The organism is Pseudomonas sp. NFACC24-1 (assembly GCF_900115235.1).
Classification (GTDB): domain Bacteria; phylum Pseudomonadota; class Gammaproteobacteria; order Pseudomonadales; family Pseudomonadaceae; genus Aquipseudomonas; species Aquipseudomonas fluorescens_AA.
The window spans coordinates 1-48,375 of the sequence record NZ_FOVS01000041.1; the positions used below are offsets into that span (position 1 = coordinate 1).

At 61.1% G+C, this 48,375-nt stretch carries 44 protein-coding genes; 19 read left to right on the plus strand and 25 right to left on the minus strand.

Annotation, left to right across the window (positions count from 1 at the left end):
* Positions 1–867 (minus strand): acyl-CoA dehydrogenase family protein (locus BM317_RS26325; RefSeq protein ID WP_092476868.1); only part of this gene is annotated, 867 nt, incomplete at its 3' end.
* 245 nt (positions 868–1,112) lie between these two features.
* On the opposite strand from BM317_RS26325, the gene BM317_RS26330 reads away from it, so the two are divergent.
* Positions 1,113–2,009 (plus strand): GlxA family transcriptional regulator, encoded by an 897-nt coding sequence (locus BM317_RS26330; protein WP_170842279.1) that lies wholly within the window; start codon positions 1,113–1,115, stop codon positions 2,007–2,009.
* Positions 2,010–2,199: 190 nt separating this feature from the next.
* Here the strand turns inward: BM317_RS26330 and zapE are convergent, their stop codons facing one another.
* The 3 genes from zapE to BM317_RS26345 all read right to left on the minus strand — a co-directional run bounded on the left by zapE (position 2,200) and on the right by BM317_RS26345 (position 5,406).
* On the minus strand, positions 2,200–3,294 hold the full coding sequence (gene zapE, locus BM317_RS26335) for a cell division protein ZapE (protein WP_072409535.1): 1,095 nt from the start codon (positions 3,292–3,294) through the stop codon (positions 2,200–2,202).
* A gap of 102 nt (positions 3,295–3,396) precedes the next feature.
* Complete coding sequence (locus tag BM317_RS26340; protein WP_092476844.1) at positions 3,397–4,752, minus strand: tryptophan--tRNA ligase; 1,356 nt, start codon at positions 4,750–4,752, stop codon at positions 3,397–3,399.
* 24 nt (positions 4,753–4,776) lie between these two features.
* Positions 4,777–5,406 carry an alpha/beta hydrolase gene (locus BM317_RS26345; protein ID WP_092166178.1) on the minus strand — a complete coding sequence of 210 codons (630 nt, stop codon included), beginning with the start codon at positions 5,404–5,406 and terminating at the stop codon, positions 4,777–4,779.
* A gap of 147 nt (positions 5,407–5,553) precedes the next feature.
* On the opposite strand from BM317_RS26345, the gene BM317_RS26350 reads away from it, so the two are divergent.
* The gene (locus tag BM317_RS26350; protein ID WP_003205372.1) at positions 5,554–5,991 is read left to right on the plus strand and encodes a Z-ring associated ZapG family protein; all 438 of its coding nucleotides are present in this window, start codon (positions 5,554–5,556) and stop codon (positions 5,989–5,991) included.
* A 233-nt stretch (positions 5,992–6,224) separates the two neighbouring features.
* Here the strand turns inward: BM317_RS26350 and BM317_RS26355 are convergent, their stop codons facing one another.
* Both BM317_RS26355 and BM317_RS26360 read right to left on the minus strand, forming a co-directional pair.
* On the minus strand, positions 6,225–6,962 hold the full coding sequence (locus BM317_RS26355) for a YiaD family glycine zipper/OmpA-like lipoprotein (RefSeq protein ID WP_092166461.1): 738 nt from the start codon (positions 6,960–6,962) through the stop codon (positions 6,225–6,227).
* A 150-nt stretch (positions 6,963–7,112) separates the two neighbouring features.
* On the minus strand, positions 7,113–8,288 hold the full coding sequence (locus BM317_RS26360) for an aspartate aminotransferase family protein (RefSeq protein ID WP_092476846.1): 1,176 nt from the start codon (positions 8,286–8,288) through the stop codon (positions 7,113–7,115).
* Between the two features lie 98 nt (positions 8,289–8,386).
* Here BM317_RS26360 and BM317_RS26365 point away from each other — a divergent pair, with 98 nt between their 5' ends.
* The 4 genes from BM317_RS26365 (at position 8,387) to BM317_RS26380 (ending at position 12,240) form a co-directional block, all read left to right on the plus strand.
* Positions 8,387–9,304 carry a LysR family transcriptional regulator gene (locus tag BM317_RS26365; RefSeq protein WP_092476848.1) on the plus strand — a complete coding sequence of 306 codons (918 nt, stop codon included), beginning with the start codon at positions 8,387–8,389 and terminating at the stop codon, positions 9,302–9,304.
* A gap of 243 nt (positions 9,305–9,547) precedes the next feature.
* Positions 9,548–10,561 (plus strand): sensor domain-containing diguanylate cyclase, encoded by a 1,014-nt coding sequence (locus BM317_RS26370; RefSeq protein ID WP_092166172.1) that lies wholly within the window; start codon positions 9,548–9,550, stop codon positions 10,559–10,561.
* A gap of 91 nt (positions 10,562–10,652) precedes the next feature.
* Positions 10,653–11,444, plus strand: coding sequence for a DUF72 domain-containing protein (locus tag BM317_RS26375; RefSeq protein ID WP_092476850.1), 792 nt, complete (start codon positions 10,653–10,655; stop codon positions 11,442–11,444).
* Between the two features lie 91 nt (positions 11,445–11,535).
* On the plus strand, positions 11,536–12,240 hold the full coding sequence (locus tag BM317_RS26380) for a hypothetical protein (protein WP_092476852.1): 705 nt from the start codon (positions 11,536–11,538) through the stop codon (positions 12,238–12,240).
* A gap of 193 nt (positions 12,241–12,433) precedes the next feature.
* On the opposite strand, the gene cyoE is transcribed toward BM317_RS26380, so the two are convergent.
* The 8 genes from cyoE to hmpA all read right to left on the minus strand — a co-directional run bounded on the left by cyoE (position 12,434) and on the right by hmpA (position 20,111).
* Positions 12,434–13,321, minus strand: coding sequence for a heme o synthase (cyoE, locus tag BM317_RS26385; protein ID WP_063324463.1), 888 nt, complete (start codon positions 13,319–13,321; stop codon positions 12,434–12,436).
* Positions 13,322–13,332: 11 nt separating this feature from the next.
* Positions 13,333–13,668 carry a cytochrome o ubiquinol oxidase subunit IV gene (cyoD, locus tag BM317_RS26390; protein ID WP_014340102.1) on the minus strand — a complete coding sequence of 112 codons (336 nt, stop codon included), beginning with the start codon at positions 13,666–13,668 and terminating at the stop codon, positions 13,333–13,335.
* The gene (locus BM317_RS26395; RefSeq protein WP_060740733.1) at positions 13,669–14,295 is read right to left on the minus strand and encodes a cytochrome o ubiquinol oxidase subunit III; all 627 of its coding nucleotides are present in this window, start codon (positions 14,293–14,295) and stop codon (positions 13,669–13,671) included.
* 3 nt (positions 14,296–14,298) lie between these two features.
* Positions 14,299–16,329, minus strand: coding sequence for a cytochrome o ubiquinol oxidase subunit I (cyoB, locus tag BM317_RS26400; protein ID WP_092166162.1), 2,031 nt, complete (start codon positions 16,327–16,329; stop codon positions 14,299–14,301).
* Positions 16,330–16,332: 3 nt separating this feature from the next.
* Entirely contained in the window at positions 16,333–17,280 is a 948-nt protein-coding gene (cyoA, locus tag BM317_RS26405; RefSeq protein ID WP_060740731.1) for a ubiquinol oxidase subunit II, read from the minus strand.
* 333 nt (positions 17,281–17,613) lie between these two features.
* On the minus strand, positions 17,614–17,961 hold the full coding sequence (locus tag BM317_RS30465) for a hypothetical protein (RefSeq protein ID WP_139236074.1): 348 nt from the start codon (positions 17,959–17,961) through the stop codon (positions 17,614–17,616).
* A 93-nt stretch (positions 17,962–18,054) separates the two neighbouring features.
* Positions 18,055–18,564: a disulfide bond formation protein B gene (locus BM317_RS26415; RefSeq protein ID WP_060740730.1), complete on the minus strand. Its 510-nt coding sequence runs from the start codon at positions 18,562–18,564 to the stop codon at positions 18,055–18,057.
* A 365-nt stretch (positions 18,565–18,929) separates the two neighbouring features.
* Positions 18,930–20,111 carry an NO-inducible flavohemoprotein gene (gene hmpA / locus BM317_RS26420; protein WP_092476854.1) on the minus strand — a complete coding sequence of 394 codons (1,182 nt, stop codon included), beginning with the start codon at positions 20,109–20,111 and terminating at the stop codon, positions 18,930–18,932.
* A gap of 153 nt (positions 20,112–20,264) precedes the next feature.
* Between hmpA and norR the strand changes: the two genes are divergently transcribed.
* The 5 genes from norR (at position 20,265) to BM317_RS26445 (ending at position 25,499) form a co-directional block, all read left to right on the plus strand.
* Complete coding sequence (gene norR / locus BM317_RS26425) at positions 20,265–21,821, plus strand: nitric oxide reductase transcriptional regulator NorR (RefSeq protein WP_092166159.1); 1,557 nt, start codon at positions 20,265–20,267, stop codon at positions 21,819–21,821.
* Positions 21,822–22,146: 325 nt separating this feature from the next.
* On the plus strand, positions 22,147–23,049 hold the full coding sequence (locus tag BM317_RS26430) for a chemotaxis protein CheV (protein ID WP_092166158.1): 903 nt from the start codon (positions 22,147–22,149) through the stop codon (positions 23,047–23,049).
* 118 nt (positions 23,050–23,167) lie between these two features.
* Positions 23,168–23,497, plus strand: coding sequence for a hypothetical protein (locus BM317_RS26435; RefSeq protein WP_092476856.1), 330 nt, complete (start codon positions 23,168–23,170; stop codon positions 23,495–23,497).
* 79 nt (positions 23,498–23,576) lie between these two features.
* The gene (locus BM317_RS26440) at positions 23,577–24,326 is read left to right on the plus strand and encodes a YkgJ family cysteine cluster protein (RefSeq protein ID WP_092476858.1); all 750 of its coding nucleotides are present in this window, start codon (positions 23,577–23,579) and stop codon (positions 24,324–24,326) included.
* Positions 24,327–24,527: 201 nt separating this feature from the next.
* Positions 24,528–25,499, plus strand: coding sequence for a 2-hydroxyacid dehydrogenase (locus BM317_RS26445; RefSeq protein ID WP_092166153.1), 972 nt, complete (start codon positions 24,528–24,530; stop codon positions 25,497–25,499).
* A gap of 120 nt (positions 25,500–25,619) precedes the next feature.
* On the opposite strand, the gene BM317_RS26450 is transcribed toward BM317_RS26445, so the two are convergent.
* Positions 25,620–26,522, minus strand: a complete 903-nt coding sequence (locus tag BM317_RS26450) for a DMT family transporter (RefSeq protein ID WP_092166151.1) — start codon at positions 26,520–26,522, stop codon at positions 25,620–25,622.
* A gap of 139 nt (positions 26,523–26,661) precedes the next feature.
* Between BM317_RS26450 and BM317_RS26455 the strand changes: the two genes are divergently transcribed.
* The 4 genes from BM317_RS26455 to fecA all read left to right on the plus strand — a co-directional run bounded on the left by BM317_RS26455 (position 26,662) and on the right by fecA (position 31,560).
* A complete protein-coding gene (locus BM317_RS26455) occupies positions 26,662–27,537 on the plus strand; it encodes a helix-turn-helix domain-containing protein (RefSeq protein WP_092166149.1) in 876 nt (291 codons plus the stop codon).
* Between the two features lie 129 nt (positions 27,538–27,666).
* Positions 27,667–28,155, plus strand: a complete 489-nt coding sequence (locus BM317_RS26460) for a sigma-70 family RNA polymerase sigma factor (protein WP_092166147.1) — start codon at positions 27,667–27,669, stop codon at positions 28,153–28,155.
* Positions 28,152–29,111 (plus strand): FecR domain-containing protein, encoded by a 960-nt coding sequence (locus tag BM317_RS26465; RefSeq protein WP_092166139.1) that lies wholly within the window; start codon positions 28,152–28,154, stop codon positions 29,109–29,111. Before BM317_RS26460 ends, BM317_RS26465 begins: the two co-directional genes overlap by 4 nt.
* Before the next feature lie 109 nt (positions 29,112–29,220).
* Positions 29,221–31,560, plus strand: coding sequence for a TonB-dependent Fe(3+) dicitrate receptor FecA (gene fecA / locus BM317_RS26470; protein ID WP_092166137.1), 2,340 nt, complete (start codon positions 29,221–29,223; stop codon positions 31,558–31,560).
* Positions 31,561–31,641: 81 nt separating this feature from the next.
* Here the strand turns inward: fecA and BM317_RS26475 are convergent, their stop codons facing one another.
* Complete coding sequence (locus BM317_RS26475; protein WP_072409467.1) at positions 31,642–32,052, minus strand: HPF/RaiA family ribosome-associated protein; 411 nt, start codon at positions 32,050–32,052, stop codon at positions 31,642–31,644.
* A gap of 498 nt (positions 32,053–32,550) precedes the next feature.
* Here BM317_RS26475 and BM317_RS26485 point away from each other — a divergent pair, with 498 nt between their 5' ends.
* Positions 32,551–32,868, plus strand: coding sequence for a DUF3509 domain-containing protein (locus BM317_RS26485; protein ID WP_060740718.1), 318 nt, complete (start codon positions 32,551–32,553; stop codon positions 32,866–32,868).
* Here the strand turns inward: BM317_RS26485 and BM317_RS26490 are convergent.
* Positions 32,865–33,365 (minus strand): phosphate-starvation-inducible protein PsiE, encoded by a 501-nt coding sequence (locus tag BM317_RS26490; protein WP_092166131.1) that lies wholly within the window; start codon positions 33,363–33,365, stop codon positions 32,865–32,867. The two genes, BM317_RS26485 and BM317_RS26490, sit on opposite strands and share 4 nt — an antisense overlap.
* Positions 33,366–33,670: 305 nt before the next feature.
* Here BM317_RS26490 and BM317_RS26495 point away from each other — a divergent pair, with 305 nt between their 5' ends.
* On the plus strand, positions 33,671–33,931 hold the full coding sequence (locus BM317_RS26495; protein WP_003205410.1) for a YebG family protein: 261 nt from the start codon (positions 33,671–33,673) through the stop codon (positions 33,929–33,931).
* A 351-nt stretch (positions 33,932–34,282) separates the two neighbouring features.
* On the opposite strand, the gene BM317_RS26505 is transcribed toward BM317_RS26495, so the two are convergent.
* Entirely contained in the window at positions 34,283–35,302 is a 1,020-nt protein-coding gene (locus BM317_RS26505; RefSeq protein WP_060740711.1) for a Glu/Leu/Phe/Val dehydrogenase family protein, read from the minus strand.
* A 187-nt stretch (positions 35,303–35,489) separates the two neighbouring features.
* On the opposite strand from BM317_RS26505, the gene BM317_RS26510 reads away from it, so the two are divergent.
* Positions 35,490–36,293 (plus strand): SirB1 family protein, encoded by an 804-nt coding sequence (locus tag BM317_RS26510; protein ID WP_060740710.1) that lies wholly within the window; start codon positions 35,490–35,492, stop codon positions 36,291–36,293.
* A gap of 65 nt (positions 36,294–36,358) precedes the next feature.
* Here the strand turns inward: BM317_RS26510 and maiA are convergent, their stop codons facing one another.
* From maiA to hmgA, 3 genes are read right to left on the minus strand one after another with little or no spacing between them, the layout of a single operon-like run.
* Positions 36,359–36,997 (minus strand): maleylacetoacetate isomerase, encoded by a 639-nt coding sequence (gene maiA / locus BM317_RS26515; RefSeq protein ID WP_092166127.1) that lies wholly within the window; start codon positions 36,995–36,997, stop codon positions 36,359–36,361.
* 11 nt (positions 36,998–37,008) lie between these two features.
* Positions 37,009–38,313, minus strand: coding sequence for a fumarylacetoacetase (gene fahA / locus BM317_RS26520; RefSeq protein WP_092476862.1), 1,305 nt, complete (start codon positions 38,311–38,313; stop codon positions 37,009–37,011).
* 3 nt (positions 38,314–38,316) lie between these two features.
* On the minus strand, positions 38,317–39,621 hold the full coding sequence (gene hmgA / locus BM317_RS26525) for a homogentisate 1,2-dioxygenase (RefSeq protein WP_092476864.1): 1,305 nt from the start codon (positions 39,619–39,621) through the stop codon (positions 38,317–38,319).
* A gap of 152 nt (positions 39,622–39,773) precedes the next feature.
* Here hmgA and BM317_RS26530 point away from each other — a divergent pair, with 152 nt between their 5' ends.
* The gene (locus BM317_RS26530) at positions 39,774–40,595 is read left to right on the plus strand and encodes an IclR family transcriptional regulator (RefSeq protein ID WP_092166121.1); all 822 of its coding nucleotides are present in this window, start codon (positions 39,774–39,776) and stop codon (positions 40,593–40,595) included.
* On the opposite strand, the gene BM317_RS26535 is transcribed toward BM317_RS26530, so the two are convergent.
* The 4 genes from BM317_RS26535 to BM317_RS26550 all read right to left on the minus strand — a co-directional run bounded on the left by BM317_RS26535 (position 40,560) and on the right by BM317_RS26550 (position 47,397).
* Positions 40,560–41,261 (minus strand): hypothetical protein, encoded by a 702-nt coding sequence (locus BM317_RS26535; protein ID WP_092476866.1) that lies wholly within the window; start codon positions 41,259–41,261, stop codon positions 40,560–40,562. The genes BM317_RS26530 and BM317_RS26535 overlap by 36 nt on opposite strands.
* Positions 41,262–41,459: 198 nt before the next feature.
* The gene (locus BM317_RS26540) at positions 41,460–44,009 is read right to left on the minus strand and encodes a helix-turn-helix transcriptional regulator (RefSeq protein WP_092166117.1); all 2,550 of its coding nucleotides are present in this window, start codon (positions 44,007–44,009) and stop codon (positions 41,460–41,462) included.
* Positions 44,010–44,213: 204 nt separating this feature from the next.
* Entirely contained in the window at positions 44,214–45,581 is a 1,368-nt protein-coding gene (locus tag BM317_RS26545; RefSeq protein ID WP_092166115.1) for a DUF1329 domain-containing protein, read from the minus strand.
* Positions 45,582–45,603: 22 nt separating this feature from the next.
* On the minus strand, positions 45,604–47,397 hold the full coding sequence (locus BM317_RS26550; protein WP_092166114.1) for a DUF1302 domain-containing protein: 1,794 nt from the start codon (positions 47,395–47,397) through the stop codon (positions 45,604–45,606).
* Positions 47,398–48,375 lie beyond the last annotated feature (978 nt).

Sequence of the window (48,375 nt, forward strand, 5' to 3'; positions counted from 1 at the left end):
CATTTCCGCGAGCTTGAAACGGGTGTTCTGGAAGTCGGCGATGGTTTTGCCGAACGCCTTGCGCTCGCGGGTGTAGTCCAGGGTCCATTGCAGCGCCGCTTCGGCCGAAGCCAGGCCGCCGATGGCGACGGTCAGGCGCTCCTGGGGGAGCTCTTGCATCAGGTAGGCAAAGCCCATTCCGGCCTGCCCGAGCAGGTTGTCCTTCGGCACGCGGACATCCTGGAAGAACAGTTCCGACGTGTCCTGGGCCTTCATTCCGACTTTTTCCAGGCGCTTGCCCTTTTCGAAGCCCGGCGTGCCCGCCTCCACCAGAAACAGGCTGGTGCCCTTGGCGCCAGCCTTGGGATCGGTCTTGGCGACCACAATCACCAGGTCCGCCAGGAAACCATTGGTGATGAAGGTCTTGGAGCCGTTGATGACGTATTCGTCACCGTCCAGCACCGCCGTGGTCTTCACCCCTTGCAGGTCGGAACCGGCGCCCGGCTCGGTCATGGCGATGGCCGTGACCATTTCTCCGGACACCAGTTTCGGCAGGTACTTGTGTTTCAGCGCCTCACTGCCGTAATGCAGGATGTACGGCGCGACGATGTCGGAATGCAGCGAGAAACCGATCCCCGTCAGCCCCAGGCGACCGATCTCCTCGATCACCACCGTGCTGTAGAGGAAGTCCGCGTCCAATCCACCATAGGTTTCTGGAAGGTGCGAGCACAACATGCCCGCCTCCCCCGCCTTGTTCCAGAGCTGGCGATCGACATGCCCCTGTTTTTCCCACTGGCTGTGGTACGGCACGGCTTCTTTTTCGAGGAAGGTTCGTACGCTGTCACGAAACAATTCGTGCTCGGGACTGAACAGTGTTCTTGGGATCATGGCTCACCTATGGTTATTGTTGGACGTGGTTATCCGATAGAGCCTAAGCCTGCGGTGTACGACAGGACACTGGACACATCCGACAAAAAATAAGACGATCCAGCCGTCTAGTGACCACTTTCCCCTATAAAAATAAAAGATGAATTATGTCTATGCACGTCTCCACGCCCTTGAGGCGCGTCAGCATCCTGGCAATCGACCGAGTCTTCGCCTTCACCCTCATGCAAGCCAAGGATTTTTTCCACCTGGCCAGCCTGCGCTATGGCAAACAACTGGGCCACGGTCTGACGCCGGCGTTTGAAACCCGGCTGGTCAGCCCCGATGGCAAACCGGTGAACAGCTTCAGCGATGTGATCATGCCGGTGGACGGTGGCTTGGAAAACACCGACATCATCATCCTGCCGGCCTTCTGGGATGATTTCGCCAGCCTCTGCCAACGCTACCCCCAGATACTGCCCTGGCTACGCGAACAACACGCTCGCGGCGCGGTCCTCTGCGGCGAAGCCACCGGGGTGTTCTGGCTGGCCGAGGCCGGTCTGCTCGACGGCAAGGAAGCGACCACCTACTGGCGCTTCTTCAATGCCTTCAAGGAGCGCTTCCCCCAGGTGCACCTGAACCAGGACAAGCACCTGACCGACGCCGACAACCTGTTTTGCGCCGGCGGCGCGACCTCAGCCTGCGACCTCTATATTTACCTCATTGAACGCTTCTGCGGCGCCAACGTGGCCCAGGCCGTGGCGCGGGACATCCTGTATGAAGTGCAACGCAGCTATTCGCCGGGACGGATCGGCTTTGGCGGGCAGAAACTGCACCAGGACGTGATCATCCTGCAGATCCAGCAATGGCTCGAAGAGCACTTCGCCGATAAATTCCGCTTCGAGGATGTTGCCCGGGAGCATGGCATGAGCATCCGCAATTTCATGCGCCGCTTCCAGACTGCCACGGGCGACAAGCCGCTGCATTACCTGCAACGACTGCGGATCGAAACCGCCAAGGGCCTGCTCTCCGGCAGCCGCAAGAGCATCAAGACCATCAGCTACGAAGTCGGCTACGACGACGCGAGCTTTTTCGCACGACTGTTCCGGCAACATACCGACCTGTCGCCGAACCAGTATCGGCAGCAGTTTCAGCAGGCGGCGTGAACCAGAGCTGAATGCAATCCCATGTGGGAGCGGGCTTGCTCGCGAAAGCGGTGGGTCAGCTTGCATTTATGCTGAACATGCCGCCCCCTTCGCGAGCAAGCCCGCTCCCACAGGGTCATGTAGTGAACTGCTAAATTTCGCACGCAAAAAAGCCTGCAATCGCAGGCCTTTTTTTGCTTTGCGAATCGCCCTACGGCTTATGCGCCCGCGACAGGAATTCGTGGGATTGCATCTCCAGCAAACGACTCAAGGTCCGCTGGAATTCGAAGGTCAGGCGACCGCCGGTGTAAAGGTCCTTGAGTTCGACTTCGGCCGAAATGATCAGCTTCACGTTACGGTCGTAGAACTCGTCGACCATGTTGATGAAGCGACGGGCGATGTCGTCGGTGGTGACGCTCATCTGCTCGACGCCGCTGAGCAACACGGCGTGGAAGATCTTGCCCAGTTCGATGTAGTCGTTCTGGCTGCGCGGGCCGTCGCACAGTTCGCGGAAGTCGAACCAGGCCACGTCGTCACAGGTGCGGATGGCGCGGATCTCGCGGTTTTCGATGATCAGCACATCGTTTTCCACCGCCTGGGTGCATTCCGGCGTAAGGGCGCGGAAGCTCTTGCGCAGGCTTTCTTCGGCGGCGGCATCCAACGGAAAGTGGAACAACTCCGCTTGCTCGAGGTGACGCAGGCGGTAGTCGACGCCGCTGTCGACGTTGACGATTTCGGTGTGTTCCTTGATCAGCGCGATGGCCGGCAGGAACCGCGCCCGCTGCAGGCCGTCCTTGTACAGGCCGTCCGGCACGATGTTCGAGGTGGCGACCAGGGTCACGCCATTCTTGAACAGCTCTTCCATCAAGGTGCCCAGGATCATGGCGTCGGTGATGTCGGAAACGAAGAACTCATCGAAGCAGATCACCCGGGTCTCGTCGGAAAAACGCTTGGCGATGATGGTCAGCGGGTTCTTCTCGCCCCCCAGGGTCTTCATTTCCTCGTGCACGCGCTTCATGAAGCGGTGGAAGTGCGTGCGTGTCTTTTCCTTGAACGGCAGCGCTTCGAAGAAGGTGTCCACCAGGTAGGTCTTGCCACGGCCAACGCCACCCCAGAAATACAGGCCCTTGACCGGTGCCTGGTCTTTTTTGCCGAACAGTTTGCCCAACAGGCCCGGCTTGTTGTTCGAGGCCGCGACCAGGTCGTCGTACAGGCGCTGCAAATGCCGCACCGCCGTTTCCTGGGCTGCGTCGTGGAAGAACTCCGGGCGTTTCAGATCAGCTTGATATCGTTCTAGGGGCGTCATATTCGTTAGCAAGGCAACAAAAACGGGCCGTCACTGTAGCGATGGCCCAGAGGAATGGCAATCGGCCCTTATTCGGGCCGATGGTCGGGTAACGCGCCGCGATCAGTCCTGGGCAGGCGTCAGGGCAACGCGCAGCGCATCGATGGCCGCATCCCGGGCGACGCTGTCGGCGAAGGCCGGGCTGTTCGCCACGCACTCACCGTCGAGCCAGACGCTGAAACCCAGGTCGTCGCTGCGTACATCCAAGGGTTGGCCGGACTGCAATTGCTTGGTCACCTGCCCTGCGGTCTTGCCGTCGGCAAAATTGTTCGACAGCAACAGTTGCTCGCCATCGGCAGAAAGCAGGCGGAAACGGAAACTGCCGTCATCCTCGCGGAAGCTGACGAAACGAGCCGCCTTGGCCGCTTTCTTTTTGACCTGGGTTGCCACCTGGACCTGGCTGACGAACGAACGCAGGCCAACGGCCTCGCGCAGCTCGTTGAGGAACGGTGTTGCCACGGCCCGGGCCTTGCTCGCGCCCAGTTGCAGGATGTCTTCAAGGTCCGACGGACGTTCGATGAACTGGTGATAGCGCTCGCGTGCTTCACCCAGCTCGTTGTCGAGCAACTGGAACAGGCGGTTCTTGGCTTCGCCCCAACCCAGGCCTTGCAGCAGTTCGCTGCGGAACTCGGCGGCCTGTTCGGCAGTGGCGAAGGCCTGGAACAGGGTGAACAGGTGCGAATTGTCCGGATCCTTGGCTTCGCCCGGGGCACGGGAGTCGGTGACGATCCGCGAGATCGCGTCCTTCATGTCCTTGGCGCTGCTGAACAATGGGATGGTGTTGTCGTAGCTCTTGGACATCTTGCGGCCATCGAGGCCTGGCAGCGTGGCCACGCTTTCTTCGATCAGCGCCTCGGGCATGGTGAAGAACTCCTTGCCCTGGCCGAACAGGTGATTGAAGCGCTGGCCGATGTCACGGGCCATTTCCACGTGCTGGATCTGGTCGCGACCGACCGGAACCTTGTGGGCGTTGAACATCAGGATGTCGGCGGCCATGAGGATCGGATAGCTGTAGAGGCCCATGGTGACACCGGCGTCCGGGTCTTCGCCGGCCTCGACATTCTTGTCCACCGAGGCCTTGTAGGCGTGGGCACGGTTGAGCAGGCCCTTGGCGGCAACGCAGGTCAGCAGCCAGGTCAGTTCCGGGATCTCGGGAATGTCGGACTGGCGATAGAACGTCACGCGGTCGACATCCAGGCCGCCAGCCAGCCAAGTGGCGGCGATCTCCAGGCGCGAACGCTGGATACGCAGCGGGTCATCGCACTTGATCAGGGCGTGGTAGTCGGCCAGGAAGTAGAACGAATCGGCGTTGCTGTCGCGGCTGGCGAGAATCGCCGGACGGATGGCGCCGGCATAGTTGCCAAGGTGCGGGGTGCCGGTGGTGGTGATGCCGGTCAGGATACGGGTACGCGTCGTCATGGGTTATCGCTTGTCAGACTGCTATCAATTCGAGAGGCGCGGCAGGATCAGATCCTTGAGATCGGTCAGCTTGCCATGAAAAAAGTGTCCGCATTCTGCCACTTTCAGCAGCTCATGGGGGCGTTGGAGCGTGTCGGACCATTCGTAAACCAGCTGCGGATCGACCACTTCGTCGGTTTCCGGCTGGATCACGGTCAACTCGCCACCGGTCGACAAGGGCGATTGCTCGTCCAGGCGCATCACCGCCGGGGCCACCATGAACAGGTGCTTGACCGGTTGCCCCTGGGCTTCCAGGCGCCCACCGAGGCTGGCGGCGACAAAGCCGCCGAAGGAAAAACCGAACAGGGTCAGGGGCAATTGCGGGTATTTTTCACGCAACCATTGGGCGACAGCCTGGGCATCATCCACTTCGCCGGTGCCCATGTCATGAGTACCTGCGCTGGCCCCCACGCCACGATAATTGAAACGCAACGTAACCAGCCCGGCATCACGGGCAGTGCGTTGCAGGGTCGAGACCACTTTGTTGAGCATGGTCCCGCCTTGCACCGGGTTCGGGTGGCAGATCAGTGCCAGGCCACGGGGGGCCTCGCTGTCCAGGTACAAGGCTTCCAGTTGGCCCACGGGGCCATCGATGACGACAGGGGTTTCGCGCATAAGCAAGGGAAAGAACTCCGTGACCCCGAATTGGGTCGACTCGTCTAGCTAAAGTCTGTGCCTGGCATGATTGCGATGTTCTTCGCGGTATACAGCGCAGGTCCGAGCCGTTAACGTAAAGCAAAGCCGTTTATAGAGGAAGGACTCGTGGAACACTCGCTCTTAGTTTGGTTGTTGCCGACTCTTGCCCTGGTTGCCGGTGTCGCCATTGGATTCCTGCTTGCCCGACTGCTGCCCAATGCGGTGCCCAACAGCACGCAACGTCAGCTGGACGACATTCAGGAACGTTTCGACAGTTATCAGAATGAAGTGGTCACCCACTTCAACAGCACCGCTTCTCTGGTGAAAAAACTCACCCAGAGCTACCAGGATGTCCAGGATCATTTGTCCGAGGGTGCCAATCGCCTGGCCCTGGACGAGCAGACTCGCCAGCGCCTGCTCGCCGCCCTGCAAGCCGATGCGGCACAGACTCCACGGGAACGCCTGACCCCGCCAAAAGGGATCCAGGAACCGCCGCGGGACTACGCCCCCAAGGCCCCGAATTCACCCGGCATGCTCGATGAGCATTACGGTTTGAAGAAGTAATTTGCGAGCGACACCCAAAAGCCCGCCCGATCAAATGATCGGGCGGGCTTTATTTTAGTCCAGGAAAATCCCTCTGTGGGAGCGAGCTTGCTCGCGATGATGGCGACACATCCCACATCAACGGCTCAGGCAGACCGCTATCGCGAGCAAGCTCGCTCCCACAGGGGTTGGCGCCAGCCACAAAAAACGGGGGCCCTGTTTCCAGAGCCCCCGTTTCATTTACCGCCCAACCGTTATGGGTACTGCTGGTAAGTCTGCCCCTGCTGCTGCGGCGCCTCCTGATATTGCTGGCCAGGAATCGCCTTGAGGTTGACCTCGACACGACGGTTTTGCGCGCGGCCATTGACATCGGCGTTGCTGGCCACCGGGTTGTCCGGGCCGGCGCCACGGGACGAGAGGTTGGCACCGCTCACGCCCTGGGACGTCAGGTAGGTCGCCACGCTCTGGGCACGGCGCTGGGACAGGTCCATGTTGTGCTGGCGGCTGCCGGTGCTGTCGGTGTAACCGACGATCTCGATCTGGTTCTGGTTGAACTCCTTGAGGGAGTTGGCCAGGTTGTTCAGCGGCTGGTAGAAGCTGGACGCGATGTTCGCCGAGTCGGTGGCGAAGGTGATGTTGCCCGGCATGATCAGCTTGATCTGGTCGCCCTGGCGCTGCACTTCAACGCCGGTATTGGCCATGCTGGCGCGCAGTTTCTTTTCCTGCTGGTCGGCGTAGTAACCGTAGCCGGCCGCGGAAGCCCCCACCACCGCCGCACCGATCAACGCACCCTTGCCCCGGTTATCGTGACCGATGGCCGCACCGGCCAACGCCCCCGCCAGTGCACCGAGGCCGCCGTACTTGGCGGTTTTGCTCATGCCCGACGATTCGGTAGAGGCCTGGCCCTGGTTGTCATAGGGGTTAGGCGACGCACAGCCGGACAACAAGGCCACAGCAGTAGCGACAACGATCAAGCGACGCGAGGTGAACATGGAATGCTCCTGGTTTTCAGTCTGAAGTGCCAGGGCGTAGGCAATCGACTCTGGCAGGCGTTGGAACGCGGCAATCGTTAAAAATTCCGTCCCGCTGCGTTGCGCTTCGCCCGGCTGCTTCATGAAAAACCGTCGTCTGGGCCGGTTGCCTCAGCCCTGGGCCAGGCAGCGGCTCACGCCCCTGACAATCATCTCCACTTCCCGCCCATCGATCGTCAGCGGCGGCAGCAGACGGATGGTCTGGCCCCGGGTGACATTGATCAGCAGGCCGTGGTCCCGAGCGGCGCGAAGGGTCAGGTCGCGGACCGGTTGCTTGAGTTCGATGCCGATCATCAAGCCCTGGCCGCGAATCGCCAAGACATTCGGGTTGTCCGCCAGCTCGGTCCGCAGCCGGCTCAGCAATTGTTCGCCCTGGTGCCTGGCGTTCTCCACCAGCGCTTGTTCCTCGATGATGTCCAGCACCGTGCAGCCGACCCGACAGGCCAGTGGATTGCCGCCGAACGTACTGCCATGGCTGCCAGGGGTAAACAACTCGGCAGCCTTGCCCCGTGCCAGGCAGGCACCGATGGGCACACCGTTGCCCAGGCCTTTGGCCAGGGTCATGACATCCGGCACGATGCCCTCGTGCTGGAATGCGAACCATTGGCCGGTGCGACCGATGCCGGTCTGGATCTCGTCGAGCATCAACAGCCAGGCGCGCCGACTGCACAGCTGCCGCAAGGCCTTGAGATAACCCGGTGGGGCGAGTTGCACACCGCTTTCACCCTGGATCGGTTCCACCAGCACCGCGACGATGCGCTCGGCGTGAGCCTGTTGAATCTGTTCCAGCGCCGCAAGATCGCCGAACGGCACCTTGATGAAATCCCCCGGCAACCGGTTGTAGCCCAGCCGCACGGACGGACCGTCACTGGCGGACATGGTGCCCAAGGTGCGCCCATGGAACGCGTTGTCCATGACCACCACCAAGGGCTGCTCGATACCCTTGTGCCAGCCGTAGAGGCGCGCCAGTTTCAGCGCGGTTTCGTTGGCCTCGGCGCCAGAATTATTGAAAAACGCCCGCTCCATCCCCGACAGCCGGGTGAGCTTTTGCGCCAGGCGTTGCTGCCAATCGATGCTATACAGGTTGGAGGTGTGCAACAGCAGGCCGGCCTGCTCGCTGATGGCGGCCACCAGCCGCGGGTGGGAATGGCCGACATTGGTCACCGCCACGCCCGCCACCGCATCGAGATATTCGCGACCGTCCTGGTCCCACAGGCGCGTCCCCAAGCCATGGGTGAAATTCAGCGCCAGGGGTTGGTAAGTGGTCATCAGGCAGGCAGCGGTCATGGCATCAAGCTCCATCGGGTGGTTTTTTCCAGTATGGTTAGCCACCAAGGCTGGATAAACGCTGCTTTACTTCAATCATTTAAAAGCTGAGCTTGATAATGGACCTGTTCCAGGCAATGACCGTTTACGTGAAGGTGGTGGAAACCGGGAGCCTGACGGCGGCGGCCCAGGCGTGCGAAATGTCCACCACCATGGTGGGCAATCATCTTCGTGCCCTGGAGCAACGCCTCGGCGTGCGCCTGATCAACCGTACGACGCGGCGCCAGCGTCTGACAGAATTCGGCTCGACCTACTACCAGCGCTGCCTGGAAGTACTGGGGCTGGTGACCGACTCCGAACGCCTGGCCGAACAGACCCAAGGCGAGCCCACCGGCACTCTGCGCATCACCGCGCCGCTGACCTTTGGTACCGAACGCCTTTCGCCGGCACTGGCCGAATTCAGCCAGCGCTTCGCCCAGGTCAAGCTCGACGTGGTGCTGACCAACCAGCGCCTGGACCTGCTCGACCATGGCTTCGACGTCGCCATCCGCCTCGGCCATCCCGACCCGAAGCTGATTGCCCGTCCGTTGCAGGACTACACCCTGACCATCTGCGCCTCCCCCGCTTACCTGGCCCGGCGCGGCATGCCGGAACAACCGGCGGACCTGCAACGACACGACTGCCTGTCGTTCGCCTATTCAGCAGCAGACGAATGGCGCTTCGCCCAGGATCACTGGCCCATCAACGGGCCGGACGGCGAGATCAAAGTCCCGGTGAACGGACCGATGCTGATAAACAGCTCTTCGGGCTTGCATCGCGCCGCCCTGGCCGGGATGGGCGTGGTGATGTTGCCCGATGCCCTGGTGGCCCAGGACCTGAAGGAGGGGCACTTGGTGGCGTTGCTGCAGGGCTACCAATTGCCCCATCGGCCGATGAGCCTGATGTACGCGCAGGATCGCTACCGCTTGCCGAAACTGCGCAGTTTTGTCGAGTTCGCGCTGGAGAAATGGGGCAAACCCCAACCCCCAGCCCAATGATGCTGTGGCGAGGGGATTTATCCCCGCTGGGTTGCGCAGCAACCCCAAGACTGTCGGTTCACATCGCAGGTGATGTCGGGTTTGATGACTTTTGGGGGGCCGCTACGCGACCCAGCGGGGATAAATCCCCTCGCCACAAAAGCAAACCCCGTCTGAACATCCGCCGCTAGTTCCCCACCCCCCCATCAGCTACTCTTCTTCTTGGACGAGCATTTTGATATCAAGGCCGACGAGGAAACGACGATGGGAGACGCCTCGAACATCGACATGCTGCGGTTCGACCTGTCCGATCTGGACGAAGGCGTACTGCACACCATCCTGGAACTGGTCAGCGATGGCATCTGGGACTGGAATGCCAACACCGGCTTCGTCTACCGAAACCCCGGCTGGTACACGATGCTTGGTTACCTGCCTCATTCACTGGACAACACCGTGTTGACCTGGGAAAGCGTGATCCATCCGGAGGATTACCCACGGGTCATGGCGTTGTTCGACGACTACCTGGAACAACGATCCCATCGCTACCAGGCCGAGTACCGTTGCCGCATGCGCGACGGGGCCTACATCTGGATCGAGGATCGCGGCTACGTGATCGCCCGCAACCCGGACGGCACGGTGGCCCGCATGATCGGCGCCCATCGCAGTATCGATGACAAGAAGCGCCTGTTCGAGCAACTGGAACGGCGTAACAAATCCTTGGAAGCCATCATCGAAGAACGCACCCGCGAACTGTCCCGGGTCAACCATCAGTTGCAGCTCCAACTCGACGAGAACCGCAGGCTTGCCGAAACCGATGCCCTGACGCGGGTCGCCAACCGTTATCGCCTGGACCAGGCGCTGCCGCTGGCCTGTGAGCGCGCACAGCGTTTCCGCGAGCCGTTGTCGTTGATCGCCATGGACGTCGATGACTTCAAGGACATCAACGATCGCTACGGCCACGCCTTCGGTGACGCAGCGCTGGTGCAAGTGGTGCAGAGCGTCAAGCGCTGCGAGCGCGGCAATGACTTGCTGGTGCGCTGGGGCGGCGACGAATTCATCATGATCTTGCCCAACACCGCCCTGGCCGACGCCCGCCTGCTGGCGGAAAGCATTCGTCGTGGCCTGTCCGACCTGCTGCCGGTGGGCGACTTCCAGATCACCATGAGTTTTGGCGTAGTGCAGCGCTTGGAGGATGAACAGCACTCGGCGTTGCTGCACCGGGCGGACCAGGCGCTGTATCGCTCCAAGATGGCGGGCAAGAATGTGATTTGCGAATGAACGGTACCCTGGCCCAAACACAAAAAAGAATGCAGACATGAGGCGTTGGCAGCGGTCATAGCCTGTATACCTCGCGATCAGGCCTGCGCCCTTGCCAACTCGACTTCCCTCCTCCTCACGCCTTTACCTGGGCTGCGCCGGCTGGTCGCTGCCCCGGGAGCATTGGCCGGCCTTTACTGTCGACGGGACGCATTTGCAGCGCTACAGCAGCCGGTTCCCCGCCGTGGAGATCAACAGCTCGTTCTACCGGCCGCATCGCCCCGCCACGTATGGGAAGTGGGCCGGCAGCGTTGCCGGGGACTTCCGCTTCTCGGTCAAGGTGCCCAAGCAGATGACTCATGAACGGCGGCTGATCGACTGCGAAGGGCTTATGGATGAATTCCTCGGGCAATGCTCGCAACTGGGAGAGAAGCTTGGCTGCCTGTTGATTCAGTTGCCACCGTCGCTGGCGTTCGAGGCTGCCGTGGCCGAAGTATTCTTCAAAGCCTTGCGGGATCGTTATCAAGGTCATGCAGTGCTTGAGCCACGACACCCGAGCTGGCTCGCCCCCCAGGCCGCAACGATCCTGCAAGACGCGTGCATCGGCCGCGTCGCCGCCGATCCATCACCCTTGCCCGGCGGCGATCAACCCGCTGGCTGGCCTGGCATTCGCTACTACCGGTTGCACGGTTCGCCACGGATCTACTATTCAGCTTACGAGGACGCCTGGCTGGAACGCCTCGCCCAAACGTTGCAAGCCGACCCCGACACACCGACCTGGTGCATCTTCGACAACACCGCCAGTGGCGCCGCGACCGCCGACGCGTTGCGCTTGATGGGCCTGATGCAAGATGCAAAGCCGCTACCGGCAACAAATGGTCAGTTGCTGCCGGTCCGACCGTGACAACACCGCTCGGGTCCAATAGATTAGGCGACCGGAAAAAAGCTCAATGCCTTTCTCGCCTCATCCCGCTAACAGAAGTAGTGAAATTTCAATGTCCGATTCCAACACCGCTGAATCCGTAGTCACCCTGTCGTCCAAAGCGGAATACGAAAACTCCATCAATCTTTCACAGCATCTGCCCCAGGCCAAAACCATCAGCGAAATGGTCCTCGATGCGTTCCAGTCGAACCGCGAAAGCGACCAGATCCGCGAACTGCGCAACGCCATCCGTCAGGCCCACGATGCCTTCGACGACGACAAGGCCTACGAACTGATGGGCCAGCTCAAACAGCTCAAGGACGCCGAAGCCGCCGACTTCGCGGCCCTGGAAGACCTGAGCAGCCGCTTCCCGATCAGCCGCATCCTCTCCAGCTACAAGGACGACCCGTCGTTCCAGGAACTGGTCTACGGCCTGGCCCTGAAAGTGCTGAACCAGACCCACCAGGCCATCAGCAACCCAAGCGGCAGCAAGGGCAAGGCCGCGCGGGCCAAGAAGGAGGCCGAGGTGTTTGTCATCAGCAAGGACGGCATCAGCGTCACCCTGCCCCTGCGCACACCACGCTCCAAGCCGAACGTCGACCGCGAAGCCTTCGAGTTCCTGGGCTTCAACTTCGTAGGCGAAGGCGACGAAGCCGAGTTGGAAAGCGAAACCTTCCTGGACAATGACGGCACCGAACAACCGGCCACCCGCAAAGGCATCGTCACCGCCCTGCAACAGCAGAAGGCATTTGACGGCTACAGCATCGCCCAGCAATAAGCCATCGCCCAACGATCGTTCCCACGCTCCGCGTGGGAGTGCCTCCTCGGACGCTCCGCGTTCGGCTTCTTGGGACGCAGAGCGTCCCAGGCTGCATTCCCACGCAGAGCGTGGGAACGATCCTCCAGGCAACCCCCATGAAAAAGCCCCGCGCTTCTCTCGAAGGCGGGGCTTTTTTTGCAGCATCTGAAGCTTAAGGCGCGTACGTCAGCAGCAGCTCACTCGGCACCTTGAAGTCCAGGGACATCATGACGCTCAGGGCGGTGATGGTGAAGATCGAGAACACGAACAGCTTGCGTGCCCAGACCGTGTCATCCACCGCCTTGTAGCCGGTCCAGGCCATGTACAGCCAGTACATGCCCATGGCGGCGGCGACGGCGAGGTAGCTCATGCCGGCGTAGCCGCTGAAGGTCAGCATCAAGGTCGCCACCAGGAAGGCCAGGATGTAGAGCAGGATGTGCTTCTTGGCTACCAGGATACCGCGCTTGACCGGCAGCACCGGAATCGAGGCCGCCAGGTAGTCGTTGAAGCGGAAAATCGCGATGGCGTAGGAGTGCGGCATCTGCCACAGGCTGAACATCACCAGCAGCGTCAGCGCCGCCATGTCGAAGCTGTTGCTCACCGCCACGTAGCCGATCACCGGCGGCATCGCCCCCGACAGGCTGCCCACCAGCGTGCCGTGGACCGACTTGCGCTTGAGGTACAGGCTGTAGAGGCCGACGTAGATGACAAAACCGATCACCGCGAACAGCGCCGCCAACGGGTTGGCCACCCAGTACAGCAGCGCCACACCGGCCACGCCCAGCACCGTGGCGAATGCCAGGGCCAGTTGCACCGGAATCAGGCCTTGGACCAGCGCGCGGTTCTTGGTGCGTTCCATCTTGATGTCGATGTCGCGGTCGATGCAGTTGTTGAACACGCAACCGGACGCCACCACCAGGGAAGTGCCGATCATCGCCGCCAGGAAGATGGCCAGATCGACATGCCCTTTCGAGGCCAGGAAAAACCCGCCTGCCACAGAAAGCACGTTACCGAAAATGATCCCCGGCTTGGTGATTTGGATAAAGTGCTTCAGGGACATCCGGACTTTCCTCAGTGCGCCATCATGTTGGTGTGGATGCTGAACATGATCCACAACGACAGGCCGACCAGCAGGACAATCACGATCGCGGCAAAGACAAACGCGACCACGTTGTTACGTTGGGCGGCGGAGCGGTCCAGGTGCAGGAAGTACACCAGGTGCACCAATACCTGGACCACGGCGAAGATCAGGATGATCCACAGGGTCAGGCTCTTGGGCAGCGATGGATACATCACCAGGCCGAACGGGATGACGGTCAGGATCACCGACAGGATGAAACCGATGGCGTAGGACTTGACGCTGCCGTGGCCGGCGTCATGGCCATCATGGGAATGTGCGTTAGCCATTTACAGGGTCCCCATCAGATAAACAACGGTGAATACGCAGATCCACACCACGTCCAGGAAGTGCCAGAACAGGCTCAGGCAGCTCAGACGCGTCTTGTTGGTGGCAGTCAGGCCGTTTTTCTGGACCTGATACATCATGATCGCCATCCAGATCAGGCCGCTGGTCACGTGCAGGCCGTGGGTGCCGACCAGGGTGAAGAACCCGGACAGGAAGCCGCTGCGGCTAGGACCGTAGCCTTCGGAGATCAATACGTGGAACTCATTGATCTCCATGCCGATGAAGCCGGCACCGAACAGGAAGGTCATGGCCAGCCAGCCCAGGACCTGGTTTTTCTTGCCCTTGAACAACGCCAGCATGGCGAAGCCGTAGGTGATCGAGCTGAACAGCAGCAGCGCGGTTTCGCCCAGTACATACGGCAGTTCGAAGATGTCGTGGCCCGACGGGCCACCGGCGACGTTGTTAACCAGCACCGCGTAGGCCGCGAAGATCGACGCAAACAGAATGCAGTCGGTCATCAGGTAGAGCCAGAAACCGAATACGGTCATCTCGCCCGAGTCGTGGTGATGGTCATCGTGCCCATGGTCATGACCATGGGCGTGTCCAACATTGGTCACTAAGTTCGACATGGTTTAAGCCTGTTCCAACGAGGTTTCAACACGGGTGGCGGAGGCGGGGACTTTCCCGGCCGCTACCAGGCGCTTGTGCTGCTCGGCTTCGATGCGTTCGATGACATCCACCGGCACCATGTAGCCCTGATCGTCACGGGCGGCATGGATCACGAAATACACCACGGTGCCGACCAGGCTGGCGATGGCCAGCCACCAGATGTGCCAGATCATCGCGAAACCGAACACGGTCAGCAGCGCGCCCATGACCACACCGGTCGCGGTGTTGTTGGGCATGTGGATCGGCTCGTACTTGGCCGGAACCGGATACGCGGTACCGTTTTCCTTGGCTTCGGTGAACGGGTCGATGACGTCCGCTTTCGGCAGCACGGCAAAGTTGTAGAACGGCGGCGGCGAAGAGGTCGACCATTCCAGGGTATGGGCATTCCACGGGTCGCCGTGTTCGCACATGTTCTCTGGCTTGTTGCGGTCACGCACGCTGACATACAACTGGATCAACTGGCAGGCGATGCCGACAGCGATCATCACCGCACCGAACATGGCGACGTACAGGTACGGCACCCACTCAGGGTTGGTGGTGGTGTTCAGGCGACGGGTCATGCCCATGAAGCCCAGTACATAGAGCGGCATGAACGCGACGAAGAAGCCGGTGATCCAGAACCAGAACGCTGCCTTGCCCCAGCCTTCGTGCAGCTTGAAGCCGAACGCTTTCGGGAAGTAGAAGGCAAAACCGGCAATGTAGCCGAACACGGCGCCGCCGATGATCACGTTGTGGAAGTGCGCGATCACGAACAGGCTGTTGTGCAACACGAAGTCAGCACCCGGGATGGCCAGCAGTACGCCGGTCATGCCGCCGATGGCGAAGGTCACCATGAAGCCCAGGGTCCACATCACGTGGCTGGTGAAGCGCAGACGGCCCTGGTAGATGGTGAACAGCCAGTTGAACAGCTTCACACCTGTCGGGATCGAAATCAGCATCGTCGCCAGGCCGAAGAAGGCGTTGACGCTGGCACCCGAACCCATGGTGAAGAAGTGGTGCAGCCAGACCATGAAGCCCAGTACCGAGATCGCGCCGGAAGCGTAGATCATCGAGTGGTGGCCGAACAGTTTCTTGCCGGAGAAGGTCGAGATGACTTCGGAGAAAATCCCGAACGCCGGCAGGATCAGGATGTACACCTCAGGGTGACCCCAAGCCCAGAACAGGTTGACGTACATCATCGGATTTCCACCCAGCTCATTGGTGAAAATGTGGAAATCCATGTAGCGGTCAAGCGTCAGCAAAGCCAGGGTAGCGGTCAGGATCGGGAAGGAAGCGACGATCAGGACGTTGGCCCAGGTGCAGGTCCAGGTGAAGATCGGCATGTCCATCAACTTCATGCCAGGGGTACGCATTTTCACCACGGTGGCGAGGAAGTTGACCCCCGTCAGCGTCGTACCCAATCCGGAAAGCTGTAGCGCCCAGATGTAGTAATCCATCCCCACGCCCGGACTGTATTGCAAGCCCGACAGTGGCGGATAGGCCACCCAGCCGGTCTTGGCGAATTCGCCAACGCCCAGGGACAGGTTGATCAGCACCACGCCGGACACCAGCAGCCAGAAGCTCAAGGAGTTCAGGAACGGGAAGGCAACGTCACGGGCGCCGATCTGCAGCGGCACCGCAAGGTTCATCAGGCCGGTGAAGAATGGCATCGCCATGAAGATGATCATGATCACACCGTGGGCGGTGAAGATCTGGTCATAGTGTTCAGGCGGCAGGTAGCCAGGCGAACCCTCGGTGGCCATGGCCAGTTGGGTACGCATCATGATGGCGTCGGCAAAACCGCGCAGCAGCATGACCATGGCGACGATGATGTACATCACGCCGATTTTCTTGTGGTCGACCGAGGTCAGCCACTCGGTCCACAGGTAGGTCCACTTCTTGAAATAAGTGATGCCTGCAAACAATGCCAGACCACCGAGCGCGATGATGGCGAGGGTCACCATGACAATCGGCTCGTGGAACGGGATCGCTTCCCAACTTAATTTACCAAACATCGTTTACTCCTCTGCCCCGGCAGCTGAATGCGAGCTCATGTCCATCCCTTCCATGTTGTGAGCCACTTCCTTCTCGTTCTTCTCGTGGTGCATCGGCTTGCCCGGATTCATCCCTTCATACTTGTCGATGATGGTCTGGAACAGGTTCGGCGTAACCGACGAGTAGAGTTCGACTGGGTTGTTCTGGCTCGGTTTGGAAAGGGCTTCGTATTCAGCTTTTTCAAGCTGTTTAGGTGCCTTCTTCACATCGTTGACCCAGGCGTCGAAATCTTCCTGGGTCGTGGCGATTGCTTTGAACTTCATGCCGGTGAAACCCGCGCCACTGTAGTTGGCAGAGATACCGTCGAGTTCGGCGTTCTGGTTGGCGATCAGGTGCAGCTTGGTCTGCATGCCCGCCATCGCGTAGATCTGGCCGCCCAGGCCCGGGATGAAGAACGAGTTCATCACGGTGTCGGAGGTGACCTTGAAGTTGATCGGCGTGTGGGCCGGGAACACGATCTTGTTGACGGTGGCGATGCCTTGTTCCGGATAGATGAACAGCCATTTCCAGTCCATCGAAACCACTTCAATGGTGATCGGCTTGACGTCCGAATCCAGTGGACGATACGGGTCCAGGGCGTGGGTCGACTTGTAGGTGATGTAACCCAGGGCAATGATGATCAGCACTGGAATCGTCCACACCGCCACTTCGATCTTGGTCGAATGCGACCATTTCGGCGTGTACGTGGCCTTGGTGTTGGTTGCGCGGTACTTCCAGGCGAACAGGAAGGTCATGACGATGACCGGCACGACGACCAGCAACATCAGCAGTGTGGCGGTGATGATCAGGTTTCGTTCATCCAGGCCGACCTGGCCCTTGGGATCGAGCAAGGTCATGTTGCAGCCTCCCAGCAGCAACGTGCCGAGCAGCGGCAACAAGCCTAGTAATCGGGGGTACCTGTTTTTACTCATCTCACGACCTCTAAAGCAGCTTGCGCAATGCAGTTGGGTTTTGATCGCCAACACTTCACCCTGCCAAGGGTTGGCATTTCTTGGATTGAATAAGGGCTGCCCATCGAACGTCAGCGGCTGTTCGACACATCCCGGGCCAGCAGTGAGTTCTTATTCGTTGGTCAAAAGGCCTAGTTCAAGCCCAATTCCATTTGGTGCGGGTAGTTGGAGGCACCGACACCTGGGGTCGCATGGGGCGCTGGCGCCCTTCGACCACTCTCGTGCTCAAGCCTGAGCCGGGTCGGAAAATCGGTGCGGGCGATTGTAGTGAGGTGACGCGCTGTAGACCATGTCTCATCCCGAAATAATTTTTAACCGATTCGGCAACAATCTCTTGCTGATATTGCAACGGGCCAGCATGGTATCGAAATTCATTCTCAACAAGAACCCCAAAAAACGTAGGTCTACTACGCCCGATTTAGACAGCTCGAGAGGATCTTCAAGAGGTTTTTTGCCCGGCAAATGCCCGGTTTTCGGGGCCTCCACCGCCTGACGCGTCGCTGTTAAAAATGCCTGCTGCAGGCGATACGCCAGTTGCGAAATCAGACATTTTTTTGTTACAGGAAAGCGTGCGTTATCTCTCTCGCAAAGGCTGAGCGCCGCAAGATATGTGACAACGTGTCGCACATTGCCGAAGGTCATTCTTGCCTCGGATCAAGGACGCTCCGTCTTGAGCGTGAAACGTAAAACGCCCCGGCTCTCCAGGAGAGAACCGGGGCGTTTCATCGAGGCGTTTCAGCGAAGCGGTTTGCGGTTACGCGACACCAGCAACGGCACCAGAACCACCGTCAACACGAAGGCCACCAGCGCCCATTGCGCCAGGGACAGACCCAGGATCGGTGGGTAAGGCGTGGAGCAAAAGCCATCGACCTGGAAACCCAGCGGGAAGATCTTCGCCAGCGGCAGGTCATCGACAATCGGTTGCAATACGTCGATGCCGCAACTGACCGCGGGGAAGAACTGGGTGTACACGTGATGCCCTGCCACACCGGCACCGGCCAAGGCACAGAGCACTACCAGACCTTCGAAGATCGTCAGGCTGCGGCGGGTGCGCATGGCGGCGCCGATGAAGGCGAAGATCGCGATCAGCAACAGCGCATAGCGTTGCAAGATACACAGCGGGCACGGTGCCTCGCCGAGGGCCACCTGCATGTACAGCGCACCGCCGATCAGCGCCAGGCAGATCAGCCCCAGCAGCACCAGATAGCGTCGCTCACGGCCTAGCCGCATCATTTCCTCACTCATTGCGTTTCCCTTTGTCTGCATGGATCGACGCGCAGCCTCGCGACACCCGGCGCGCAATCGGATGTATCGAAGTCTACACGCTGACCATGACAGTGAACGAGCAGCGAGCGTCGACATTGGAGGGAATAGACCGCAAGAAAGTTAAGCGGGGATTAATTCTGGCAGTTGGACAGGGATGGACCTGCCGCCGCTATCGCGAGCAAGCTCGCTCCCACAAGGAGTTTGCCCTGGCCTTATGGTCAGCCACCTTGTGGGAGCGGGCTTGCTCGCGAAAGCGATGGGTCAGCTTGCATCAATGTTGGATGTGCCGCCGTCTTCGCGAGCAAGCCCGCTCCCACAAGGGATCTGTGGCGGGCGTGGAGACCTTACTCCAGCGCCGCCGCCGGACCGAAGAATTCGTAGCGGCTCTGCCGGTCCGGCACGCCCAGGGCCTTGAGGTGGCGCTTGACGGCGCCCATGAAACCCTTCGGCCCAAGGAAATAGGCGTCCAGGTCACGCTGCTCCGGCAGCCATTGCGCCAATTGCTCCTGGCTCAGCAGCCCCACCTTATCCGCCGCCGGGCTCAAGCCGTCGTCTTCGTCGTAGCAGTAGAAGCGCTTGAGTTGCGGATGCCGCGTGGCCAAGTCGTCGATCCAGTCGCGGAAGGCATGGGCGCGGCCGTTACGTGCACAGTGGATGAAATGCACCGGCCGCTCGGTTTGCAGTGCCGCCTGCAACATGGCCAGGGTCGGCGTGATGCCGACGCCGCCGCTGATCAGCACCAGCGGCTTGTCGCTGGCGGTCAGGTAGAAATCCCCGGACGGCGGGAACAACTGGATACGGCTGCCGACGTCGAAATGATGATGCAGGTGGTTCGACACCCGCCCGCCCGGCTCGCGCTTGACGCTGATCCGATACTGACCATTGTCCGCCAGGGCCGACAGCGAATAGTTACGGCGCACTTCCTCGCCATCGAGGATGAGCTTCATGCCGATGTACTGGCCCGGCTCGGCCACCAGGATCGGGCCTTTGTCCGCCGGCTCGAAGTAGAACGAGGTGATCTCCGAGCTTTCCTGGACCTTGGCCGCCAGGATGAACTCACGCTCGCCACGCCAGCCGCCCGGCGCCTTGGCCTTCTTGTCGTACATGCCGGTTTCGGCACCGATCAGGATATCGGCCAACTGGTTGTAGGCGGCGCCCCACGCCGCAATCACCTCGGGCGTGGCGATCTCCGCGCCCAACACCTCGGCAATGGCTCGCAGCAGGCACGCACCGACAATCGGGTAGTGTTCCGGCAGGATCTGCAAGGCAACGTGCTTGTTGACGATTTTCGCCACCAGGTCGCCCAACTGGTCGAGCTGGTCAATGTGCCGCGCATACATCAACACGCCGTTGGCCAGCGCACGGGGTTGATCGCCACTGGCTTGGTGAGCCTGGTTGAACAGCGGGCGCACTTGCGGGTATTCGGACAGCATCATGCGATAGAAGTGAGTGATCAGCGCTTCACCCCCGCTTTCAAGCAATGGCACGGTGGAGCGAATGATGGCGCGTTCTTCTTGGCTGAGCATAAGGTGACTCCATGCAAGGACTTGAATAACAACTACGGCTCTACTATCAGTTTCCGTGCCACAATTTATTTTCTTATTTTTCAATTAGTTAAATAAAAAGTAGTCATAAGGACACAGAACGATTTAGAGTCTTTTGGACTACATGGAGTCCTTATGACTGCAACCTCTCTGCTCACAGCCTTGCTGCCCCTGGTGGCGGACCTGTCCCGCGAACTGCCTGAAGGCGAGCGCTATCGCCGCTTGCTGGGCGCCCTGCGTGCGCTGCTGCCCTGTGACGCAGCCGCGCTGCTACGCCTGGACGGGGACTGCCTCGTGCCCCTGGCGGTGGACGGTTTGAGTACCGATACACTGGGCCGACGCTTCCGGGTCAGCGAACACCCACGCTTCGAAGCGCTGCTGGCAAACCCGCAGCCCACCCGTTTCGCCGCCGACAGCGGCCTGCCCGACCCGTACGACGGGCTGGTCGAGGGGCTGGCCGAGCACTTGGAGGTCCACGACTGCATGGGGTGTCCGCTGTTCGTCGACGAGCGCCCCTGGGGCCTGCTCACCCTGGATTCCCTGGACCCGGAACGCTTCGAACCCATCGACCTGAGCGCCCTGCAAGCCTTCGCCAGCCTCGCCGCCGCCACGGTCAGCGCCGCCGAACGCATCGAGCGCCTGGCCTTGAAGGCCGAGGATGAGCACCGTCGCGCCGAGGTCTATCGCCAGGCCAGCGGCCAGCAACATCGCGACATGGTCGGCCAGAGCAAGGCCCACAAGCGCCTGGTGGAAGAGATCGCGCTGGTGGGCGGCAGCGACCTGACCGTATTGATCACGGGCGAGACCGGTGTGGGCAAGGAACTGGTCGCCCAGGCCATCCATGCCGCGTCGAAACGCGCCGGGCAGCCGCTCATCAGCCTCAACTGCGCCGCCCTGCCGGATACGCTGGTGGAAAGTGAACTCTTCGGCCACGTACGAGGCGCCTTCACCGGGGCGACGAACGACCGGCGCGGCAAATTCGAACTGGCCGACGGCGGCACCTTGTTCCTCGATGAGGTGGGTGAGTTGTCCCTGACGGTCCAGGCCAAGTTGCTGCGGGTGTTGCAAAGCGGCCAACTGCAGCGCCTGGGTTCGGACAAGGAGCACCGGGTCGATGTGCGCCTGATCGCGGCCACCAATCGCGACCTCGCCGAAGAAGTGCGCAACGGCCGTTATCGGGCCGACTTCTACCATCGCTTGAGTGTGTACCCATTGCAGGTACCGGCGCTGCGTGAGCGCGGACGGGACGTGCTGCTGCTCAGCGGCTTTTTCCTGGAACAGAATCGTTCACGCATGGGCCTGGGCAGCCTGCGCCTGACCAACGACGCCCAGGCCGCACTGGTGGCCTACGACTGGCCGGGCAACGTACGCGAACTGGAACACCTGATTGGCCGCAGTGCCCTGAAGGCCTTGGGCCGCTGCCCGACGCGCCCGAAGATCCTCAGCCTCAGCGCCCAGGACCTGGGTTTGCCCCAAGCCCCTGTGGATAACCCTGCCCCATCATCCACCGGCCCGACACCGGCACAGGTGGGCGTGACGGGAGACATGCGCGAAGCGGTGGACGAATTCCAACGCAATTTGATTGCCGCCTGCCTGGAGCGGCACCAGCACAACTGGGCCAGCGCCGCCCGGGAGCTGGGGCTGGATCGGGCGAACCTGGGGCGGATGGCCAGGCGGTTGGGGCTAAAGTAGTGTCCTTGAGCAGCCACTGAGGCCCTCTGTGGCGAGGGGATTTATCCCCGCTGGGCTGCGCAGCAGCCCAAAAATCTACCAACCCGGAGTATCAGACTGAATGCGTTCAGCCTTGTTTGGGGTTGCTGCGCAACCCATCGGGGATAAATCCCCTCGCCACAGGTAAATCCCTCGCCACAAGATGAGCGTCCGCAGGCCGCTGACTTGAAATTGGCTGTCGACCGCTTTCGTCCTAAAGCCTGCCCCCGACAAGTCGATAACCCAATATCAAAAGCTGTTTTGGCGATCTTCAGGCTCGCCCCACCTTTTTCCACAGAAGGTTTTTATGTCTTCCAACAAAGCCCGCGCAGATTCACTTTCGCTTCTGCTGTTTACCTTGCGCAGCGGCAAGCTGATGGCGATCAACCTGCTCAAGGTCAGTGAAATCATTCCCTGCCCACCGTTGACCAAACTGCCGGAGTCCCATCCGCACGTCAAAGGCATCGCCACCCTGCGCGGGACGTCGTTGTCGGTGATCGACCTGAGCCGCGCCATTGGCGAGCGGCCGCTGGAAGATCCGGACGGCGGTTGCCTGATCGTCACCGACGTGAGCCGTTCCAAACAGGGCCTGCATGTGCAGGCGGTGAGCAAGATCGTGCATTGCCTGACCACCGACATCAAACCACCGCCCTACGGTTCCGGCGGCGTGCGGGCGTTCATCACCGGCGTGACCTCGGTGGACGGTACGCTGGTGCAGGTGCTGGACATCGAAAAGGTCATCCACGGCATCGCCCCGGCGCAGATCGAAACCGCGCCGACCGAACTGAGCATGGAAGACGCCGAAGTACTGGGCAACGCCCGGATCCTGGTGGTCGATGACAGCCAGGTCGCGCTGCAGCAATCGGTGTACACCCTGCGCAACCTGGGCCTGCAATGCCACACCGCCCGCAGCGCCAAGGAAGCCATCGACTGTCTGTTGGAGCTGCAGGGCACTGCGCAGGAGATCAACCTGATCGTTTCCGATATTGAAATGTCGGAAATGGACGGCTACGCCCTCACCCGGACCCTGCGCGAAACGCCGGATTTCGCGCACCTCTACGTGTTGCTGCACACGTCGCTCGACAGCGCCATGAACAGTGAAAAGGCGCGCCTGGCCGGCGCAAACGGGGTGCTCACCAAGTTCTCGTCACCGGAGTTGACCAAGTGCCTGATCACCGCGGCCAAGGCCGTCGCCGAACAAGGGCGCTGACACCCACCCGCGGCAATGCAGGCCGAACGCCAGGAGGCTGCGATCGTCGCGGCCTCTGAACACTGCTCCAACCTCAGGCATACTCCTGCCCTGGTTCCCCTGAACAAGGACATTGTTGATGAAAACCCCTGCGCTGATGTTCCTCGGCCTCACTGCCGCCATGGCCTTTGAGGCTCAGGCTTCCAGCCCCGACGCCTGGGCCGCCTACGACAAAAAAGTGCTCGCCAGTTGCTTGAAGGCCAGCGGCCTTAAAGACCCCGAACCCGTCGGCACCGCCGCGCAATTCGACGACCGGGTGGGCTACACCGCTGTGTTGCTGCAAGGCCAATACCCACAGAAACACATGAAAGGCGCAACCGGCACCGAGTTGTGCCTCTACCGCAAGAAAACCGGGACCGCCTTCGTCACCGAATGGGACTCGATCCGCCCGACCGACGCCCCTCGATGAATGGCGCATAACTTGCTTCGCAGGGCTTATCGCGGCGTTTTTCCGGCGCCGCTTTCAGCCTATTGCCTTTGGTCGATCAATGAACACCACGTTTTCCTGTGTAGGGTGCGGTAAATGCTGTACCGGCCATCACGTTCCCCTGACCCTCGACGAAGCCAGGATGTGGGCCAATGACGGCGGCCAGGTGATTGTCCTGGTCGAGGCCTTCCTGCCCAATGGCCTCGGCCTTCCGGTGGCGCAACGTGAACATGCCGAACGACGCTCGGCGGTGGTCCGTAGCGGCACGAGCGACGCGCTGGTGGCGATCACGTTCGCCGCTTATAACGTGGGTCGTTGCCATAATCTGGACGACGAAAACCTGTGCCGCATCTATGAGCGCAGACCCTTGGTGTGTCGTATTTATCCCATGGAAATCAATCCACACATCCCGCTCGATCCCGCCGCCAAGGATTGCCCACCGGAGTCGTGGGAAACGGGGCCGCAGTTGATACTGGGCGCTGAATTGGTGGACCAGGAACTGGCCCGCTTGATCGAGCGTTCACGCCAGGCCGATCGTGAGGAAATCGCGATCAAGGAACGCATCTGCATGTCTCTGGGCATCCACACGACGGCGTTGAAGGGCGACGGATTCACGGCCTACCTGCCGAACATGGCTGCGTTTGCCGCCGCTATCGATCAAGCCCGCTCGCAGCCGTTGGACCTGGCGGCTGGCGAATGGCAGTTCCACCTGTCCGGCGAGGACGTGGCCAACCAGGTTTCGGCCAGCGGCGCGCGGGTGGTCACTGAAGCACCGGTCACCTACGCCTTCATTTCCCTGCGGGCCGCCTGAGTTTGTAAAGATCCCCTGTGGGAGCGAGCTTGCTCGCGATAGCGGTCTGTCAATCAATTGCGAGTGACTGGGCTGGCGCCATCGCGAGCAAGCTCGCTCCCACAGAAGACTGGTGTCGGTGCGATTACACCCTGCCCTCTCGCCTAACCCGCGCCAGGAATGTTAGCGTGCTTGGTATTCCTTGCAGATGAGCCTTGCACGATGAAAAAAACCGTACTTGCCTTCAGCCGTATCACGCCCCCCATGATCGAACGCCTGCGCCAGGACTTCGACGTGATCGTCCCCAACCCGTCGAACGGCGACATCAACGCGCAGTTCAACGAAGCCTTGCCTCACGTCCACGGGCTGATCGGTGTCGGTCGCAAGCTCGGCCGCGAGCAACTGCAGAGCGCCGCGAACCTGCAAGTGGTTTCCAGCGTGTCGGTGGGCTACGACAACTATGACCTGGCCTACTTCAATGAACGCGGGATCATGCTCACCAACACCCCCGACGTGCTCACCGAAAGCACCGCCGACCTGGCCTTCGCCCTGCTGATGAGCAGCGCCCGGCGCGTGGCCGAACTGGACGCCTGGACCAAAGCCGGGCAATGGCAAGCGACGGTTGGCCCGCAGTTGTTCGGCAGCGACGTGCATGGCAAGACCCTGGGCATCGTCGGCATGGGCAACATCGGCGCAGCCATTGCCCGGCGTGGCCGGCTGGGGTTCAACATGCCGATTATCTACAGCGGCAACAGTCGCAAGACCGAGCTGGAAAACCAGCTGGGCGCACAATTTCGCGAACTGGACCAATTGCTGGCCGAAGCCGACTTCGTCTGCCTCGTGGTGCCGTTGAGCGAGAAAACCCGCCACCTGATCGGCCAGCGTGAACTGGGCCTGATGAAACCGAGTGCCATCCTGGTCAACATTTCCCGTGGCCCTGTGGTAGACGAACCAGCGCTGATCGAAGCATTGCAGAACAACCGCATCCGCGGTGCCGGGCTGGATGTCTACGAGAAAGAACCATTGGCCGAATCGCCGCTGTTCCAGCTGAAAAACGCCGTGACCCTGCCCCACATTGGCTCGGCGACTCACGAAACCCGTGAGGCCATGGCCAATCTGGCTGTGGATAACTTGCGCAGTGCCTTGTTGGGCGAGCGACCGCAGAACCTGGTCAACCCGCAAGTCTGGAAATAAATCCTCCGCAAAAGCCCCCGGGGGAACACACCGTGGCGAGGGAGCTTGCTGTGGCGAGGGGATTTATCCCCTCGCCACAGCAAGCTCCCTCGCCACGGTATTCTCGCCAGGCGTTCTGTCTCAGCGTGCACCCAGCGCGACATTCGTCGCCACCGGCCGTGGCTTACGAAACACCAGCACGTTCCCCAGCATCACCAGCACCAACCCCACCAATGCCGGCACTGTCCACTGGTAGCCCTCGACAAACGCCGAGACATTCAACGCCACCACCGGGAACAGCACAGTGCAATAGGCCGCCCGTTCCGGCCCCATGCGCCCGACCAGTGTCAGGTAGGCGGTAAAGCCGATCACCGACCCCGGAATCACCAGGTACAACAACGAGCCGATGTAGCGCGTGTTCCATTCCATGTCGAACGGAATGCCTTTGAACCCACACCACACCGCCAGCATCGCTGCGCCATAGGCCATGCCCCAGGCATTGGTGGTCAATGGCTTGAGGCCGGCTTTCTGTTGCAGGCTCGACAGCATGTTGCCCGCCGAGAAACACAACGTCCCCAGCAGCGCCAGTGCCAATCCGAGCATCGTTTGCGGGCTTGCGCTGTGGCCGGCCAGTTCCGGCCAGAACAGCAAGGCCAGCCCCGAAAGCCCCAGCGCGCCCCCCAACAGCACGTTACGGGCAATCCGCTGACCGAAGAAAACCCGGGCATTGAGGGCGTTCCAGAGGGTGGCGGTGGAAAACACCACGGCGACCAAGCCACTGGGGATCCATTGACTGGCAGTCAGGAAGCACATGAAGTTGATGCAGAACAGGCACAGGCCCTGGGCAACGCAAATCAAATGGCCGCGCCGATTCATCACCTGCAAGCGTCGGCTGAGCAGGAGCATGGCAAACAGGATCAGCGCCGCGAGACCGAAGCGATAGACAATCGACACGGGGATGGCGACCACGCCCAACTGCAGTTTCAGGGCGATCCAGGTCGTGCCCCAGATGAGCACGGTAAGCAGGTACAACGAGAGGTTCATGGTGACGGCTCCTGACAATGACCTTCAGTGTCACGCCACCGCCGCTGCGGCACTTGCATAAACTTGCGGTTTTGTCGGCTGGCGGGCTGGCAGGAGCGGGGCGAGGGAGTAGGATGCAAGGCGTTGGAGAGAACCGATCATGCCCACATTGCAAAGCCTGCAAGTCTTCCAAGCCCTCAACAGCTCGCCCAATGCTCGCCTGGAGCACAGCGCCGAGCTCGGAGACGGCATGGCGGCCGCTTTGTGGAGCAACCAGCACGACGCCCAGGACTACGAGGCACCGACCCACCATACGTTGTCCTGCTACATCGCCGGTGGCACCGGTACGTTTCGCCGCGAACGACCCGAGACCACAGGGGCGCCGGGCAAACTCTGCGTACTGCCCGCCGGACATGAATCGGCCTGGGTCATCAACGGCGACATTCGCCTCGCCCACCTGTATTTCAGCGCGGAACAATTCGCCCTCGGGTGCATCACGCTGCTGGACCGCGAACCGCGGCAGGTGCAACTGCACGAGGAAACGTTCCTCGACGACCCGCAGCAGGCGCATCGCTTTCGCCAGTTGATCGCGCTGAACTGGGACGAACCCGGGGAACGCCTGTTGACCACCAGTTTGGCCCATGACCTGCTCAACCACCTGCTGCTCAGCCAGGTCGGCCAGCGCCAGGGGCTTCGCCTCAAGGGCGGCCTGGCGGCTCACCAGCGGCGGTTGCTGGTGGATTACGTCGACAGCCACCTGGCCGACCCCATCAGCCTCGGGCAATTGGCGACGTTATGCGCGTTATCCGAATACCACTTCGCGCGGATGTTCCGCGAAAGCTTCGGGCTGCCGCCCCATCAATATGTACTGGCCCGGCGCCTGGCTTGCGCGCAACACTTGCTGCGTACCACGTCACAACCGTTGGGCGAGGTGGCACTGGCCTGCGGATTTGCCAGCGCCAGCCACTTCACCAACCGTTTTCGCCAGACCTTGGGGGCGAGCCCCGGGGAATATCGACAGGCATTCTTGCGCTAGGCACCACCACGCTCCGGCCAAATGAAACAACCAGGCACTGATCCCGATTGCCGTAGCCACTGCCGCGCCTCTACAATGCGAACAATTCTTGTTCTCTAGCACAGCTCAGCGCTGTCGGGATGTTCCTCGTTGCCGCCTGCACACACCGTCGAAGTGCTCTACAACGCCCATCACAGTTGGCTCAACAGCTGGTTGCGAAGAAAACTCGGGTGCCCCGACAGTGCCGCCGACCTGGCGCAGGACACGTTCATGCGCGTGCTGACGACGCGCGATCCGCAGCCTGTCCTGGAACCCCGCGCATTCCTTACGACCATTGCCAAGCGCGTACTGTTCAACCATTACCGCCGCCAGGACCTTGAGCGCGCCTACCTCGACACCCTCGCCCAACTGCCGGAGCAGGTGGCGCCGTCGGAGGAAGAACGGGCAATCATCCTGCAAACCCTGACGGAACTGGACCAACTGCTCGATGGGTTGCCGCGAGCGGTCAAGCAGGCGTTTCTGCTGGCCCAGGTCGATGGCCTGACCTACAACGAAATCGCCCGTGAACTGGGGATTTCCCTGGCAACGGTCAAGCGCCATCTGAACAAGGCAGCGATGCGCTGCTACTTCGCCTTATGACCCCGTCGATCAACGGCGCACCTGACGTCAGCGCCCAAGTCGCCGAGCAGGCCGTGCACTGGCTCCTGGAAATGCAGCAAGGCCCACTCGACACCCGCCAACAGCAAGCCTGGGAGCAATGGCTCGATGCTCATAGCGAACATCGCCGTGCCTGGGAACATATCCAACGGGTCAATCAACGGCTGCGCAGCGTATCCCCTGCGTTAGCCCATGCGACCCTCAATGCACCGAAGTCCGCCATGCGGCGGCGGGCGCTCAAAACGTTACTGGTACTGGGGGCCGGCTCAACGTTGGCCTGGGGCCTGCGTGAACGCCAGTGGCTGCCACCCTTGATGGCCGACTTTCGCAGCCCGGTGGGCGAACGGCGTCGCCTGATGCTGGATGACGGCAGCCAGTTGCAGCTCAACAGCGGCAGCGCGGTCGACGTTCGCTTCGACGCTCACCGTCGCTTGATCCGCCTGCTGGAGGGTGAACTGCTGTTGACGGCGGCCCGGGACCCCAGGCCCCTGCACGTACTGACCGCCCATGGCCGGCTGGAAAGCCGCAACGCCCGGTTCAACGTACGCGAATATCCGGAACACACCCAGGTGGCGGTGTTTGAAGGCGAGGTGGACATTCACAGCCGACACGGCCCGTCTTCGTTGCTGGGTGCATCACGGCAACTGAGCCTTGGCATCAACGGCGCCGGGCCCGCCACGGCGCTGGATGCCAACAGCGGTGCCTGGACGCAAGGCATGCTGATAGCCGCGCACATGCGTCTGGCGGACTTTCTCGACGAACTCGGCCGGTACCGCCGCGGCCAATTGCACTGCGACAAGGCGGTTGCCAACCTTCTGATCTCCGGAACTTATCCGCTGGACAACAGCGAACGAATCCTCGATCTGCTGGAAGTCAGCCTACCGGTCCAAGTACGCCGCTTTACCCGCTATTGGGTCTCGGTCGAGGCCCGTGCTTGAACCATGACCGTCCTGCCGAAAAAAAACCTGCAACCGTGAGCTGTTTTCCCTGCCTCGGGTGACAGAGAAGGAAAGCCACTTCGATACAACCTTCTCGAGACCCTCATCCATGCCGCAACAACCTACCCGTCTCACCCCACTGGCCCGTACCATGCGTCAATGGCTCCTGGGGGCCAGCTTGAGTTTCGTCGCACTGCCTTGCGTACAGGCTGCCGATGCCAAGGCCTATCACATCGCGCCGTCGTCACTGGAAAATGCCCTCAATCAGTTCGGACGCGAGGCCGGGGTGCTGATTTCCTTCGGCTCGCAGACGACCGCTGGCCTGCAGAGTCGCGGCCTGGAAGGCAGCTACAGCCCAGAGCAAGGGCTGAGCGCGCTGCTCGAAGGCACAGGCCTGCAAGCCCGGCCCGAGGGAGATAACGCCTTCAGCCTGCAACCGGCCACCAACACCGCGATGGACATCGGCACCACCACCGTGGTCGGAGACTGGCTCGGCGACGCCGCGCAAGCCAATGTCTTCGAACACCCCGGCGCCCGTGACGTTATCCGTCGTGAAGCGTTCGAGCGCCAGGGTGCGACGCAGGCGCGGGATGTACTCAATCGCATTCCCGGCGTCAATGCACCGGAAAACAACGGCACTGGTAGCCATGACATGGCGCTGAACTTCGGTATTCGCGGGCTCAACCCACGCCTGGCCTCACGCTCCACGGTGCTGATGGACGGCCTCCCGGTGCCTTTCGCACCTTACGGCCAGCCGCAACTATCGTTCGCACCGGTCAGCATGGGCAACATGGACGCGGTGGATGTCGTACGCGGCGGCGGCGCAGTGCGCTACGGCCCGCAAAACGTCGGCGGCGTGGTCAACTTCGTGACGCGGGCGATTCCCGATGCACCCACGGTAAAGGGGGGCTTCCAGACCGAGACGAGCCCATCCTCCAGCCATGACGGTTTCAAAACGTACTCCAATCTGCTGGCGGGCGGCACCGCCGACAACGGCTTGGGCGGTGCCCTGCTGTATTCCGGCACCCGTGGCGGCGACTGGCGCGAACACAGCGACACACAAATCGATGACCTCATCCTCAAGGGCAACTACCAGCTGGACGAGGCCAACAGTTTCAATGCCATGGCCCAGTATTACGAAGGCGAGGCCGACATGCCCGGCGGCCTGAATGTCGCCGACTATGATGCCAACCCGTATCAGTCCACACGTCCGAACGACCGTTTCTGGGGCCGTCGCACCCTGGTCAATTTCGGCTACCGCTACCAGCAAGACCGCCGGGAATTCACCGCCAGTACGTTTTTCACCAAGACCTTGCGCAGCGGCTATCTGGACCAGGGCACCTTCCTGTCCCTGTCACCTCGCGAATATTGGGTACGCGGCCTGGAAACCCGTTTCGCCCAAGGTTTCGACCTCGGCCCGACCAGCCATGAGGTCGGCGTCGGCTATCGCTACATCAACGAGGCCGGCCACGAACTGCGATACCGCACGCCGATCGCCAGCAACGAATTGCCGACAACCTCCAGCCGCAACGACCGTGATACGCGCGGGGGCACTGAGGCCAATGCGTTTTTCATCGATGACCGGATCGACATCGGGAAATGGACCATCACGCCGGGTGTTCGCTACGAAATGATCGAATCCCAGCAAACCAACAACCTGACGAATGTGAAGTACAAGGGCGACTACAACACGGCCTTGCCGGCATTGAACGTGCTGTATCACCTGACCGATGAGTGGAATCTGTACGCCAACACCGAAGGCTCGTTCGGCAGCGTGCAGTACAGCCAGATGCCCAACCGTGTCAGCAGCGGTGAAGTGAAACCGGAAAAGGCCCGCACCTGGGAACTCGGCACCCGCTACGACGATGGCAACCTGCGGGCGGAGATCGGCGCGTTCCTGATCAACTTCGACAACCAGTATGAAAGCAACCAGACCAACGACTCGGTCATTGCCCGAGGCGAGACTCGCCACCAAGGCATCGAAACCAGCATCAACTACGCCCTTGATGGCCTGAGCCCTGCACTGGCCGGTTTCGACGTGTATGCCACGTATGCCTTCGTCGATGCCACCATTCGTGAAGACGGACCGAACAAAGGCAACCGCGTGCCATTCTCTTCGAAGCACAAAGGCACACTGGGCGTGGGTTATACGGACGGGCCGTGGAAGCTGAACCTGGACAGCACCTATCAGAGCGCGCAGTTTGCCGACAATGCCAACACCCGGGCTGAAAGCGCCGACGGCAGTACCGGCAATATCCCCGGCTACATGCTGTTCAGCAGCCGCGCTGCCTATGATTTCGGCCCGCAACTGTCGGACCTGAACGTGGCGGTGGGCGTGAAGAACATCTTCAATACCCAATATTTCACCCGCTCGTTCGACGACAACAACCGAGGCAAGTACGTGGGGGAACCGCGCACGTTGTATGTGCAGACGTCCGTGGCGTTTTGAGTCGGGGCTACGGTGAACCGCTGAAACAAGACGGGCCTGCGATTGCAGGCCCGTTCGGTGAGTGACTTTAAGCGAGCAGGCTCAGCCGTTGAGGGCGGCCCGTTCGTTCTCCAGGAATTCTTCTTCCAGCAGCGCATCGGCCAAGGCAACGGATTCGGTCGGTGTCGCAATGGCAGCGCGCTTGCCGCGCAGTTTGCCGAACAAGTGCTCCAAGGCGTTTTCAAGCTTGGTGGCCGCCCCCTCGATCGCCAGTTCCAGCGAATCGGCCTTGTGTGTCACGGAAATCGGCTGGTGGCCTTTAGGCCGCGCTTCAAGCTGGCAACGCAGGTCATGGGGACCGGGCTTGTCGCCGTTCTCGTCCCGCAGATGAACCTCGACCCGTGTCAGGTCTTCTTCATAACGTTCGAGCGTGCTTTCGATGGTAGTACGTACCCACTCCTCCAGTCGGATGCTGCTTTGAATATGGTTATCGCTGTTGACTTGGATTTGCATAGTTCATCCCTTATTTCAGCTAGCTCGCCGGGGGCCATCGACGTGAATGCAACGGCCCCTTGAATACAGAGTCGGGCTGGCGGAAGAACAATTCAACCCCTGGAAAAATATAAATATCCATTTGCAAATAAAGCCGGACAGCGGACAAAAGCACTGTTACTGTCGGGAGTTGCCCCGCCCTGCCCACCCGCCGCAAATCGTCTCCCTCCCTGCACCGTCAACGAACATCCACACGTTATTGCCCCGAAACGGGCAGCCGCATTCCAGAGCGTTCGGCGCTTGGACGCCGGGATCATTGTCCAACAGTTTTTCCGGCATGCCACTTGCTAACACCCTATAGGAGCCGCCGCAGGCTGCGATCTTTTGATCCTGAGACCTGCCCGGCCCCAGGAATCTGGAGATGAACACGATCATGGAATGGCCGATGGTCCGGTGTTGCGAACTAATCCCGATCACGGCCGGTCAACAACTGCACGTTCAATCAGGCGGTGACGCATCATGGACAACCCTTTTCAGATCATTACCGACGCTTTTGCGCCGCACTATCAAATCAACCTGAGCATTCAGGGCCTGGACGGCAGCATCATGCTGACCCTGTCCAAGAGCGGGCGCATCGTCGCCAAACGCATGATCAGCGCCCAGCAACGCAACGACCCGGAACGGCTCAAGCGCCTGGTGCAAAGCATTCAGTTCGGCATCGCCATCGAGCAGGGCCACAGCGCCGTGGCCATCCTCGAAGCCATGACCGGCGGCGACAACATCAAGCTGCCACCACCGCATGCACAGGGTGCGGCACCTTCTGCCGCCGGCCTTTAAATCTCACCTTTCTCCACTTCGGCATGTTCGCTGGAACCCGCGCCGACCTTGCGGTGCGGGTGCTCGATCTTCACCGAGGGGAACTGCGACGAAGCGTAGCGCACCACCAGGATCGAAAACGCCAGCAGCAGGATGCCACCGCACAGGTAAATGATCCCTAGGTCGGGCGGGCTGTGGTGGGAAACGTTGGAAATCAGCAAGCGCGTCAGTGCGGTGATCGCCACGTAGATCAGAAACCGTACCGGCATGTGGTTGGTCTTGAAGTAGATCCCGACCATCGCCCCCAATTCCAGGTAGATGAACAGCAGCAGGATGTCGTCGATCTTGATGTGCCCCGTCTCGAGCATCTGCAAGAACTCCATCACCGCCGCCCACGCGGTGACCGCACCGATGGCGAACAGCGCCAGGTAGTGGAAGGTCTCGACGAACAGGTTTCCCAGGGACTCGGCCAGTTGATGGACGTTCTGGCGCAGGTTCTCGGCCCAGTTTATTTTCACGATGTAGTTTCCTTAGGTCGGTTCGACCGGATGATGCGGGTTGGACGTGACGGTTGTTCTGCATGCAGAAAAAAGGCCAGCGACTGAGGGTGAGATGGCGATAGGCTGGTATCCGGCACTTTTGGGAGCTTCATGCGGCTTTGTCCCGAGCAAGCTTTGCTCCCAAAAGCTTCGCTCTCACATGCCGAAATCGGTCTACATTAAAAAGCCACTATCCAAAGCAACAGGATTCGCTTATTCTTTTGCCTGTATATAAATACAGTAGTCACAAAGACAAACCAATGTGAAGGCATGTGAGGTGGTGAATGGCCGTCGAAGTGGTATACCGCAGCAGCCGAGATCTGGAGCGCTTGTTCATGGATAAAGCCGAAGCTGACCGTCATGACAAAATGCTGGAGCTCGCCGAATTGCTGGCCGAAGTGTTGCAAAAAGCCGTTCCATCGCTGAGCGAGCAACAGGTCGAAGAAGCCGGGATCTACATGGCGAAGAATCGGGATGTGTTCGCCAAGGCTTTCAAGAGCCAGCCGGACGCCTTGTCCGAACTGCTCAACCCGTCGGACGAGTAACCCAAAAAGATCGCAGCCTTCTGCAGCTCCCGCATGGAATAACCGTGCAGGAGCTGCAGAAGGCTGCGATCTTTTTAGTAATAACGACGCGAATCTGATCGCCGACCTGCTGGAACAACCGGACAACGCCGCACGCCTGGATAACACCCGACGCCGGGTGATGCATTTGTGTGAATGCTTTCCGGTGTATCTGCTGAGGTAATGGCAGGATAAGGGCAGGACGCCTTACGCAAGAAATAAAGGCGAGCAAACTGTGGGAGCGAGCTTGCTCGCGATAGCGGTGTGACGGTCGATAAAGACGTTGAATGCACGGCCGCAATCGCGAGCTTGCTCGCTCCCACAATTGGATTTTCAGCGGTACAGCAGACGCTCCGCCAACTCATCGGCCACCCGGGCCGGTGAGCGCTTCTCCGCCTGGGCGTGGGCGAAGACTTCCGTGAGCCTGGCACCGATCTTCGACAAATGTGCGGTGATCGTCGACAGTTCTTCGCCGCGATGCTTCAGCGCGACATAGATCAGCCCACCGGAGTTGATTACATAGTCCGGCGCATAAAGAATCCCGCGCCTCTCCAACTGGTCGGCCACCTGCAGGCTGCTCAACTGATTGTGGGCCGAGCCGGCAACGGCCGAGCAGCGCAGTTGCGCCACGCTGTGGCTGTTGAGCACCCCGCCCAGGCCGCAGGGGGCGAGGATGTCGCAGGGGGTGCTGAGCAGCGCGTCGTTGGCGATCGGATGGGCGCCCAGTTGCTCCATGGCCAGTTGCACCTTGCCAGGGTCAATGTCACTGACCAGCAGTTCGGCACCCGCCGCGTGCAGTTGTTCGGCCAGGGCGTAACCGACATTGCCCAGGCCCTGGATCGCCACCCGCAGGCTTTCGAGGTTATCGCTGCCCAAACGGGCCATGGCGGTGGCACGGATGCCGGCAAAGACGCCCATTGCCGCGTGGGGCGCTGGGTCTCCCGAGGCTGTGGTGCTGGTGACATGGCGGGTCTGCTGGGCGATGCAATCCATGTCGGCCACCGACGTGCCGCTGTCGATGGCCGTGATGTAGCGCCCGTCCAATTGCTCGATACAACGACCAAAGGCTTCGAACAGTGCCGCCCGACTCTCGACATGGGCCGGACGCATGATCACCGCGACCCCGCCGCCCACGGGCAAGCCGGCCAGCGCCGCCTTGTAGCTCATGCCTTGAGCCAGGCGCACGGCATCTGCCACGGCACTTTCGTCGTCGGGGTAGGCAAGATAACGACAGCCCCCCAGGGCAGGCCCGGGACGGCTGCAATGAATAGCAATCACCGCCTTCAACCCGGTCGTCGGGTCTACGCTTAGGTGCAGCGATTCAAGGCGGGAGCTTTGCATGAGAGCAAACATCGTAAGGCTCCCGAATCACTTTTGTTTGTTTCGCCAGTATAGGCGTGCAGTCGAAAATTGCTGGAGCACGCCGGAATAAGTCGCCAGGGCGGTCAGTCTTTTTTGGCATAACCTGTGACAGCGGCTGTTCGAGACTGGACGAAAATCCATGGCAGGGCTAAAACGGGAGCATAGCCCGGAGAGTTCGATGAAACCGCGCCAAGCCTTTTTTGATTGTCTGCACCGCTCACCACCAGCGCTGTTCGAAGCGGCGTTGTGGATCGCTGCCGAACATGATCGCGACGTCGACGTCCCGGCCTTGCTGAAGGATTTCAAGGAGCTGCAACAGCGGGTCAGCCATGGCCTGCCGATGCTGCCTGTCAGCGAGCTGGGCCAGCCCTTGTTGCGACGGCTCAATGACCTGGGTTTCGCCCAAGACGACTTCACCCCCTTGCGACCGCGCGCGGCGTTGCTGGACCAAGTCCTGGCACGCAAGCGCGGGCAGCCCCTGGCCCTCGGGCTGATTGCCCTGGAACTGGCCCGTGGCCTGGAAATTCCGATGGTCGGTGTCAATTTCCCCGGACATTTCCTGTTGAAGGTGCCCGGCGCCGATCACCTGCTCGATCCGTGCGGTGGGCGCCGGTTGTACCCCAATGATTGCCGGGAACTGCTACAGCGCCAATACGGCGCGAACATGCTGCTCAAGGCGGAACACCTGGTCAACGCCGAGCCGATGCAGATGCTGCAGCGCCTGTCGCGCAACCTGCGCCAACTGCATCTGGCGAACGACGATTACATCGCGGCCCTGATCGACGCCGAACGGGTGCTGGAACTGGGCAACGCCAGCGCCGCCGATTACCTGGCCCGCGCCAGCCTGTATCAGCGACTCGATTGCCCCAACGCCGAACGCTTCGACCTGGAGCATGCCCTGATGCTCAGCGACGATCCGATCCAGCGAATCCGGCTGACGGAGCGGCTGGGGCATTTGCCGCCGAATTCGGTGGTGCATTGAGCGGTGGCAGGCATACAGATTCAGGTTGCTTGCTCGCGATAGCGATGCAACGGCCTACATCAATATCAAGCCGGGGTATCCGGCTGCCTCGCCGGATGCGCCTGTTGGAACGCTGGATGCCCAGCCGCCAATGCCGCCACGCGACGGATCCGTGGATACCCCTGCAAGGAAACATTGAACCGCTCGGCAGCGTACAACTGCGGGATCAAGAACACATCCGCCAACCCCGGCAGCGCGCCGAAGCAGTAGCCGTCGTCGCCAATCAACTGCTCCACCGCCGCCAGGCCCTGGCTGATCCAATGCCCGATCCACTGCGTCACCTGCGCTTCATCGTGGCCCCACTGCCGCAGCTGGTTGAGCACGCTGACGTTGTGCAGGGGATGAATGTCGCAACCGATCAATGCGGCGACCCCACGCTCGTGGGCGCGCACCGCCAGGTCGGCACTGAGCAGCGGCACCTGGGGATAACGCTCCTCCAGGTATTCGATGATGGCCGGCGATTGCACCAGCAACGCGCCCTCATCGGTACGCAGCGCCGGCACACGGCCCTGGGGGTTGATCGCCAGGTAGGCCGGCTGGCGATGCTCGCCCCCAGGCGCAGCGATCAGGTTGACGGGCAAGGCCTGGTAATCCAGGCCCTTGAGCGCCAACGCAATGCGCACCCGATAGGACGAGGTGGAGCGGTAGTAGGTATAGAGTTCCATGCGCTCCCCCCTCAACGCGCCGGCAGGATCTTGCCCCGGCACTCGCCGAAACCGATGGAGGCGAAACCCTCGCGGCGGCAACGGGCCCGCAAGATGATTTCGTCACCGTCCTCGAGGAATCGGCGCACTTCGCCAGACGCCAGTTCGATCGGTTTCTTGCCGCCTTCGGTGATTTCCAGCAGGCTGCCGAATTGATGGTTTTCAGGCCCCGACAAGGTACCCGAGCCAAACAGGTCACCGGCCTGCAACTGGCAGCCGTTGACGCTGTGGTGCGCGACCATTTGCGCCACGGTCCAGTACATGTACTGGGTGTTGCTCAGCGTCAGGCGCTGGGCCGGCAGGTTCTGCTCGACCATCGCCTCTGTCAGCAACAGGACTTCCAGCTCGATATCGAAGGCACCGCCGGCCTGATCACGCGTGTCCAGCAGATACGGCAGCGGCTGCGGATCGCCTTGCGGACGCTCCGGTTGCGGGCGGCGGAACGGCTCCAGGGCCTCGGCCGTCACCACCCACGGCGAAATGCTGGTCAGGAAACTCTTCGACAGAAACGGCCCCAGGGGTTGGTATTCCCAGGCCTGGATATCCCGGGCCGACCAGTCGTTGAGCAGGCAGAACCCGCCAATGTGCTCGGCGGCATCGCCAATGGGGATTGGTTCGCCCAGCGCATTGCCCTTGCCGATCCAGATGCCCAGCTCCAGCTCATAGTCCAGCCGCGCGCACGGGCCGAAGGTCGGCTCGGTCTGGCCGGCCGGCAGGGTCTGGCCCTTGGGACGGCGCACGTCGGTGCCGGACGGGCGAATGGTCGAAGCGCGACCGTGGTAACCGATGGGCACGTATTTGTAGTTGGGTAGCAATGGATTGTCGGGGCGAAACAGCTTGCCGACATTCTGCGCGTGTTCGATACCCACGTAGAAATCGGTGTAGTCGTTGATCCTGGCCGGCAGGTGCATCTGGCAGTCGGCGGCGAGGAGCAGCAGCTTCGCCTCCAGGGCTTCCACTTGGCCACGCAACGGACTGTCTTCGCGCAACAGCTCCAGCAGTCGTTCACGCAGGGCAACCCGGGCGCTGCGGCCCAGGTCGAAAAAACCATTCAACTGGCCGCCGGCCATGGCTTCGACGGCTTGTTGCGCCGCGCCGTCAAACAAGCCCGCGTGCAGCGCCGCCTGCAGATCGAAAATCCGCTCGCCAATCGCCACGCCGCTGCGCAAGGCACCGCCATTGACGCTGAAGACACCCAATGGCAGGTTCTGCAACGGGAAGTCGGCGTGGCCGTTGGCACTGGCGACCCAGCTACGGGCAGGGGAAAGTTGAGTCATGGGTTATCTCCGGGTCGGGTCGAACGTGACAGGCAGCGAGGCCCAACATGCATCGTAGTCGGTTTGCAGTTGCGGGCAGTCCAGGGCGAAACGGCTTGGGCGCAAGACCTGGCTGGTCTCGAACATGAAGGCCATGGTGTTGTCGATTTTCGCCGGCTGAAGATCAGCGTTGATCGCCTTGGTACAGGTCTCGCCGTCCGGGCCATGGGCGCTCATGCAGCTGTGCAAGGATGCACCACCCGGCAGGAAACCTTCGGCCTTGGCATCGTAGGCTCCCTGGATCAGGCCCATGAATTCGTTCATCAGGTTGCGGTGGAACCACGGCGGACGGAAGGTGTTTTCCGCCACCATCCAACGGGGCGGGAAAATCACGAAGTCGAGATTGGCCAAGCCGTGGACACTGGTGGGCGAGGTCAGCACGGTGAAGATCGACGGATCCGGGTGATCGAAGCTGACCGTGCCAATCGTGTTGAAGCGACGCAGGTCATATTTGTACGGCACGTTGTTGCCGTGCCAGGCCACCACGTCAAGAGGCGAATGATCCAGCTCGCAACCCCACAACTCACCGAGGAATTTCTGCACCAGGGTGGTCGGTTGCACGAGGTTCTCGTAATGGGCGACCGGCGTCAGGAAGTCCCGCGGGTTCGCCAGGCCGTTGCTGCCGATGGGCCCCAGGTCCGGCAGGCGCAGCGGCGCGCCATGGTTTTCGGCGAGGTAACCACGGGCCTGCGGGTCGAGCAGTTCAACGCGAAATTTCAGCCCCCGAGGCAGCACGGCGATTTCCAGCGGCGCCAGTTCCAGCACGCCCAGTTCGGTGGCGATCCGCAGCCGTCCCAGTTGCGGCACGATCAACCACTCACCGTCGGCATTGAAAAACACCCGCTCCATGGATCGGTTGGCCCGGTAGTGATAAAGGCTGACGCCGGCCGGTTTTTCCGCACCGGCATTGGCCGCCATGCACACCAGCCCGTCGATGAAATCGGTGGGCTCGGCGGGAATGTCCAGCGGGTTCCAGCGCAGGCGATTGGGCGTGACCTCACCCAGCGGACCGCCCGCCAATTGCCGTTCGAGCTTGGTGAAGGCCGGGTGATTGGCCGACGGCCGGATGCGATACATCCAGGTGCGCCGAGCTTCGCCGCGGGCCATGGTGAACGCTGTGCCAGAGAACAACTCGGCGTAGAGACCGTACGGGGCTTTCTGCGGGGAGTTCTGGCCGATGGGCAAGGCGCCGGGCAAGGCTTCGCTGGCAAATTCGTTGCCCAAGCCTGACTGGTAAGCCAGGTCCGACGTGGTGGAATCGAGGTTCATGGAGCCTCCTGGGACTGCGGCCTGTCACTCAATGAAGTGGTTGAGGCGCACCGGGTTATTTTTATCGTAATTCAATTACGCATAACGTAATTTGCTCGACAGCGACCGTCAAGCTATAAAGACGCCCATTCGCCTCTGGACCCTGCGCCTCCATGGAAACCCCGCTCAGCAACGGTAAACAGAAAGTCCGCTCGGCCGAAGTCGGCACCGACATTCTCAAGGCCCTGGCCGAACTCTCCCCCTCCACATCACTGTCGCGCCTGGCCGAGCACGTGCAGATGCCGGCGAGCAAGGTCCATCGCTACTTGCAGGCCTTGATCGCCAGCGGGTTCGCCGAGCAGAACGCTGCCACCAACCACTACGGCCTGGGCCGCGAGGCCCTGCGCGTGGGCCTGGCCGCGTTGAACGGCATGGACGTGCTGCAAGTGGCCGCCCTGCCCCTGGCCGAGTTGCGCGATGACTTGAACGAAACCTGCTTCCTGGCGGTGTGGGGCAACCATGGCGCGACCGTGGTGCGTATCGAACCTGCCGTACGGGCCGTGACCGTGGTGACGCAACTGGGATCGGTGTTGCCGCTGCTCAGTTCGTCCACGGGGCTGGTGTTCAGCGCTTATCTGCCAGCGCGCGAGACGATCGGCCTGCGCGAGCAGGAAGTGCAAGGCACCGAGCACCACGCCCTGGCCGATGATCGCGCCTATGCCAGCCTGTGCGAGCAGATTCGCAGCCGTGGCCTGCACCATGTGCATGGCTTGCTGATGCCGGGCGTGGACGCCTTGTCCGCCCCGGTCTTCAATGCGGTCGGCGAGGTGAAGGCCGTGATGACCATCGTCGGCCCGACCTCGCTGTTCCATGCCGACGAAAACGGCCCGGCGGCGCAACGACTGTTGGCGGCAACCCGGGCCGTGAGTTGGCGGATGGGATATGAGGCGGGTCCAGGATCAGCCCAGGAAATCCGGGACAATCCTGATCACTAGATCATTGAGATGCGGGGTGATCAGTTGCGGATGGAGGTGACGCTCCTCCCCGCTGAAGCCGACGGTATAAATACCTTGGTGGCTGCCCTTCGAATGGAAGGGAATCACATCGTTCTTGAAATGGCCCAGTAGATACTCAACCAGCCGCTCGGAAGACAACACCATGCGCCTGCCGGGGCCATGGTCAATAAAGCTGGTCACGTATACGCCCTCCGGATAGATGTTGGGCGCATGAACTTTCAAGGCACCGCGCACATCCTCGGCGGTCAATGGCCTGAGGGGACGCGGGGATAAATCGATTGCAGGTTTTTCCGTCAAACTTGCAACGACGTCTATGACGATTTTTTCAAAGGCGATCAAGTCCAGCGTCTTTAGCCGGTCTTCGGCAGCAAAGGAATAACGCCTGCTGAACACATTACTGATTCCTTGCGTGTAGGTTGGGGGGCTTTGCTTTTCAACCCAGGCCAGCGTTTCCTCGAATAACGTTCGAGAAGTTCCTGTTTCGAGCGTGGGGAAGTCCATCAACGTATTCACATAGGCAGTGAATGGGTTGACGCCCAATGGTTCCAGGTAATGATCCAATAGCACTTGCACGGCAAAATCCACGCGGGTGTTTTTCAGTGCTGGAAGTCTTTCGGAGTGAGAAGAAAACAACGGGGTATTCATAAGACATCCTTGTCATTTCATGGACTCGAACTTCCTGTTCGAGCCGTTATGGGGTGTGCGCCTGATGCGACAACATGGCATCTGGTCAACTTAAGCGGCAACTTAAAAGTTGAACTTAAGTCGGGCCGTTATACACAGGCCAGCGCCCGACTGTAAAAAAGCAAGTGTAAGCGAGCGTGAAGTTTCAACTCATTGCAGCTAACCCATCACCCCCATGCCCTTGGCTTTTGCCACCGCCTGGGTACGTCGCTGCACACCCAACTTGCTGTGGATGCGACGCGCATGGGTTTTCACCGTGTGCAACGAGATGAACAACTGTTCGGCGATCTGTTGGTTTGAATGCCCTTGGGCAATCAGCTCCAGAACCTCCAACTCGCGATGACTGAGCAACGTCTCCTCGGCGGTGACGGGCGACTCGACCTGTTCTGCCGATTGCCCCCAGCGTAACAACTCGGGCTGGCGCAAGCCCAGTTCGCACAACGCTTGCTGGGCCCGCCAGCACGTGACTCGCTCGAGCCCCTCTCGCAACAGTGACCGGGCCTGGGCACGATCGCCGGACAACCAGACGACCTCCGTCAGCACCAGGTGCAGTTCGGTTTCCAGGCTATGCATTTCACCGTGCTGCGCCTGGGCGATCATGGCCTGCAGGCGCGCTTGTGGCGCCTGTGCCCGCTGCAAGTAGACCTCGGCCAGCACCAGCAGGTATTCAAGTCGCGCAATCAACTCCAGGGTCGCGGGAGGCGCGTGCTTGGCCTGGGGTCCGCGAAAATGCCGCAGGACGCGGGTCAAGGCTTCATGGGCCAGTTCCGCCCGCCCCTGTTGCAACCAGAACTGGCAGCTGGTTTGCAACAACACACCACGGTAGACGGTGTCGGGGATGTGCCGCTGCTGCATGACCCGCTCTGCATCGCGCAGGTGCATGAAGGCCTCGCCGTAGTCGCCCTGGTTGGCAGCCAGGCAGGCCTTGCCGAGGAAGCCATAGAGCACCTGTTTATCCTGGCTGTGCAGGCCCGTTTCCAAGCCCGTTTGAAAGTGCTCGGCGGCCCGTTCCTCAAAGCCCATGCGCAACGCCAGGCGCCCGCGCCGCAAGGCAATCCGTCCCAACAACGCTGAAAAGTCCTGGCCCGGTTTATCCAGCAGTGCCTGGACGGCGGCCAGCAAATGATCGGCCCGATGCGGCGCGCCGCGTTGCTCCAGGACCTGGGCGTGGTCCAGTTCCAGCAATCCTTCAAAGACCAGCGAACCCTGCGCACGCGCCAGGCATAACGCCTGGCGGTTGATCCATTGCGCCGAGGCCAGTTCGCCAGCCAGCAGCGCCTGCTGCGTCAGCCCCCCCAGGCACAGCACCCGTTGGGACCAGGCCTCGGGGTCCAGGCTGGCCTGGGCCTGGAGAAAATGTTCGCGCGCCGCTTCGCCATCGCCCGAGAGGTGCAGCAACCAGCCGCGCAAGACCAGCCACCTGGCCAGCACCTGTCGCTGCCGACAGGCCGAAGGCTGCGGCAGGAACCTGGCCAGTTGCTCGATGCACGTCGACGCCTCATCGAAGCGTCCGGCGAACAACAGCGCAGCGGTGACCAGCCCCACCGACTGCGGCGTATCAAGGGTCAGCGCTTCGCCTTGTTGATCGTGCAAGCTCAGCAACAGCACCGCGTTACGGCGCTGCAAGACGTGCTCGAAATTCAGATGCTGCAAAAAGCTGACGGCGGTCTCGAACTCCTCGGCCAACATGGCTTGCTCGAACGCCATTTGCCAGTCCTGCTCGGCGGCAAACCACTGACAGGCCCGTCGATGCCAGGAGCGCCCCTGGGACCAAGGCTCTTCACGCACCAACCGGGCCAGGGCCGGGAAGATTTGCAACCAATCCGAGGTCTGCTCCCACGGCTCGATGAAACACCCCAACTCCAGCAACAACGGCAGGCATTGGGCGCCCACCGTGTCGCCGAACAAGTGCTCGCACAGCCGGGCATTGAACCGCGGCAGATGCGCCAGCACGCGCCAGGCCTGTGCCAGGTCCGGGGTCAGCGTGCTGAACAGTTCGTACTCCAGGTAGTCGAGCAAGGTCCTCGGCCGCCCCGGTGTCGCATGACTGCGCGCCCATTCGCAGCGCTCAAGCAGGGTGATGCGCACCCCGGCACACCAGCCACCATTGCGCTGAATCACCTCGCGAGCCGTGCGGGCAGCCTGGGGGGCGGGCAGATGACGAAGCAGTGGCTGGACATCATCAGGGGTGAAGAACAATGCCTGCGGGTCAAACTCGTGCAGTTCGTCATCGAGCAACAGTCGCGGCCAGTTGCAGTGGGGGCGGCGGCGGCCATTCAACCACAGGTGCAACGCCGGGCTGCTGGTGTTCAATAAACGGTCGAGCAGTTGATCCAACTCGGGGTTCGGCACCCGGCAATAGTCGTCCAGGAATAACCAGGTGGGTGTTTGCAAACGTGCCAGATGGGCCAACAAACCCGCTTCATCCAGCACCGGCAGCCCGAGGGTCTGCGCCAGGTGCTCGCACATTTGCGCCGCACTCAACGCCACGCCCCCCAAGGGCAACCAATGCAGCCGACAGTCACTGGGCGCCTGCAGGAAGCACTCGGCGAACAACGCACTCTTGCCGCTGCCCGCCGGCGCGCAGAGCAATTTTACCCGCGCCTCGGAAGCCAGCAGCGGCTCGCTCAAGGACCGCCGCGGCAGATGCGTCGAGGACAGGCGAGGCAGCAATCCTGGACGGTCCGGACACGGAGTCATGGCGGTCATGTGAGTGATCCTGTTTATTGTTATCTCACCACCCTAGCCCTGTGTCGCCGACCTTTGGAGAAGTATTCAGCGCGCTGATTGGCGCCCATAAAAAAACGACCGGCAGAAGGGGCTGCCGGTCGTTCATGATCATTTCAAGTCAGACACAGTTTGTGGCGAGGGGATTTATCCCCTCGCCACAGTCATCTTTCCAGCCCTCAGTGCTTACCGAACCCCGGTCGAGCGCAGCGCCGCCGGCGTGTAGTCGGCTGCCCGGGCTTCGAAGCCGTACTCGTAGCTGTGTTTCTCTTCGTTCTTCATCCCCAGCGCGATGTAGCGGCCGGCGATGATGTCGTAGAGCGCCTCCAGGGTGTAGCCCGGGTTCTGATGGTCGTAGTAGAACTGGGCATGACCTTCGGCCACCCGCCACAGTTGACCGCGGCCGTCGTAGTGGTCCACCAGCGCCGCCTGCCAGCTGTCTTCGTCGAAGTACATGTGGCGTTTGGCGTAGATATGCCGCTCGCTGGGCTTGACCGTCCCGACCACTTCCCAGACCCGGTGCAGTTCATAGCGGGTCAGGTCCTGGTTGATGTGGCCGGCCTTGATCACGTCGTCGTACTTGAGGCTGGGCGAGTCGAGCTTGTAGCTGTTGTACGGGATGTACATTTCCTTTTTGCCGACCAGCTTCCAGTCGTAGCGGTCCGGCGCGCCGGAAAACAGGTCGAAGTTGTCGGAGGTGCGCAACCCGTCGGCGGCGGTGCCCGGCCCATCGTAGGCCACTTGCGGGGCACGACGCACACGGCGCTGGCCGGCGTTGTAGATCCAGGCCAGGCGTGGTTCCTTCACCTGGTCGAGGGTTTCATGCACCAGCAGCACGTTACCGGCCAGGCGTGCCGGGGCGGTGACCTCCTGCTTGAAATAGGTCAGTACGTTACTGGCCTTTTCCGGGTCGGCATCCTTGATCAGGAAGGGCACGGCGATTTCTTCTTCGAAGCGGATCGGCGTGAAGCTGCCATTGGTCTGTGGCGTGGCCTGGGTAATGATGCGTCGCAGATTGCCGCCGTGATAACGGGTGATGTGGTTCCATATGACTTCCACGCCGTTCTTGGGGATCGGGAAGGCGTAGTAGCGGTTGCCGGTGAAGTTGGACAAGCCGTTACCGTCGTTGATGGACGTCACGTTGAGGGCGCTGCGCTTGGCCGACTCGTAGATTTCCGGCGGCAACGCGACGCTGCGATGGGTCGGGTAGACCGGGATCTTGTAGGTCTCCGGGTAGCGTTTGAACATCGCCACTTGCCCTTCGGAGAGTTTGTCCTTGTACTTGTCCACGGTCGCGGCAGTGATGGTGAACAGCGGTTTTTCATTGGCGAACGGGTCGGCCAAAAATCCCTTGCTGTCCACGGCCCCGGCGTTTTTCGCGATGCCACCGGTCCAGGCCGGGATCGAGCCATCGGCATTGCCGGCTTTTTCCGCGCCCAACGGCGTGAGGCTGGTGCCCAGTTTATTCGCTTCCTCCGGCGAAACCGCCGCCATCACGTTCGCCGCCAGCAGGCTCAAGGCCAGGGCACCGCATTGCAGGATCATCTTGCGCATTGGGTTTTCCTTGTCAGCCAGATCAGAAGTTCACACCGAAGCTCAGCGCGAGGAAATCGCGGTCTTCGAGAACGTTGTAATCGCCGCCAAAAAAGTCGGTGTAGCTCAAGCTGGCGGTGTAGGTGTTGCGGTAATCGGCATCGACACCAACGCTGATGGCCTTGGCACCTTCGTTGAACAGACCGTTGGGGCCATAGCCGGCCACGTCGTGGGACCAGGACACGTTGGGCTTGAAGTTCACCCCGCCGATCACGTTGGAGTAATCGAGGATCGCCCGGGCGCGATAGCCCCAGGACGTCGAGGTGACGAAACCATCGGTGTCGCCCTGGAAGCCGTATTGGCCATAGACCGAGTCACGGCCATAACGCAGCTTGTCCTTGGACTCCAGGCCACCGACATGCACCACCGCCGCTTCGCCGACCAGCGTCAGGCGATCAGCCCCCAGCACCTGATCGAAGAAGTGCGTCAGGGTGCTCTGTACCTGGGTCACTTCCTTGCGCCGGTAACCGGTGTTGTCGGCTCCCGGTGCGGTCGCGATGGGCGATGCCGCGCCACCGGCAATCGGATTGACCAGGGCCAGGGTCAGGTCGTTGGTATTGACCTGCACCGGCGCGTTGGGACGGTAGCTGATTTCCCCGGTCCAGGCGGTGCCGGTGGGCAACGTCGTGGAGAAACTGGCGCCGTAAAGGCGGATGTCTTCCGGGTATTCAAGGTAGTACCCACCACGGCCCAGCATCACGCTTTGCGCCAGACCCGCACCGCTGCCAGGGGCCAGGCCGTTGGCGATCGCGACCATTCCCGGCAACGCCGCCAGCGTCGAAAGCCCCGCCGTGGTGGTTCCGACGGTAGGCGTACGGCTGTGGTAGTTCATGAAGTACAGGCCGTACTCGGTGTCGTCGCCAAGCCAGCGCAACGCCGTGCCCCACTGGCCGGAATCGCGGGCGTCGCGGTCGCCGCCACGGGGAATGATCACCCCTTCGCTGGACACCTGGATCCCCTGGCCGAATGCCTGGGTCAAGGGCACGAACGGCGCAATCGCCGGACTGCCCACGGTGTAGCCACTGGTGCAACCGTCGGCCACCACGTCGTTGCCGAAGAACGTGCCGCAGTTATCCACCACGGTCTGGTCCCACTCCAGCTGGTAGAAACCTTCGATGGTGAGCTTGTCGGTCAGGCCCTGGGAGGCGAACAGCATGTTCACCGGGATCAGGCCTTCCTTGATCTCCGCACCGGGGCGACGGAACGCGGACACGTCCACCGGGTTGATGCTGTTGATGGAGTTGCCGATGAAGGTGCTTTCCCCCCAGCTGACCACCTGCTTGCCGGCGCGCACGGTGCCCGGCAAATCGGCGATGGAATAGTTGTGATAGACAAAGGCATCGAGAATCTGTGCCCCCGAGGACTTGGCGCCTTCCTTGCGATTGCTGTCGCTGATGTCCTTGAACTCGCGGCCCTCATCCTTGAGTTCAAAGTCGTACCAGTACTTGCCACGCACGAACACACCGGTATCGCCGTACTTGAGCTCGAGGTCGTGCAGGCCCTTGAAGATTTTGGAAAAGGTCTCGCCTTTCTTGAAATTCAGCCGTCCGTCATCACCGGTGGAGGATTGGCCCCGCCCGCCGTTGACCGTGCCGACCAGATCCTTGTCGGCATCGCGCATGCCCCAGCTCGCGCCCACGGACAGCGAGGAATCGAACTGACCCTCGATCTCGCCAATGTTGAATGAAACGGCCTGCGCCTGGGCACAGCAACCCAAGGCCACCGCGACGGCCAGCGCCTGCGGCTTGAAGATGGCGCGCATTGTTATTGTTGTCATGCGTCTTCCCCGGTGAGTGACAGAGGCTTCACCCTACTGCCGCACGCCATGGGCGATAAGCGCACCAAGGAGGTATTCGCGCTGTACCTCAAAAGGATTACAGCCCCTGCGGGACGGGCGTTTGCGCGCCCCATGGACGGACTGGATGATGGGCCATCAGCGCCACGCATATTCCTGCCCCGCCTGCGACTGTTACGCGCCCTGCAACGGTGCATGTCCGGATCCGGGCTGTTTCCCGTCGGGCTCGTTCCCTATGCTGGCCGGGCTTGCAGGGCAACGGGCCTGCAAGCGCAAGTCGCCATGGCTTTCCCTCCAGCCTGGCGCACCGTCATTCGGATGGATTGGTGCATCGGTCCATCATCCCGTGTTTATCGACGTTGGTTTGTAGCTCCTTTGCAACGTCACGCTTAGGCCGCTGCTTTTTGCAGCGGCCTTTTTTATGTGCGCCCAGCATGGGCGCAATCTTGTGGGTGAAAGTCCCGCCGTAAGCTGACCACAGCGAACGAAGTGAAGCGCAACTGCATGAGGGCGACCGAGTGTGGGGAGGAAGCGTGGATCGAAGCCATGAGCCGATGTACAAGAACCGGATAGAAGGCGAAGCCGATCAGGGCGAGCGGGCATAAAACCGCGAAGTTCTTGTGGTCAAGGATCAGGCTGCGTAAATCCGGCGGTTGTGTGGTGAAGGATTGCGTTCTTACCTGGGGAGATCTCGCCTTGTGCCTGAAAGGGCGACGGTGCAAGCCGGAGCGAGAAGTCAGCAGAGGCCGTAGTAGTCTTTTTTTTTTGACGAAGGGCCGAACGAGAGAAAGCGTTATAGGCCATGTTGATGCGAACGACCGGAAGTCAGATGCCTGCCAAACGCGGGGCGGATGTGAGGACGCGAGCGGTGAAACCGTGAGAAGCCCCATCAGCGACGAGGTCAATCGCCCGCAAGATGAATCCGACAACGCAGGGCAAGGGCTGCTGGATCGGGCCTTT

Coding starts and splice junctions, on each gene's coding strand:
- zapE (WP_072409535.1), bottom strand. CDS start 3,294: ATGACGCCCCTAGAACGATATCAAGCTGATCTGAAACGCCCGGAGTTC.
- BM317_RS26340 (WP_092476844.1), bottom strand. CDS start 4,752: ATGACGACGCGTACCCGTATCCTGACCGGCATCACCACCACCGGCACC.
- BM317_RS26345 (WP_092166178.1), bottom strand. CDS start 5,406: ATGCGCGAAACCCCTGTCGTCATCGATGGCCCCGTGGGCCAACTGGAA.
- BM317_RS26355 (WP_092166461.1), bottom strand. CDS start 6,962: ATGTTCACCTCGCGTCGCTTGATCGTTGTCGCTACTGCTGTGGCCTTG.
- BM317_RS26360 (WP_092476846.1), bottom strand. CDS start 8,288: ATGACCGCTGCCTGCCTGATGACCACTTACCAACCCCTGGCGCTGAAT.
- BM317_RS26365 (WP_092476848.1), top strand. CDS start 8,387: ATGGACCTGTTCCAGGCAATGACCGTTTACGTGAAGGTGGTGGAAACC.
- BM317_RS26370 (WP_092166172.1), top strand. CDS start 9,548: ATGGGAGACGCCTCGAACATCGACATGCTGCGGTTCGACCTGTCCGAT.
- BM317_RS26380 (WP_092476852.1), top strand. CDS start 11,536: ATGTCCGATTCCAACACCGCTGAATCCGTAGTCACCCTGTCGTCCAAA.
- cyoE (WP_063324463.1), bottom strand. CDS start 13,321: ATGTCCCTGAAGCACTTTATCCAAATCACCAAGCCGGGGATCATTTTC.
- cyoD (WP_014340102.1), bottom strand. CDS start 13,668: ATGGCTAACGCACATTCCCATGATGGCCATGACGCCGGCCACGGCAGC.
- BM317_RS26395 (WP_060740733.1), bottom strand. CDS start 14,295: ATGTCGAACTTAGTGACCAATGTTGGACACGCCCATGGTCATGACCAT.
- cyoB (WP_092166162.1), bottom strand. CDS start 16,329: ATGTTTGGTAAATTAAGTTGGGAAGCGATCCCGTTCCACGAGCCGATT.
- cyoA (WP_060740731.1), bottom strand. CDS start 17,280: ATGAGTAAAAACAGGTACCCCCGATTACTAGGCTTGTTGCCGCTGCTC.
- BM317_RS30465 (WP_139236074.1), bottom strand. CDS start 17,961: ATGACCTTCGGCAATGTGCGACACGTTGTCACATATCTTGCGGCGCTC.
- BM317_RS26415 (WP_060740730.1), bottom strand. CDS start 18,564: ATGAGTGAGGAAATGATGCGGCTAGGCCGTGAGCGACGCTATCTGGTG.
- hmpA (WP_092476854.1), bottom strand. CDS start 20,111: ATGCTCAGCCAAGAAGAACGCGCCATCATTCGCTCCACCGTGCCATTG.
- norR (WP_092166159.1), top strand. CDS start 20,265: ATGACTGCAACCTCTCTGCTCACAGCCTTGCTGCCCCTGGTGGCGGAC.
- BM317_RS26430 (WP_092166158.1), top strand. CDS start 22,147: ATGTCTTCCAACAAAGCCCGCGCAGATTCACTTTCGCTTCTGCTGTTT.
- BM317_RS26435 (WP_092476856.1), top strand. CDS start 23,168: ATGAAAACCCCTGCGCTGATGTTCCTCGGCCTCACTGCCGCCATGGCC.
- BM317_RS26440 (WP_092476858.1), top strand. CDS start 23,577: ATGAACACCACGTTTTCCTGTGTAGGGTGCGGTAAATGCTGTACCGGC.
- BM317_RS26445 (WP_092166153.1), top strand. CDS start 24,528: ATGAAAAAAACCGTACTTGCCTTCAGCCGTATCACGCCCCCCATGATC.
- BM317_RS26450 (WP_092166151.1), bottom strand. CDS start 26,522: ATGAACCTCTCGTTGTACCTGCTTACCGTGCTCATCTGGGGCACGACC.
- BM317_RS26455 (WP_092166149.1), top strand. CDS start 26,662: ATGCCCACATTGCAAAGCCTGCAAGTCTTCCAAGCCCTCAACAGCTCG.
- BM317_RS26465 (WP_092166139.1), top strand. CDS start 28,152: ATGACCCCGTCGATCAACGGCGCACCTGACGTCAGCGCCCAAGTCGCC.
- fecA (WP_092166137.1), top strand. CDS start 29,221: ATGCCGCAACAACCTACCCGTCTCACCCCACTGGCCCGTACCATGCGT.
- BM317_RS26475 (WP_072409467.1), bottom strand. CDS start 32,052: ATGCAAATCCAAGTCAACAGCGATAACCATATTCAAAGCAGCATCCGA.
- BM317_RS26485 (WP_060740718.1), top strand. CDS start 32,551: ATGGACAACCCTTTTCAGATCATTACCGACGCTTTTGCGCCGCACTAT.
- BM317_RS26495 (WP_003205410.1), top strand. CDS start 33,671: ATGGCCGTCGAAGTGGTATACCGCAGCAGCCGAGATCTGGAGCGCTTG.
- BM317_RS26505 (WP_060740711.1), bottom strand. CDS start 35,302: ATGTTTGCTCTCATGCAAAGCTCCCGCCTTGAATCGCTGCACCTAAGC.
- BM317_RS26510 (WP_060740710.1), top strand. CDS start 35,490: ATGAAACCGCGCCAAGCCTTTTTTGATTGTCTGCACCGCTCACCACCA.
- maiA (WP_092166127.1), bottom strand. CDS start 36,997: ATGGAACTCTATACCTACTACCGCTCCACCTCGTCCTATCGGGTGCGC.
- fahA (WP_092476862.1), bottom strand. CDS start 38,313: ATGACTCAACTTTCCCCTGCCCGTAGCTGGGTCGCCAGTGCCAACGGC.
- hmgA (WP_092476864.1), bottom strand. CDS start 39,621: ATGAACCTCGATTCCACCACGTCGGACCTGGCTTACCAGTCAGGCTTG.
- BM317_RS26530 (WP_092166121.1), top strand. CDS start 39,774: ATGGAAACCCCGCTCAGCAACGGTAAACAGAAAGTCCGCTCGGCCGAA.
- BM317_RS26535 (WP_092476866.1), bottom strand. CDS start 41,261: ATGAATACCCCGTTGTTTTCTTCTCACTCCGAAAGACTTCCAGCACTG.
- BM317_RS26540 (WP_092166117.1), bottom strand. CDS start 44,009: ATGACCGCCATGACTCCGTGTCCGGACCGTCCAGGATTGCTGCCTCGC.
- BM317_RS26545 (WP_092166115.1), bottom strand. CDS start 45,581: ATGCGCAAGATGATCCTGCAATGCGGTGCCCTGGCCTTGAGCCTGCTG.
- BM317_RS26550 (WP_092166114.1), bottom strand. CDS start 47,397: ATGACAACAATAACAATGCGCGCCATCTTCAAGCCGCAGGCGCTGGCC.